General features: G+C 51.6%; 31 protein-coding genes, 2 tRNA genes and 1 pseudogene (1 of these 34 running past the window's edge). 8 read left to right on the plus strand and 26 right to left on the minus strand.

The features are described 5' to 3' along the window. The 11 genes from ACX1DY_RS22685 to iolC all read right to left on the minus strand — a co-directional run. Positions 1-723 carry the 5' portion of an MATE family efflux transporter gene (locus ACX1DY_RS22685; protein WP_458966465.1) on the minus strand. 669 nt of this gene lie to the left of the window's left edge, so the window shows 723 of its 1,392 coding nt (coding positions 1-723); the start codon lies at positions 721-723; its stop codon lies off the left edge, out of view. A 61-nt stretch (positions 724-784) separates the two neighbouring features. After that, positions 785-2,521 carry a hypothetical protein gene (locus ACX1DY_RS22690; protein ID WP_458966466.1) on the minus strand — a complete coding sequence of 579 codons (1,737 nt, stop codon included), beginning with the start codon at positions 2,519-2,521 and terminating at the stop codon, positions 785-787. Between the two features lie 49 nt (positions 2,522-2,570). After that, a complete protein-coding gene (locus ACX1DY_RS22695; RefSeq protein WP_458966467.1) occupies positions 2,571-3,233 on the minus strand; it encodes a hypothetical protein in 663 nt (220 codons plus the stop codon). Between the two features lie 32 nt (positions 3,234-3,265). After that, a complete protein-coding gene (locus ACX1DY_RS22700; protein WP_458966468.1) occupies positions 3,266-4,138 on the minus strand; it encodes a carbohydrate ABC transporter permease in 873 nt (290 codons plus the stop codon). 24 nt (positions 4,139-4,162) lie between these two features. Then, a complete protein-coding gene (locus ACX1DY_RS22705) occupies positions 4,163-5,065 on the minus strand; it encodes an ABC transporter permease (protein ID WP_458966469.1) in 903 nt (300 codons plus the stop codon). A 74-nt stretch (positions 5,066-5,139) separates the two neighbouring features. Then, positions 5,140-6,753 carry an extracellular solute-binding protein gene (locus tag ACX1DY_RS22710; protein ID WP_458966470.1) on the minus strand — a complete coding sequence of 538 codons (1,614 nt, stop codon included), beginning with the start codon at positions 6,751-6,753 and terminating at the stop codon, positions 5,140-5,142. 393 nt (positions 6,754-7,146) lie between these two features. Next, positions 7,147-9,399, minus strand: coding sequence for a helix-turn-helix domain-containing protein (locus tag ACX1DY_RS22715; RefSeq protein WP_458966471.1), 2,253 nt, complete (start codon positions 9,397-9,399; stop codon positions 7,147-7,149). Positions 9,400-9,671: 272 nt separating this feature from the next. Continuing rightward, on the minus strand, positions 9,672-10,568 hold the full coding sequence (gene iolE / locus ACX1DY_RS22720; RefSeq protein WP_458966497.1) for a myo-inosose-2 dehydratase: 897 nt from the start codon (positions 10,566-10,568) through the stop codon (positions 9,672-9,674). 87 nt (positions 10,569-10,655) lie between these two features. Beyond that, a complete protein-coding gene (gene iolD, locus ACX1DY_RS22725) occupies positions 10,656-12,611 on the minus strand; it encodes a 3D-(3,5/4)-trihydroxycyclohexane-1,2-dione acylhydrolase (decyclizing) (RefSeq protein ID WP_458966472.1) in 1,956 nt (651 codons plus the stop codon). 21 nt (positions 12,612-12,632) lie between these two features. Further along, a complete protein-coding gene (locus tag ACX1DY_RS22730) occupies positions 12,633-14,093 on the minus strand; it encodes a CoA-acylating methylmalonate-semialdehyde dehydrogenase (protein ID WP_458966473.1) in 1,461 nt (486 codons plus the stop codon). Positions 14,094-14,139: 46 nt separating this feature from the next. Beyond that, positions 14,140-15,150, minus strand: coding sequence for a 5-dehydro-2-deoxygluconokinase (gene iolC, locus ACX1DY_RS22735; RefSeq protein ID WP_458966474.1), 1,011 nt, complete (start codon positions 15,148-15,150; stop codon positions 14,140-14,142). A 475-nt stretch (positions 15,151-15,625) separates the two neighbouring features. Between iolC and ACX1DY_RS22740 the strand changes: the two genes are divergently transcribed. Beyond that, positions 15,626-17,005, plus strand: a complete 1,380-nt coding sequence (locus ACX1DY_RS22740; RefSeq protein ID WP_458966475.1) for a DJ-1/PfpI family protein — start codon at positions 15,626-15,628, stop codon at positions 17,003-17,005. A 93-nt stretch (positions 17,006-17,098) separates the two neighbouring features. Here ACX1DY_RS22740 and ACX1DY_RS22745 read toward each other — a convergent pair whose 3' ends face one another. The 5 genes from ACX1DY_RS22745 to ACX1DY_RS22765 all read right to left on the minus strand — a co-directional run bounded on the left by ACX1DY_RS22745 (position 17,099) and on the right by ACX1DY_RS22765 (position 25,142). Further along, the gene (locus tag ACX1DY_RS22745; RefSeq protein ID WP_458966476.1) at positions 17,099-18,103 is read right to left on the minus strand and encodes a LacI family DNA-binding transcriptional regulator; all 1,005 of its coding nucleotides are present in this window, start codon (positions 18,101-18,103) and stop codon (positions 17,099-17,101) included. Between the two features lie 433 nt (positions 18,104-18,536). Further along, positions 18,537-19,367, minus strand: coding sequence for a 5-deoxy-glucuronate isomerase (gene iolB, locus ACX1DY_RS22750; protein ID WP_458966477.1), 831 nt, complete (start codon positions 19,365-19,367; stop codon positions 18,537-18,539). Positions 19,368-19,434: 67 nt separating this feature from the next. Then, entirely contained in the window at positions 19,435-20,454 is a 1,020-nt protein-coding gene (gene iolG / locus ACX1DY_RS22755; protein ID WP_458966478.1) for an inositol 2-dehydrogenase, read from the minus strand. Positions 20,455-20,845: 391 nt separating this feature from the next. Further along, complete coding sequence (locus ACX1DY_RS22760; RefSeq protein WP_458966479.1) at positions 20,846-21,961, minus strand: glycoside hydrolase family 88/105 protein; 1,116 nt, start codon at positions 21,959-21,961, stop codon at positions 20,846-20,848. Positions 21,962-22,001: 40 nt separating this feature from the next. After that, the gene (locus ACX1DY_RS22765; protein ID WP_458966480.1) at positions 22,002-25,142 is read right to left on the minus strand and encodes an alpha-mannosidase; all 3,141 of its coding nucleotides are present in this window, start codon (positions 25,140-25,142) and stop codon (positions 22,002-22,004) included. 164 nt (positions 25,143-25,306) lie between these two features. Here ACX1DY_RS22765 and ACX1DY_RS22770 point away from each other — a divergent pair, with 164 nt between their 5' ends. After that, positions 25,307-26,218 carry a helix-turn-helix transcriptional regulator gene (locus tag ACX1DY_RS22770; RefSeq protein WP_458966481.1) on the plus strand — a complete coding sequence of 304 codons (912 nt, stop codon included), beginning with the start codon at positions 25,307-25,309 and terminating at the stop codon, positions 26,216-26,218. 70 nt (positions 26,219-26,288) lie between these two features. Here the strand turns inward: ACX1DY_RS22770 and ACX1DY_RS22775 are convergent, their stop codons facing one another. The 5 genes from ACX1DY_RS22775 to ACX1DY_RS22795 form a co-directional block, all read right to left on the minus strand. Next, positions 26,289-27,410: an HD-GYP domain-containing protein gene (locus tag ACX1DY_RS22775; protein WP_458966482.1), complete on the minus strand. Its 1,122-nt coding sequence runs from the start codon at positions 27,408-27,410 to the stop codon at positions 26,289-26,291. 63 nt (positions 27,411-27,473) lie between these two features. Then, positions 27,474-28,682 carry an L-serine ammonia-lyase, iron-sulfur-dependent, subunit alpha gene (locus tag ACX1DY_RS22780; protein ID WP_458966483.1) on the minus strand — a complete coding sequence of 403 codons (1,209 nt, stop codon included), beginning with the start codon at positions 28,680-28,682 and terminating at the stop codon, positions 27,474-27,476. Between the two features lie 25 nt (positions 28,683-28,707). Beyond that, positions 28,708-29,469, minus strand: a complete 762-nt coding sequence (locus ACX1DY_RS22785) for an enoyl-CoA hydratase/isomerase family protein (RefSeq protein WP_458966484.1) — start codon at positions 29,467-29,469, stop codon at positions 28,708-28,710. 61 nt (positions 29,470-29,530) lie between these two features. Beyond that, positions 29,531-30,370 carry an enoyl-CoA hydratase/isomerase family protein gene (locus ACX1DY_RS22790; RefSeq protein ID WP_458966485.1) on the minus strand — a complete coding sequence of 280 codons (840 nt, stop codon included), beginning with the start codon at positions 30,368-30,370 and terminating at the stop codon, positions 29,531-29,533. Between the two features lie 29 nt (positions 30,371-30,399). Next, a complete protein-coding gene (locus tag ACX1DY_RS22795; RefSeq protein ID WP_458966486.1) occupies positions 30,400-31,626 on the minus strand; it encodes a M20 metallopeptidase family protein in 1,227 nt (408 codons plus the stop codon). A gap of 222 nt (positions 31,627-31,848) precedes the next feature. Between ACX1DY_RS22795 and ACX1DY_RS22800 the strand changes: the two genes are divergently transcribed. Then, a complete protein-coding gene (locus ACX1DY_RS22800) occupies positions 31,849-33,162 on the plus strand; it encodes a transcriptional regulator (protein ID WP_458966487.1) in 1,314 nt (437 codons plus the stop codon). A 91-nt stretch (positions 33,163-33,253) separates the two neighbouring features. Here the strand turns inward: ACX1DY_RS22800 and ACX1DY_RS22805 are convergent, their stop codons facing one another. From ACX1DY_RS22805 to ACX1DY_RS22815, 3 genes are all read right to left on the minus strand, one after another. After that, positions 33,254-33,469 (minus strand): LysR family transcriptional regulator substrate-binding protein, encoded by a 216-nt coding sequence (locus tag ACX1DY_RS22805; protein ID WP_458966488.1) that lies wholly within the window; start codon positions 33,467-33,469, stop codon positions 33,254-33,256. 221 nt (positions 33,470-33,690) lie between these two features. Beyond that, a tRNA-Leu gene (locus tag ACX1DY_RS22810) sits at positions 33,691-33,777 on the minus strand. A gap of 196 nt (positions 33,778-33,973) precedes the next feature. Then, positions 33,974-34,621 (minus strand): response regulator, encoded by a 648-nt coding sequence (locus ACX1DY_RS22815; RefSeq protein ID WP_458966498.1) that lies wholly within the window; start codon positions 34,619-34,621, stop codon positions 33,974-33,976. Positions 34,622-34,732: 111 nt separating this feature from the next. Between ACX1DY_RS22815 and ACX1DY_RS22820 the strand changes: the two genes are divergently transcribed. The 4 genes from ACX1DY_RS22820 to ACX1DY_RS22835 all read left to right on the plus strand — a co-directional run bounded on the left by ACX1DY_RS22820 (position 34,733) and on the right by ACX1DY_RS22835 (position 39,791). Beyond that, positions 34,733-34,921, plus strand: coding sequence for a mersacidin family lantibiotic (locus ACX1DY_RS22820; protein WP_458966489.1), 189 nt, complete (start codon positions 34,733-34,735; stop codon positions 34,919-34,921). 48 nt (positions 34,922-34,969) lie between these two features. Beyond that, a complete protein-coding gene (locus ACX1DY_RS22825) occupies positions 34,970-35,206 on the plus strand; it encodes a mersacidin family lantibiotic (RefSeq protein ID WP_458966490.1) in 237 nt (78 codons plus the stop codon). Between the two features lie 136 nt (positions 35,207-35,342). After that, a complete protein-coding gene (locus tag ACX1DY_RS22830; RefSeq protein ID WP_458966491.1) occupies positions 35,343-36,443 on the plus strand; it encodes a site-2 protease family protein in 1,101 nt (366 codons plus the stop codon). Between the two features lie 93 nt (positions 36,444-36,536). Continuing rightward, the gene (locus ACX1DY_RS22835) at positions 36,537-39,791 is read left to right on the plus strand and encodes a type 2 lanthipeptide synthetase LanM family protein (RefSeq protein WP_458966492.1); all 3,255 of its coding nucleotides are present in this window, start codon (positions 36,537-36,539) and stop codon (positions 39,789-39,791) included. A gap of 165 nt (positions 39,792-39,956) precedes the next feature. Here the strand turns inward: ACX1DY_RS22835 and ACX1DY_RS22840 are convergent. Next, a tRNA-Leu gene (locus tag ACX1DY_RS22840) sits at positions 39,957-40,040 on the minus strand. Between the two features lie 216 nt (positions 40,041-40,256). Between ACX1DY_RS22840 and ACX1DY_RS22845 the strand changes: the two genes are divergently transcribed. Then, a complete protein-coding gene (locus ACX1DY_RS22845) occupies positions 40,257-42,044 on the plus strand; it encodes a helix-turn-helix domain-containing protein (RefSeq protein WP_458966493.1) in 1,788 nt (595 codons plus the stop codon). Between the two features lie 125 nt (positions 42,045-42,169). Here the strand turns inward: ACX1DY_RS22845 and ACX1DY_RS22850 are convergent. Next, a pseudogene (locus tag ACX1DY_RS22850) lies at positions 42,170-42,439 on the minus strand (AraC family transcriptional regulator); the annotation flags it as partial. Positions 42,440-42,594: the final 155 nt, after the last annotated feature.

Below are 42,594 nucleotides of genomic sequence, written 5' to 3' on the forward strand. Positions count from 1 at the left end.
ATCACGAATTTTCACATGCAGGCTGCTGTCGAGCTTGAACAAATAGATCAGCGAGCAAATCGCCGCCAAATACCGGGAGACATTGACCGCGATGGTCATCCCGAGCACACCCATGTGCAGCCCGTTGATAAATACAAAGTTTAAGAGTACATATGAGAAGTTCATAATCAGCGAGAGTATCAGTGATATGCGGGTCCTTCCGATGCCGCGCAGCGCGCCGCACACCGCCTCCATCACAGCGATTCCCAAATAGGACAGGCTGCTGCCGATCAGATACGTGCGGGCATTCGCCATGACCTCAGGGGAAGCCGCGCCGAACAATATATTTAACAGCGGACCATGCAGGATGATCCCGAACATTCCAATGGCAAAAGCCATCAAAGACACAGACGATACCGCACCGGCAGTCGCTTTGGACACCATGAGGTCGTTGCCGCTCCCCTTGTACTGGGCTACAACAACGGTTCCGCCAGTTGAAACGGCAATGAACACACTGATCAGAAAAATATTCAGCGAATCAATCATGTTCACCGCACTGACTGCCGCCACCCCGGACGAGCTGATCATCGCCGTGTTCACAACGTTCAGCCCCACCACAAAGGCCTGGTCTACCAGAAGGGGAATAAATAAAGCTATAATCTGACGGTAGTCAATAGATTCTCCGGAAAAATACTTGTCGAGAAACAGGCGGCCCTGCTTCACATTCACCTTGGGCTCTAGCATAAGTTCACTTCTTTATATTAGAATTTAGGGCCCCGTTATTCTAACATATGAGGTGCATAAGTCAAGAAGGAGATAATTTAATTGTGAACGTCTTGTCGAATGGGGTCACCAGGTTGACCAGCACCGCCTTGCAGTTATTCTGCAGCTTGGCCTCGCGTACCCCGGCAGCCAGATGGCTCATCTCGCCTCCCGTCAATTCAATCCACTCCTCACCGCATGTATAGCGGAGGTTGCCGCCGCTCCAGAGATAAGAGTCCTCTTCTGCAGCCTGCAGCTCCCCAGAAGTGAAGCTTCCCTCCCGGCCAAAAATGAAGGAGACCTGGGTCATAACTTCCCCCGGTTCTTCGCTGTGCAGCCGTATTGTCCAGTCCTCGCCTATGCGCTGCACCTCCGCCTGTACACGGAATGTCTGTTCATGCGTAAGCGGACGGCTCTGGTGCGGAAGCAAATACCAAGGGCTGACCGGTGTTTCAGATGTTTGCGGAAGGAGTGCTCCTTCAACCGGGCCGTAGTAGCCCTTCTTTTGCTCTCCCGTCAGGCGGTATCCTTCGGGCAGCTTGGTCATTTCCTGCATCGGCACATATCCCGGATAAAAGTAAGACGCCACCTGAACGGCCAGCAATCTTACGGAACCGTGACGCAGCGCAAAGAAAGAAGGTGTCTCCGTGATCAGCGTGACACTGGTGTCGCCGTCCCGGTAGCGGACAACAGGCGCTCCGAAATCGGTGTGCAGCCGGCTGTGATAGATTTTCCCGTTATGGCCGGCAGTCTCCATCTGCTGCAAATAACCGTGCCGCAGGAAATCACCGTTCAGCATTTCCTCGTATTTCACGGGAAGGGGTGTCTCTGCCTTTAGCGGCTGCTGAAGCTCCGGCTCCAGCAGCATCCGCACAAGCACATTGACGGAGCAGACGCCCGGATTCTCAAGCGCGCGGCCGGCCCATTCAGCCATGCCCGCGAACATATCATCCTTATCGGAACGGGCCAGAATGGCATAAGGCAAATAATACGGAGCCAGATCATGGAAGCTTCCCAGATCCTGCCGCCCGGAATAATCGGTAACAATCTCGCCCGAAGGATGGACCAGATAGACCATCATGCGCAAATTCTGACGAACCGGTTCCAGCAGCCCCCGCCGATTCAGCAGACGGGCGGCATGAATCAGCATAATGTCGCTGACTGCACTGTAAATGCCGTTGCTTCGCTCCGTCCATTCCCCGTCCGGCGTAATGTCCATTCCTTCCGCGAGCCACTGATCTGCACGCTGAACAGCCGCTTCCAGCCCGAACAGCTCATGCAGAAACCCTAGCGCGGCGCACAGCACCCAGCGATGATTCGGCGTGTGGCAGCCCCCCGTAAGCATGACGGGAATGGTACGCTCAAGAAACAGCCGCATATTGTCCATTACCGGCTGCAGCGGCTGCCAGTCCTGCCCCGCCAGCAATTGGTACAACTGAGCGTAGCCCACAACGACAAAGGCCGTATCCGGCGGAGAGTGAAAGTTCGTCCAGCCCGGGGAGATGGAGCCGTCCTCATGCTGTGCTCGCAGTACGAATTCCGTCGCCAGCAGCAGCCGTGCCAACAGCTCCTCATCCCGGTAATACGCAGAATCCGGGTTGACCAGGGCCGCTCCCCAATAACACATCTCGGTCGGGGTGCCTGTCGTGTGATTGACCCAGGCAATGCCCGTTCCGGGATCAATCGTTCCCCCATAATAGCGGCTCTGCGGGTCGAGCACCTGCCGGGATAGTCCTTCCGCTACTGCTCTGTCATTACTGTCCACCAGTTGCTTGTACATTGTAATTCCCTCCAAATAAACATTCTGCACCGCTAGGCGGGTCCAAGGCCTACAGGCGTTCCAGCTCTTTCCCGACACGCTCAGGGATTTCCGCTAACAGCTCGCTCCAAGAAACGAAAAGGTCCTCCCGGTCCGCATATTCCCAGCTCCCGTAGGACAAGGATGGCGTGAACCGGCAGGTTTGCAAAAACGCGCGGACTCGTTGATTAATCTCATCGTCCGTCGCCAGAATTCCGTCCAGAAAGTGGCCGTAAATCAGGCCATCCGCCCCTGCCTCCTCCTGCGTGCAGGAGCTGAAGCCCGGCAGCAGCTCAAATAGTTCGGGAAGTGGGGAAAGGGCATGCTTGCCGGGCTGGACAAAAAGTCCAGCACGTGTTCCGCTCAGGTTGGTGCGGCCGCGCAGCAGCCCTTTCAGGTATTTACCGTGAAAGCTTGCTTCGACATCCGCCACCTCTCCATTCCTGCCGATGTACACCCACACATGCTCCAGATCATATAGATGCTGGATATCATAATCGTAGTAAATGGCGTATTCCACAACGGCCTCCACCTCAGGGCGGTTCACCGCCAGACGGCGCCGGAAGGACGGAGAGTCACCGTCCTGACGCAGCACCGTTATGCCAAAGCGAACCGGGAAGAACGGCTCGTTATGATCGAAAAATAACCGCGGAGCATACCTGGCAGCCAGCTTACGGTCCGCATCATTCAGCATACCTGCGTTCTCCTTTCTTTATGCCATGCAGCTCAGCCTTTGACGGCACCAAGCATGACACCGCTGACAAAATACTTCTGCAGCCACGGGTAGACGGCAAGGATTGGCACTGTAGCGAAGATAACGGTGGCCGCCTTAAGACTCTCCGGTGTCAGTGCGGTCCGGCTCGCCCCTTCCAGCTGCGTCAATTCAGAGACCATATTGTTCTGCACCATCTGGAACAGCTTAAGCTGAAGCGGATACAGCTCCGGACTGTTGATATACATCAGGGAATCCTGGAAGCCATTCCACCGTCCCACGGCATAGAAGAGAGCGAGCGTAGCCATGACAGGCATGGATAACGGCACCACAATGCGCAGCAGGGTGTGGAAATGGGAGCTGCCATCAATTTCAGCCGATTCCTCCAGGCTGGGCGGAATATTATTGAAGAAGGAAATGAGAATAATAAGGTTAAAAGGGCTGACGAGGCCAGGAAGAATAAGCGACCAGACCGTATCAATCATTTTCAAATCGCGGATCAGCAAATATTCAGGAATGATACCGCCGCTGAAAAACATGGTGATGACAATAATGTACATAAAAAACTTGCGGCCCTTCAGATTACTTTTCGTCAATGGATAGGCAGCTGCAATGGTGAAGAGCATACATAGCACAGTTGTGGCTATCGTCAGAATAACGGTGTAGATCAGTGAGTGAATCATGGCATTATTGGAAAACACCTGGATGTATGCGTTCCAGTTCACTTCAATGGGAAAAAGAGTCACTTCGCCGGATGTAATGGCCCGGTTCGAGCTAAGCGACACTGCAATAATGTGTAAAAACGGGGCCAGACAGAACAAAACGAATACGGCCACAAATGTAATATTAACGGTATCGAATATACGGTTAGAGGTACGTTCACTCATAGCACTCCGTCTCCTTTCTGTTTATCATAAAATACCGTTGCCGGTTACTTTTTTCGAAATATAGTTGGAACCTAGAATGAACACCAGACCCACCACCGCCTGGAACAATCCGATTACGGTAGCCAGCGTATATTGCCCGGATTCCAGACCGATCCGGTACACAAAGGTGCTGAGCACATCGGAGTATTCACGGACTGTTGTATTACCGATAACATAGGGACGGTCAAAGCCGATGCTGACCATTTTCCCGAGATTGAGAATAAGCAGTGTAATGATGGTTGGCTTGATGCTCGGAAGCGTAATGTAGCGGATTTTCTTGAGCCTTGTAGCTCCATCCACTTCGGCAGCTTCAAACAGCTCCCTGTTGACACCCGTTAACGCTGCCAGATAGAGAATAGTTCCCCAACCGGCACTTTGCCAGACACCTGTGAAGAGATACGTGATCAGCCATGGATTTTTTTCCGTTAGAAACGGAACAGGGTCCAGTCCCAGACCTACCAGGACTTCGTTTACCATACCGGACTGGTTGCCAAACAATTGGTATACGATCCCCCCAATGATCACCCAGGAAATAAAGTGGGGAATGTACAAAAGGGTCTGCGATATTTTTTTGAACCATACCGACCGGATCTCATACAGCATAATAGCGAGTATGATCGGGGCCGGGAAAGAGACCAGCAAATCAAGAAAATTCAGCATAAAGGTATTGCGCAGGGTGGTGTAGAACTCCCTCATTCCAAAGACCTGGCGGAAGGCGTCAAAGCCGATCCACTCACTGCCCCCGATCCCCTGAAACAGATTGAAATCCTTGAATGCAATCTGCACACCATACATCGGACCGTAACGGAAGATCACGAAATAAGTAATAGGCAGCGCAAGCAGCGCGTATAGTTGCCAATACCGTTTGAAGTATGACGCTTTGCTCAAGTTGGTTTCCTCCTATCTTAGAAAAACCGGGTGGAGCGGCATTGCACCTCCCCCCCGGCTCTCACTTTATTTGTTTATTTTGCCGGAAGCTCCTTAACTGCCTGATCCAGTTCTTCTTTCAGCTTAGCTCCGCCTAGAGACATGAAATCCTTCATTTCCTGCTCGTAAACCGCATCGAACTGATCGGGTTTAGCCATCGTTGTTTTTACAATGATCACATCGAGCTTATCTGTAAGTGTAGTGCCATATTGCGCTTCCCCTTCAATCGGCTTGCCGAAGACGATCGGGCCTACGGTGTCTGCGTTAGCGATAGCGATCGACTGCTTCAGCATTTCCTGATTGTTTTTCGGGAAGCCCATCACCCATGCTTTTTCATTGGTTGCCTGGTCGCCGATGTTCTTGCCGTTGGAGATGATCGCCATGTCGCCGCCATTGAACAGACGATCGGCAAATTCTTGAGGGACATTTTCTTTGACCACCGGAATTCCATCGACCATATCATAGTTTTCGCCTTCAACCCCATTGTATATATCAATAAGGTTATTGCCTGTGGCCATCCAATCCAGATATTTAATCGCTTCTACGGCGCGCTTGCTGCTCTTTGGAATCATGATGTACATACCGTTAGAGGCATAGCGGGATTTAATGTGTTTGTTGTCAACCTTGGCATTCGTATACACGTCTACCGGTGTGACCTTGCTTCCCGGCACATTTTTGTGGAGATTATCCATAGTGCCTTCTGCATAGAACTGGGCATCCACATCTTCCGACCAATAGCCGGTGTTGCCGTTCTGGACATCCTTGCCCAATTGGGCCTTATCCTTATCCAGACCGAAATCCTTGCTGATCAGCCCTTCATTGTAGAGCTTGTTCAGGAACTGCATTGCATCCTTGAAGCCCTCATGAAGCGGCAGCTCATACCGCTGGCTGTAAGTCAGATCGCCGCTGATTGGCTTAATGAAGGAGTAGATCAGCGTTTCATATTGAGCTGGAGCAAGCGCCATGCCCATTGGGATGTTTTTGCTGCCGAGCTTGCCAGGATCTTTCTCTTTAAACGCTTTCAAAGTTGTGTACAGCTCATCGGTCGTCTTTGGCACAGGCAAGCCCAGTTTATCCAGCCAATCCTGACGGATGTAGGAGCTGTAACGGCCCGTGATCGCACGTTTGCCCGGGATGGAGAACTGCTTGCCATCAAGCAGTCCGAATGACAGCGTTTCGTCGCCGATAAACTTCTTCAGGTTCGGACCATACTCATCGAGGAGTTTTCCTACATCGGTCAGACCGCCCTGCTGGGCATAGCAGTAAAATACGCTCGAATCATAAGTAAATACGATATCTGGCACATCGCTGTCACTCGCCATCAGCACGTTCAGCTTCGTTACTTCCTCAGAGCGCTGAATCGGTACATACTGAACATCAATGTTGTTCGGATCGCCGAAATTTTTCTGCACCAGCTTGGATAAAAAGTTGTTAGTAATGGTTTGAGGCGCCGGGCTGTTGCCCCGGTCGAATATTTCCACTTTGAGCGTGACGCGCTTGGCGCTGTCCCCTTCTGCTGCCGAACCCCCGTTTGCTGTGTTGTTCTTAGAATCGGAGGAGCAGCCGGCCAGCAGGGATACCCCCATTACCGCGGTTAATCCGACCCCGATTGCTTTCTTCAGAACTCCTTTGTGTACGTTCACTGTCATTTTTCCATCTCCTTCGCCTCTGCAGGCTTTTTTAATGGTGACTTCATGATTCCCCCAACCTTAAACCTGTGTAACACTGAAGCTGCATCCCTCTCACGTAAGCGTTACCAATGTACGACTTGGCCGCTTGTTGTTCCGGGGATGCCCACAGTATTCCATGAATTTCGGCAGTTTGACAATAAACCCGTTTCGGATGCTCCCCTGGCCGTTAATTCAGACTTCCTGTTTATCCATACAACCATTTTCGTGCAATAAACCGCTTTCAAAATTACCAAAAATAAAGACCGCATCCGTGTTTGCAACTCCTGACGGAGGCTGGCGAGCAAGGATTGCGATCCTGGAATAATTAGCACAAGCTCAGTTGTTGACGCTTTATCTAAAAAGTCGTGCTGCTCATGTTCTGGAGTTCAGGCGTCCGCGCTTCAAAGAGCGGTAATCGCCCGGCGTGATGCCGGCGACCCGTTTAAATACCCTTCCGAACGAAATGGCATTGGCATAACCAACTTTGAGCGCGATATCCTGCAACGAATAGTCCGTCTCCAGCAGCAGGTGCTCGGCTTCCTTCATCCGCAGCTCCGTAAGGAAATCCACAAATTTCATATTGAATTCCGTTTTAAAAAGATAGCTGGCATATTTGCCGGATACCTGAAACCGGTCGCTTAAATGCTTCAGGGAAAGATCGGGATTGGCAAAATTCTCTTCAATATAGTTCTTGATCTCGTTGACCATCGCCCTGTAGCTTTTGGTTTCACTGACGGAGACATAGGTACGGAATAAATCGGTCAAATATTCAAATAGAATACCCTTCATTTCATCAATGGATTCGGCTTCCTCCAGCAGCTTCAGACGTATCGAGGTATTCTCCGCCGACAGTTCATCCTCCAGCTGCTCCGACATCACAGCCACTTCACGGCTCAGCATTTGCAGCATGGCCTGGATTAGAGAGCGAATATCGTCATCCTGCAGAAAATCGCGTTCAAACGCTTCAAAAATCTCTTCCAGCCGTTCCCGCCACTGGCTGCTCGACATTCGAAACTGCTTGACGAACTCGGCAATCATCTGTAAATACTTATAAGTCTCAAGCAGCGGCTGACGCGCCTCCACCCCTTCCGCCAAAGCGATATCCTCGTGCATCAAGAGCTTATGCTGCATCACATTCTCCGCTGCCGCATAGGAATCCCGGATTGCCCCCGGACCAGTCGCCACCGGCCCGATACCGAAGCTGAGGGAGATGCGCAAATTCTGTTCTACCCAGTTGCGGCATTCCTCGGCGAATATGCGGATTTTCTCGGTCATCTTCTCATCAGTCCCGGTTGCCAGGAAGAGAATCGCTGCCCGGTCGGTGCCGATCCACTCCGCCCAGCCCTGCAAATCAGCCCCCCGCGCCAATTCCTGAAAGACATTCATCAGGGCAAACTTGAGCGTGTTCTGGTCCCCCCTTGTGTAGCGCTCCTGAAAAACCTCCTCGTAGCGGTTGATTTCGCTGAGCACAACCGTAAACCGGGATGAGGAGTGAGCACCGGTGAGCGGCGACACCTCCTCCATTCGCTGGACGATATTGTCCGTCCGCTCGCTGCGCAGCAGATCAGTGAATAGCTTGCTGCGCTGGAGCAGCAGGTTCTCCCTGCTCTTCTTGTCATAATCCGTCAAATTGTTGATCAAATCCTCCAGTACCCCGTCAATGAGCTTCATTTCGTCCGGCCTGTTGGTGGAATTGTCCATCGTTCGAATCTGATGGCCTTCAATCCGGTTCATAATCACCTGAATCGGCTTGTAGTTGCGCCGGGTCACATATATGAGGTAAAGAACCGCGCACACAACGGTTCCGAACGCAACCGCCACCCAGAGATAGGAGATCACAGAAACCCAACCGAACAGGTTCCCCGTCTTGATCCCGCTGGAGAACTCCCAGCCAAGCCTTTCCAGGTACAAGGTGTTCAGCAGCTTGCCGTTCTCCGCCCCTTCGCTGTCTGAATGCGCCTGATAAATAATCTTTCCATCTTTTCCGGCAATAGTAAGGTAGGACAATTGTTCGTTGACCATGCTATCGACAATCTGTTCAATCCCGCTCATTTTAATATTGATGACAAGCACACCCTGTGAGCCGAAGGGCAGAGGCATGCTTTTATTAATGGTAAGCACACGCACAGACGTGCGCTGAGTGAACTCATCCTTGTATTCCCTGACAGGCTGCCAGCCTTCCGGCAAGGAGCCGGAGGCAATACGCTTAATCCAGTCCTCGTCTATAAATCCTGAAAGGTCTTTTAAACCAGTTTCTGTTAAAACGCTTTCATTTCTCTTGTCATATAAATAAATGGATTGAATGTAAGGCGATTTGTCGGTCAGGTTGCGCAGGCTCTGGGCAATTGCATATATTGCCCCCGTATCTGCCATGCCTTCATCGTTAAAATAACGCTTATACATATCGCTGCTTTCGGCAGTGTCCAGCACCGACAGTTCGACTTCCTTGATCGTACGGTCCACGTTATCCACGAGATAGCTGGCAGTGATGCGATCCGCCTTCTTGGTTTCCATTCGTGAAATATCGTTGATAAACACAAAAGAGGCAAAGATCAGTATCGTCACAGTAAGCAAAAAAATAGGAAAGTACGACAGCAGCAAGCGGTGATACCAGGTACGGAACAATAGACAACCCCCTCAATACAGCCGTTAGAATACCAGGCCGCAGTCCGGCCGTTGATGCAACAATTATACTTCCGAATTGCAATTATAGCACATGCGGCCTGAACCCGGTCAACGAAGCAACAAAAACGACGCCATCCAATTTTTACATCCCGCCTCAACCCATCCCAACCTGTCCCTGTCCATGAAAAAAGGCGGGGTGCACACAGCCGTGCAACCCCGCATATACACCGCCCGGGCAGCCGCCAAGCGGCGAATAACTGCCCACCTGCGGTTTACAAACCGCTGATTTCCTTGATATAGCGGCGCGCCTTGATCGCATATTCCAATGGATCGGCAAGCGCCGGATCTTGCTCCGCTTCCACTACGAACCATCCCGTATAGGAGTGCTGGGCCAATTCGGCGAAAATCTCAGCAAATGCGATGCAGCCGTCGCCGGGCACGGTGAACGCTCCCGCTTTTACAGCCTGCAAGAAGCTAAGCCCTTCCTGCTTGACACGCTCGACAACCTCCGGCCGGATATCCTTCAGGTGCACATGCTTGATCCGGGGTAAATGGAAGCGCAGCACCTCCAGCGGATTCTCGCCGGCAAAGGCCAGATGCCCGGTATCGAACAGCAGGGACACCTCACCCGGATCTGTAAGCTCCATCAGCCGGGCAATTTCAACCGCGCTCTGCACTCCGGTCCCCATATGGTGGTGATACACAAGCGTCATATCCTTCTCGGCAGCCAATCTGCCCAGCCCGCCCAGCCCTTCCGCAAGAGCCGTCCATTCCGCTTCCGTGAACACAGGCTTACTGGCAAACAGCGGCGTATCCATTTGTCCTTGAATACTCCGCCCCTGTTCTGAAACTACAATCACCTTGGCCCCCATCGCATGCAAAAAATCACGGTGCGCACAAAAGGCCGCAGCGGTCTCCTCATATGGACGCACCGTCAGGTACGCGCTGAACCAGGCGCTGGCAATCTCAAGCCCCCTAAGCTCCAGAGCCTTATGCAACTGGTCCGGGTCGCGCGGATACTTGTTGCCCACCTCGCTTCCCTGAAACCCGGCCAGTGCCATCTCGCTGATACACTGCTCAAAGGTATTATCCCGTCCAAGCTCAGGCATATCGTCATTGGTCCAGGCGATAGGAGCTATCGCCAGCTTGACCGCATGTTCTTTGAACATCATCGTCTACCCCTCCGTTGTCACCATACGGCAGGCGCGGGCCTGCCGCTGCATTGTTGCATTCATACTTCGTCAGCTCTGGCTGCCTCAGTAGCTGCGCGCCTTCTCCAGTTGCCCGCGCTTCTGCTCATAAGCGGCCTGCACCGCTTCGCTGCCGGACACTTCCGGTACCCCGACATGCCACCAGGCTCCATAGCCATGAGTCATTGTCTTTGGCAGCACCTTGATGTCGATCAGCGTGGACCGCTCCTGCTTCCGTGCTTCCTCCAAGGCGCTGTAGAGTTGCTCTGCCGTTGCCGCACGGAAGCTCTTGACACCATAGCCGGCAGCGCTGGCTGCATAGTCGATGCGCATCAGTTCGCCGCTAAGCTGCCCTTCCGGGCTGCGGTGGCGGAATTCTGTGCCCAGACTGTTCAAGCCTTGCTCCATCTGCAGATTGTTGATGCAGCCGAAGCCCGCATTGTCCAGCAGAATGACGTTGATCTTCTTGTTCTCCTGAAGGCTCGTCACCAGCTCCGAATGCAGCATTTGATAGCTGCCGTCGCCTACCAGCGCGTATACCTCCCGTTCCGGTTCCGCCAGCTTCACGCCGAGCGCACCGGAGATTTCATAGCCCATGCACGAAAATCCGTATTCCATATGGTAGGTATCCGGCACAGCCGAATTCCACATCCGCTGCATATCGCCCGGCAGGCTGCCTGCGGCCCCAATGACAATGGCGTCCTTCGGAATGTACTCATTGAGTATGCCGAGTACCCGCGTTTGCGTCAGTGAAGTGTTCAGCGCCGCCGCATATTCGGGGAGCTTCTCATCAAGATGTCCGGCAATCTCTGGCACGAATGAACCTGCAGTGCCGTCCGCCCCCTCATTCCCGGTATACTCCACGCCGGCCAGACGCTTTCTTTCCGCTTCCCACGCCGCCTTGGCCGAGACGATTTCATCCGTATAGGCGGAGTGGTAGCCGCGCTCCTCCAGGGCCGCAGACAGCGCTTTTAGACCTTCAGCGGCATCGCTGACCACTGCGAGCGCATCCAGCTTGGCCGCATGATAAGGAGACGCGTTGATCGTCAGGAACTCCACCTCAGGGTGTGCGAATAGACTCTTCGAGCCTGTGGTGAAATCCGTAAACCGGGTGCCGACACCGATTACCAGGTCTGCTTGTGCGGCCAGGCTATTCGCGCTGCCGTTGCCGGTGACACCTATGCCGCCGAGATTGTAGGCGCAGTCGCTTGCCACCGCGCTTTTGCCTGCTTGCGTTTCACCGAACGGGATGCCGAATCGCTCTGCAAAAGCACGCAGCTCCGCTCCGGCATCCGCATACCGTACTCCGCCCCCACAGACCAGGAGTGGTCTCTGTTTGCTGGTAATAAGGTCAGCCGCTGCGGCAATTTCATCCGGCCGGGGAAGGCGGGGTAGGGCCCGGTGAACACGTTTGCGGAAGAAATCAAGCGGGTAATCCCAGGCCTCTCCCTGCACATCCTGCGGCAGCGCGATTGTAACCGCCCCTGTGTCGGCCTGATCGGTCAGCACACGCATCGCGTTCAGCAGTGCTGTCATCAATTGCTCCGGCCGGTAAATCCGGTCCCAATATTTGCTCACTGCCTTGAAGGCATCGTTGACCGTAATCGACAGGTTATGAGTATGCTCCATTTGCTGCAGCACCGGATCGGGCTGGCGGGTAGCGAACGTGTCTCCAGGCAGCAGCAGTACGGGAATCTGATTAGCCGTCGCGGTGGCGGCGGCCGTCAGCATATTGGCCGAGCCCGGCCCCACCGAAGCGGTACAGGCCATGATCCGCCGTCTGCGGCTTTGCTTGGCGAAAGCGGTCGCCGCATGAACCATTCCCTGCTCATTCCTTCCCTGGTAGACCGTTAGCGCTCCCGAAGCCTCCTGCAGTGCTTGCCCCAAGCCGAGCACATTCCCATGGCCGAAGACAGTGAATATGCCGTGTACGAACCGCTCCGGCCCGCCGCCAAAGTCCACATACTGCTGCTCCAGAAACTTCACCAGTGCCTGCGCCGTCGTTAATCTGATCTTATCCACATGAACTCCTCCTTCCACGCCTTACTGCCAGCGGGCAGTGACGACTTTTTTACGTGTGTAAAATTCAACCCCGTCGCTTCCATTCGCATGAAGATCGCCGTAGAAGGAATCCTTCCAGCCGGAGAAGGGGAAGAAGGCCATCGGTGCAGGTACGCCTACATTCACACCAAGCATGCCTGACTCGATATGCTCCCGGAAATAGCGCACTTTGCCGCCGTCGTTCGTAAAGATACACGCACCATTGGCAAACCGCGACGCATTGGCGATCTCAACGGCCTCTTCCACACCCTTAACGCGAATTACCGACAGAACAGGCGCGAAGATTTCCTCCTGCCAGATTTTCATGGCTTGGGTCACTCCGTCAAACACCGTTGGTCCGATAAAATAACCCTGTCCCTGCGCAGCGGCATCCGCCCGGCCGTCCCTGAGCAATTTCGCACCCTCGGCCACGCCCTGTTCAATATAAGCCGCCGTTCTCTCCTTATGGCCTTGACGGATAACCGGTCCAAGGAACGTATCGTCTTCCAGGCCGTTGCCGATTTTCATCCGGTCGCATTCACGCAGCAGGATCGAGATCAGCTCATCCGCTACCTCTTCCTGCACCGTTACCACGGAGCAAGCCATGCAGCGCTCCCCGGCAGAACCGAAGGCTGCGTTAACAATCTGCGTTGCCGAAGCCTCAAGGTTCGCGTCCGACAGCACGATAGAATGGTTCTTCGCCCCCGCGAGAGCCTGAACCCTTTTCAAATTCGCAGTTCCCTTCTTGTACACATATTCGGCCACCGGCTGCGAGCCTACAAAGGAAATCGCCTTCACATCGGGATGCTCCAGCAGGCCGTTGACAACATCATGCGCACCGTTCACCACATTGAGCACTCCCTTAGGCAGACCAGCCTCCTCCAGCAGCTCCACAAGACGCGCCGCCAGCAGCGGTGTCCGTTCTGAAGGCTTCAGCACAAAGGTGTTGCCGCAGGCAATGGCGAGCGGGAACATCCAGCAAGGCACCATCATCGGAAAATTAAACGGCGTGATGCCGCCAATAACACCGATAGGGTAGCGGTACATCCCTGACTCAATACCTGTCGCGATATCCGGCAGCTGTCTGCCCATCATCAGCGTCGGCACACCGGTTGCGAATTCCACACACTCGATGCCGCGCTGCACCTCGCCGTAAGCCTCTTTGAAGCTTTTTCCATTCTCCAATGTAATGGTCTTGGCCAGCTCATCCCAATGATCTACCAAAAGCTGCTGGTATTTGAACAAAATACGTGCTCTGCGCGGCACCGGAGTTTTGGACCATCCTTCAAAAGCCGCTTTCGCCGCCGCCACCGCCCGGTCTACATCAGCTCTGCTTGACAGCGGTACTCTGGCCAGCTCCTCACCCGAAGCCGGATTATACACCGCCTCGGTCTGCTCCGTTGCCGCTGCTATCCATTGCCCGTCTATATAGTTGTTCAGCACTTGTACCGTCTGCTGTCCCATCCTGTCCACTCCTTTGGCTCTAATTGTTATGTTGCTGTTGCTGCACTTACTCTGCGCCTGAGAAGATTTCCTCATTGGTGCTTAAAAACGTGTCCAATTCCTCCAAGGTCGGCATGGCATCCGAGCAGCTATGGCGGGAAATGACGATGGAGGCCGACGCGCTGCCGCGCCGCATAGCCTCGCTGACGCTGTCGCCCCGCATCAGACTATGAATGAAGGCCGAGGCATAAGAATCTCCAGCGCCAAACGTCTTCAGGACCTTAGCCGGGAAAATACCGCTGCGGTGCTTCTGCCCGTCCGCCGTGTAGGAGATGGAGCCGCTTCCGCCATGCTTGATGACAACCAGCTTCGCCCGGTGCGAGAACCAGCGGCTGGCCGTTGCTTCGTCGTCTGCACCAGTCACATTGTACAGATTCTCCATCATATCGAATTCCTCGCGGGTGCCGATGATGCAGTCGCATTTCTCAGCAGCCAGGTTATAATAAACCGCCGTCTCTGCGGCTGATTTCCAGGTATAAGGGCGGTAATCCAGATCGAAAAATACAGTAACATTATGCTTGCGGGCAAATTCCAGCGCCAGAAATACCGCCTCGCGGGAGGGGCTTTGCGCAAGGGCAGTGCCTGAGATCAGCAGCGCTTTGGATTTGCGGATATAATCCTCGGAAATCTCATTCGTATCCAGCAGCAGATCGGCCACATGGTCCCGGTACATCAGGATACTGCATTCCTGAGGGCTCTTTATTTCCGTAAAAGCAAGCCCGGTCACCGCACCGGTACGGTCAACGGTCACCTGGCTGTCGTCAATATGATTGTTCTGCAGATAGGTGCGGATAAAGCGGCCCATCTGATCATCGGCAATCTTGCCGATGAAGCCGGTGCGCATGCCCAGCCGCGCCGTACCGATCACAATATTGGCAGGAGAACCGCCGACATATTTGGTAAACGTCATTGTCTCTTCCATAGGTCTTCCGGTTTCATTGGCATTGAGGTCAATACAGAGCCTGCCGACGGCGATTAAATCCAGCGGCCGGGCGGGATCGAACTGTAAACCGTTCATAGTGACGCCTCCTTGAAAAGTTCCGTGAAAAGGATAAATCGGGAAAAATGGATTGAAATGAAATGGTGCACAATAATCATCAGGGGGGAGGGTAAGCGCTTAACCTAATTTTCTACTTAAGTATAGTTTAGAAGTGCAGGTTTGGCAATCCCGAATTTGAAGCGCTGTCATCATTGTTGCACGCCTGCCTGCTCGGATTTGCAAAGGACAGATGTCTCTTTGATTTTTAGGGTCCCGCTAGAATGAGAAGCGTTAGTTCTTCAATAGTCTCATTACAAGTTGCGCCTTTGTCACAGTTTTATTAAAAATATAGCCCTATCGAGTCATGCTAAAAAAAGAGAACAGACTAAGGTCCAGTGGCCGCTCCAACTTTTGTCGAGCTCCTCTTCCGAACCGCAGACTGATGATATGCTCATTTTGTTTTGTTAAATTTTTATGGGTAAGCAATCTATATTAACTGGAAGGAGCAAAGCAATTGAAAACTATATTACGCATCATTATCTATCTCATCGTTTTTGTCGTCGTCGTAGGGGGGACGGGTGCGGTCGGGTACATCAATACAATGAATGCCGGAATGTCGGTTTACGATAAAGCCGCCCCTGCATTGACGGATGTGCAGGTACCGAAATATGACGTGAACAAACCGACAGTGGCTGTGCTGCTGGCGAACGAAGTGACGGAAGTATTTGATTTTCTAGTCCCGTACGAAATGTTTGCGATGACTGAAGCTTACAATGTATACGGTGTTGCCCCCGATCGCGAAATTAAATCACTAACCGGCGGACTCGATGTCGTCCCGCATTATTCGTTTGATCAAATGGATACGATGCTCGGCAAAAGCCCGGACATTATCGTTATTCCGTTTATGCCGATTTTGGACGAGAAAAAATATGCACCTGTCCGTGAATGGATTCGGAAGCACTCGGGTACCAAGACGACATTGATCTCCATTTGCAACGGGGCTGAAAATCTGGCAGATACCGGCTTGCTGAACGGTAAATCGGCCGCGACGCACTGGGGAGACATCAACCGGCTCATTAAAAAATATCCGGAAATCCAGTGGGTGAAGGATCGGCGTTACGTCCCGCAAGGCAATATCGTATCTTCTGCCGGTCTGACATCGGGGATCGACGCTACACTATATGTCATCTCCCAGCAGTTGGGCGAGGCGGCAGCGAAAAAAGTGGCAAAAGAGATGAACTATCCCTCTTATGATTATGTAACGAACCCGCAAATGAAACCGTTCGTTGCCGGCTTGAGTGATATAACGTATGTACTGAATAACGCTTATCAATGGAACAAAGAAAAGGCAGGCGTGCTGCTGTATAACGGTGCCGATGAACTGGATTTGTCCGCCGCATTCGATACTTATGGCGCTTCCGGTACAACAACGACGTTGACTGTTTCAAGCACGAATGAACCGGTTGTAACGAAGCATGGCCTGAACCTAGTCGCCCGTTATCAGATACACAACATGCCGAAGCTGGCGAAAATGATTGTTGTCGGTGCCGATGCCGAGTCTGCAGCCGCCGACGATATCAACCAATGGAAGAATAGCGGCAGCAGCGCGAAACTGCTGTACTTGCACCGCGGTGCGGCGGATCGGTTTGCAATGGATCCGGCGTTCGAGGATTTGGCCGGGCAGGAGGATGTTCAGACGGCTAAATTTGCCGCTAAGCGGCTCGAATATCGCGCCACCGACCACCTAAAGCTGGAAGGCAGCTCCTTTTCTTTTGAAGCGTTTGGCATACCGGTTTTGCTCGGCGTCCTGTCCTTGCTCATCGCTTTTTTCATCGATCGGCGCTTCATCCGCAGGAAAAAAGGAGCTTCCACTGATATAAGCGCATCGAGATAGTGCTGTTATTGACGGCTCCTTGAATGACTTTCAATAACAAACTCATTTGGACTAAAAAGCCATACGACCGGGGCAACTGCAGTTAAAGCGTCATCATCCCGGACCCGTGGAATGACGGACAACCAGCTCAGGCATCAGCATGATCTTGCGTTTCGGGCTCTCCGGGTTGTCGATGGATTGGTTCAGCAGAATCATAGCCTGCTCCGTCATCTCGCGCAGGGGCTGGGCAATGCTGGTTAAGGTGGGATGACAAATATCAGCCAGCATCGTATTGTCAAACCCCACTACGGACAGATCGCGGGGAATGGACAGACCGGCGCTGCGCGCCTCCTTCAATACCCCGATAGCAAGCAGGTCGTTGCAGGCAAATACCGCTGTCGGCCGCTCTGCCTCCGGCTGGCCCAGCATCGCCGCAGCCGCTTTCCGGCCGTTCTCCAATGTGGCCGAAGTATGCGTGATATTAGCCGGGTTGTCAAAAGGGACACCCGCCGCCTTCAGCGCATCCAGGAAGCCTTCAGCACGCAGCTTGCTCCCCGGCAAATTGTCGGAGATGATACCCAATTTGCGATGTCCCAGGGACAGCAAGTATTCCGTGGCCTGGTAGCCGCCTTTATAATCGTCCACCGTGACGGAGTTGCACTCCATCATACGGATATCAGCCGAGAACAGCACAAGCGGCACATGATCAGCCAGCAGACGGCGGATCATGTCCAGGTTCCCGGTATGAGAGGCAATGATTAGGCCGTCCACCCGTTTGCGCAGGAGCAGCGAGATGTATCTGGCCGCCTTCTCATCGTTCCGGTCCGTGCTGCACACGATTAAGTCGCTCCCCTGTTCCTGGGCGTAATCCTCAATGCTGCGGGCTGCCTCCGCAAAAAAGGGATTGGCGATATCGGGAATCATCAGCCCGATTGTTCCTGTCCGGCGGCTCGTCAGCGCAGAGGCCACCAGACTCGGCTGGTAATTCAGCTCCTCCATGATACGGTTCACCTTCTGCCGTGTCTTGTCGCTGATCCTCCCGCTCTTGTTCAACACCTTGGACACCGTAGCGATGGAGACTCCCGCTTCCCGTGCCACATCATATATCGTAGGTTTCATCGTTAATAAGCCCGCCTTTGCGTTCATGCAATCTTATACCTAGATTATAGGGAACTCGCCAGACGGTGTCTATGAAGCCGTGCCGGGGAGTTGTCCAAAGCTAAGAACAGAGAAAACAAGGAAAACCGTTAAGTTGGCTAGCTTGATCTGAAATAACGGCAGAATTGCCGTTGTTAGAGTAAGACTGCCCGGTTCGGTCTGAAATAACGGCAGAATTGCCGTTGTTGGAGCAAGACTACCCGGTTTGATCTGAAATAACAGCAGAATTACCGTTGTTAGAGTAAGATTACTCGGCTCGGTCTGAAATAACGGCAGAATTGCCGTTATTAGAACGAGGAGGGGGAGTGGGGAAATCCACCTCAGTTATTCAACTAAATTCTGCGCAAAGAGGGGCCTCCGCCATACCGGAAGCCCCTCTTGTATCTGCCCTTGATTATTCCCGCTTATCCGGGCGGCGCTGCTGCGTCCCGAACAGCCATTCATGATCCGGGTCGTTATGGAAGACCCAGGTACGGACCGGGCCGGCCATCACGTTTAAATAATAAGAATCGTAGCCCGGCGGGGCGGATACCGGATGGTAGCCTTCCGGAACGAGCACAATGCTGCGGTCCGCCACGGCCATCGTTTCGTCAAGGCTTCTGTCATCATTGTATACCCGCTGCACCACAAAGCCGTGGGCGGGATTTACCCGGTGATAATACGTCTCTTCCAGATAAGACTCTGCCGGCAGATTGTCCTGGTCATGCTTGTGCGGAGGATAGCTGGACCAGTTGCCCCCTCCCGTGCGCACCTCAACAACCAACAGGCTCTCGGCTTCACTCTGCTCGGGAAGAATGTTGACCACCCGCCGCGACATGCTGCCAGAGCCGCGGTCCTCGGCCACAGCATCGGACGGAGCGATCAGCCGCGGGGCATATTTGCCTGTTGCCGGAGCAAGACAGACGGCAAGCTCCAGTTCCGTCAGAGCGGTAACTTCATATTGCCCTCCTGCCGGAACGTACACCGCATACGGCGGCATATCCTCAAACACGGACATGCGTTCACCGATGCCGGCGAAAACTATACCATCTGCCTTTACGTCCGCCTTGCCCGCCAGCAGCACCAGGCAGACCTCGTTCCCTTCCGCGCTGCGGGTAAGCAGCTCCCCAGCTTGCAACTGATATACTTCAAAACCTACATATTTCCACCCGGCGCTCTCCTTGCTTACGGCCGCCACCAGTCCATCCTTACCGGGCGCTCCGGCCTTAATGACTAAATCGGGCATCTTCACCGGCCTCCTCTGCCTTTATGTGTGCATCCGCTTACAAAACCTGTGTTGCCAGCGATATTCCCTATACGGCACCATGAGACAGCTTGACCGGAAGCCCGGTGCGGTGCGATTCCTTTGCCGCTTCGGCAAGGCGCTCCGCCTGCTGCCCGTCAATGCCGCTGCAAATGATTGGCTCCTGCAGGCGAACCGCCTGGGCAAACGCGGCAACCTCATCCGTGAAGGCCTGGTTGTACCGCTCCAGGAAGAAATGCAGCGGCTGATCACGCGTGACCGATGCCGCAGTGGAAATCTCCACCGTGGTCGGACGGCAGTTGTCGGCGGTTGCCGACCCGTGGGAGCCGAACACCTCTACCCGCTGATCATAGCCGTAGACGGCCTTCCGGCTGTTATCAATCACGCAGATCGCGCCGCTGGCGAAGGTCAGCGTAATCACAGCTGTGTCTACATCTTCACAGCGCCCGAACATCGGATCAACCAGATTGGCGCCCCGGGTGTACACTTCAACCACTTCCTCGGCCATCAGGTAGCGGGCCATATCAAAATCGTGAATCGTCATATCCATGAACATTCCGCCGGAAGAGCGCACATAAGCCTCGCCGGGAGGCTGCGGATCACGCGACGTGATCTTCACAACATGCGGCTTGCCCAGTTCTCCTGACTGAACCAGCTGCTTGAGCTTGCGGAAGCTCGGGTCCATCCGGCGGTTGAAGCCGACCTGAAGCAATACGCCTTCTTCCTTAACAATCTCCAGCGCCCGGCTGGTCTGTGCCGATGACAGGCTGATCGGCTTCTCGCAGAAAATATTCTTTTTGGCGCGGGCAGCCTTCTCAATCCAGGTTGCATGAGTATCCGTCGGCGTGCAGATGAACACCGCTTCGATCTCAGGGTCGTTCAGCAGGTCTTCCCCATTCACAAATACGGAACCCAGGTTCCGGCTCTCCGCCCAGGCCAGCAATTCCTCGCCTACTACAGCCTCAGCGATTGATTTTAGTTTAAAAGACGGCATCACACGCAGATTATCCGCATGAAGGCGGCCGATTCTGCCTGCGCCGATGATGCCTACTACGATTGAATTTACCATTTTCGCTTATCCTCCTTGAAGGGTAAGCGCTTAACCTCTCCCGAGATCAGTATACTCCAAGTACCACCATGGCGACAAGCAAATCTTACTCTTGCCTTCAAAATTTCAGGAATAAATAACTAAGGTGGAATTTCTCCCCTTCATTCCGATGAGTGACCTCCCCCCGGAGGGTTAGCGGGAAAAACTCCACTTATTCCCTTCTAAAATCACTGATTGGGTGAAAATGGAGAGGATTAAGTCTACTTTTTCCATATAATCACCAAAAAATCAGTGAAATTTGCAAATTAGGTTTCCTTTTTCCACTTCATCCAATCTCGCAGTTCATTTCGTAAGCGATTGCCCTGATGGCAAAGCCGATCTTCTTGTCGCCGGATAGCTGCCTAACGCGAGTTCAACAGTGCTGCAACGCTTCTCCAAGCGCAACCAAAGCCATCGCCTGCCCATAGGCCATAGGGGCAATAATAATTCCCTTATAATCTTCTTTGACAGCCCCGATTGGTGTACCGCCGGATACGCCCAGCACTGTACCCTCACCGTCAATTCTGTCCAGCACAGCCTGAATCGCTCTCATAGCCTGCTCTGCATATGCCTCCGGCAGCAGTCCCCTGCGCACACCATTCAGAATGCCAGCTGCGATAGCCGCCGAGCCGGATGTCTCAGTATAGCTCTCCGGATCATCCAGCAGCGTATGCCACAGCCCATCCCCGCTCTGGCAGGCCAATAAGGCCTCCGCCTGTGCCTGCAGGGTCTGCTGCAGGTAAGTGAAGACTCCGCTGTCCAGATACGGGCGCATCAGCTCCAGGTATTCCGGCAGACCGAGCGCGAACCAGCCGTTGCCGCGGCACCAGAAGGCTTCGCTGAAATTATGACGGCCGCCAAAATGCCAGCCGTGGAAGAACAGCCCTGTCTTTTTATCATACAAGTATTTGATATGCAGCAGCAGTTGGTGCAGCGACGCTTGCCGCCACTCGGCATTGTCGTATTTCACACCCATCTTCGCCGTGAACAGAATCGCCATAAACAGCGTATCAATCCAGATTTCATTTTCATGAAGGTTAATTTCATGCTTGCTTGCCCCCGTGGTGACATGCTGATACCCAAGCTCTATCGTCCGCGGCAGGCCATTCATCAGCCAATCGGCCCATTCAAGGCTCAGCTTCTCCGCCTCCTCCATTTCCATCAGCGACAACAGCGGGGCAGTTGTATTGATGTTCCGGCTTGGCAGCCCCTTCTCCAGTTGCCGGGCCATCCACGGCTTCGCATAATCCCGGTAACGGGTGTCCCCGAAATGCCGCTCAAGCTTCTGCAGACCATATAACCCCACGCCCTGCGGCCAGTCCCATTCCTCCATACCGAAGTCACGGGCAAAATATCCCCGCCGTCCCGCATCCTCCCCTAAACTCTGCAATTCTGCTTCGTTATCCGGCCGCTCCAGCTTCAGCAGCTTATCTGTCACCAGGCTCAGCTTCTCCATAATTTCGGTCTTGTTCACCAGGCATTTATTCATCTATTGTTCCGCCCCTCTCCCGCTGTATGTTGGTCTTCTCTCAGTTCTGTCTCTTCCCCATATCTATTCTAAAAGTCTTGATTTCATAAGGCTTAATCTGAAATGCCAACTCATCCTTCCGCCACTCTCCCTGCGGCTCCTCCAGCAAATTACATTCCTGCCATGACGTCACTCGATAGGCGCTCTTCACGCGGACCCGGGTCTGGGAACCAGCGTATTCATGCAGGCGCAGCACTACATGGCTGCCATCTTCCGAACGCTTAACCGCATCGACCAGCACGTGGCTACCCTCGATGGCGAATAACGCCTCACCCTTCAATTCTCCCGGTACGGTACGCAGAGGATTATTAAGCTCCCAAGCCTCCTGAACCACTCCTCCATCCACAAAATCACCTGTATGCGGATAAAGCGCATAAGTGAAGGCATGCTGGCCCTGATCCTGCTCTGGATCTGGATGAACTGCCGATTTCAGCAGCGTCAGCCGCAGCACGCTGTCCTTAATGTCATAGCCGTATTTGCAGTCGTTGAGCAGGGCTACGCCATACCCTCTCTCGCTGACATCGGCCCACTGGTGGGCTACCGTTTCGAAGCGGGCATAATCCCAGCTTGTGTTCCAATGGGTTGGCCGTTTAACATTGCCGAATTGAATATCGTAGGTAGCTTCCACAGCATGGATATCCACCGGGAAGGCCGCCTTCAGCAATTGATTATGCCCATGCCAGTCGATCTCTGTCTTGAAGTCAATTCTGGCCGTATCGCGGTAGAACACGATTTGCTGGGTAATCGTTGAGGCATGATATGTCCAGTCCATGCGCAGGACAGCTCTAAGCGGACCATTCTCTACTAGAGAGCATTCGGCAAGCTGCGAGATTTCAATCATTTTCTCCTGGTAAAAAATATCAATATCCCAGGCTTCAAAATCCAGCGGCTTATCCTCAAATACTTGAAGCACATTTCCGCGCTTCCCGGGCGCCAACAGCTCGCGGCCGTTCCGGCGGTCGTACATCGAGGTGAAATGGCCCTGCTCATTCCAGACAACCTCATACAGCGGTGTTGTCAGGCGGTTGCTACCGACTTCCGCAAGCGGTGCTTCCCCTGCCAATCGGTTCTTATCCTGTTCTCCTCGTCCATATTGCAATACAGCTGTGCCAAGCGCAGGCACGGATGGAACATACACCAGCCAGCCGCCGTCTGCCGTCCGCTGTTGCTCCAAGAGCTGCCCAGCCGCATCATGAATGGCGGCGGCATCCGCAGCCTCACCCGGTAGCTCGACATAACGCGGGCGATCCCAAATTGAGCTGTTCAGTAGCGTGAAGTATTCTTGCTCTCCGGTGCTCAGTCCAGCTTCGCTGCAGCCATTAATCAATGCTAGCGACCGCGCCTCCCCTTCCGCATATTCAAGGTCGCTGTCCTCGTACACCTCTTTAATCGACGAGCCGGGAATAATATCATGGAACTGGTTGCGCAGCAGAATCTCCCATATACCGCGCAGCTCTTCCGCCGGATAACCGGTTTCCAAATCGCCGCGTCTCACACCGGTCAGCGTGTGGAGCCACTCTGCATCCCGCAGCAGCAATTCCAAGCGCCGGTTGTATTTTTTGTTACGGGCTTGCGAGGTGTAGGTCCCCCGGTGGCATTCGAAATACAACTCGCCGTTCCATGTATGCACATACGCTTCAGAATTCTCAATACGTTCATGCAGCCCGTCAAAATACTCTCCTGCGCTGCCCATATTCAGCTTTGGAATCCCCGGAAGCTTATCAAACCGCCGCCTTAGCTCCAGCATTTCCCGCGTCGGCCCTCCTCCCCCGTCACCCCAGCCATAGGTAAACAGCAGGTTATCGTTGATTTCCTTGTCCTGATACGAATTCCAGATTCCCCGCAGCAGCGCGGCAGTCATCCGGCCGTTGTACGTATACGCATCCCCGTTCTTCTCCGAGGTTGTGATGAAATGCGTCAAAATTTCGGAACCGTCAATCCCCCGCCACCAGAAGGTGTCATGCGGCATCCGGTTGAACTGGTTCCAGCTAATTTTGGTTGTCATGAATGTGGAAATGCCCGACTTGCGCAATATCTGCGGCAGCGCCCAGCTATAACCGAATACATCCGGCAGCCATAAATACTTGCTCTCGATGCCGAATTGTTCACGGAAGTAACGTTTGCCCGCTACAATCTGGCGGACCAGGGATTCACCGGACGGGATGTTGCAATCCGCCTCCAGCCACATGGCCCCTTCCGCTTCCCAGCGGCCTTCCTTGATTTTGCCCGAGATCCGCCCGAATAGTTCTGGATAATCACTCGCCAGATAGTCGTACAATTGCGGCTGCGTTTGCAGGAACTGGTATTCTGGGAACTCATCCATAAGCCGCAGCGCGGTAGAGAAAGACCGTGCAATTTTCTCCCGTGTATGCTTTAGCCGCCACAGCCATGCGACATCTATGTGGGTGTGGCCAACGGCGGTAATCGTCACATCAAAGGTTTTGGGCATGGCATCCACAGCATGGTTCAGGCTGGCGCCCGCCCGGTACAGCGAAATCCGGTGCGCCTCCGAGCCGGGTTCCGACCAGTCAATTTCCCGGAACGCATCGTTCAGCGCCTTTTTCAGCCATTGCTTCTCCGGCTGGTCGCCGCCCAGATAGCGGTAAGTGTCCAGTGCCGCCTGCGACAGATAACACAAATCATCAATCGTTTCATCCAGATAACCAATCATCGCCTCGCTGATCCGGTGCTCCTGGATAACGGGCTTACCCCCACCCTCCAGGCCGGACCACAGCCGGAAGACCAGCTCCACTGTCTGTCCGCTTAGCTCCTCGCCAAAAATGACCTCCCGGTGGTTCGTATCAACCCCTTGATAAGCCACCCCGTTCACAAACAGCAGCGATTCAAACCCGGAGTTGTTGAAGCTCCCCGACTTGCCGAAGTCGAACCTTCCGGCGATCTTGAAGCCCGCTTTGCTTGCGGGAAGCGCCACCACGGCACGCAGCCAGACATAACGGTCACGCCCGCGCCAGTGCTCATTTATCTTGATTTTGCCGTCAAAAGAAACAGCCTCCGGATATACGCCGTTAGCTCCGTCCTCATCCTCTGCAAGCTCCAGCTCCTCAAGCTCAAGTACCTTGCAATACCTGTACTTCCCGATTTCGGCCTGACGTTTGATTAGCTTTTCTTCTGTCAAAAACATTCTCTCCACCCCTTGTATCCGCTTTCATATCGCCACTATAGCAAATCTCCCCGCTCAAAAACTACGTTATATTTGCTGTATTGACCCCCATACATTGCAAATATTGCTTTTCTGGACGTATGACGTATAATGAGGTGGATATTACAGACCAGGGCGGTGAGCATATGCTTGAAAGCGATTTATTGTATGAGCAAGGATATAGCGTAAGCATCAACACTCCGGCTGATTCCCTTTTTTATTATTTTGATTATGACGAGCGGTCTCACAATATCAATATGGAGTTTCAGCATTTCCATGATTTTTACGAGATTCATATTTTACTCGATTCCAGAGCGACCCATATCATCGAAGGAAATGTGCATGCCCTTAAGCAATATGATATTGTTCTGCTTCGCCCCTATCGGCTGCACAAGACACAATATCCGGTAGGCCCGCCACATAAGCGGCTGATCATCAACTTTGCTATACCCAAAAATATGCCTGGTTTCGAAACCGCTTACAATAATATGTTTCTCCCCTTTGGGGAGGAAGTACCGATCTACCGTCTAAACAACGAGACGCGCAGAGCTGTATTTGAGCCTCTTAACAAGATCTTCACCCTGTCACACGGCGCTTCCCCTCTGAATCCTGTACTGATTCACAGCCTGTTTCAGCAATTTCTGTGCGCGCTGTACCAGCAGCGGGACAAGAATTGCTATGTTCTCGAAGAAATCGGCAATTCAATGATGCAAAAAATATATTCGATCACCGCATACATTCACAGCCATTACAGCGGTGAGTTATCCCTTGATTCCATCTCCAGGGATTTTTATATCAGCCCTTATTATTTATCGCACCAATTTAAAGCGGTTACCGGTTTTACGCTGACCGAGTATATCCAAATGACCCGTGTCCGCAATGCCCAGCAGCTATTGATTTACAGTCAGATTAAGATTTCCGTGATCGCCGAGCAGTGCGGCTTCAACAGCTTCTCACAGTTCAACCGCGTCTTCAATAAGCTTAGCGGCATGTCCCCATCCGAGTTCCGCAAGCAGATGGCCTCGTCGGGCTCCGCTTCAGCTCTGCTGTCTTATTGAGTTAGAACTATGAAAAAGCCCGCAGTGGATGCGGGCTCTTGACTGTCCGATAAGATTCTGACCGGTATGATTACAAGCCGAAGTAATCCGTAGTGAAGCATAGCAGCAAGAACAACGCCATTGCGCCTCCGGCCAGATAGGCCCTTGTTCGGCTTGCAGCCTTAGCCTGGGGATCTGCCGCCCTGCTTCGCCCGGCCCGTGCCAGCACTAAGCGGAAATAGAGGAGAGCTCCGGCTGCGATAAGGACTGCTTCAAATACGGCGCTAAAGGCCGGCAGCTCCCACAGACTGAAGCCAAGCAGCGGCAGGCCGCCAAGGTTGCCTAGCAGGATCGGCATATCGCTGCGGTGGACAATCAGATCGAGAAGCCAGTGGCTGAAGGAGAGAGCGCCAATAGCTACAATCCGCGCCTCAAGAGGAATCTCTTCCCCTTTCAATCCATAAGGATAGCCGGAGCCATCCCACTTTTCATGGTGTGACTGCGCGATGATTCTGGCTAGTTTCAGGAGTTTAAATGAACCGCCCTCCAGTATGCTGGAACCAATAGACGTATGTGACTTCATTCGCTCAAATTCATGGGGATCGAATCGTCCGGGCTTCAGCAAGATGTCATCAGGGATGCCGATTTTACCGATATCATGCAAGGGGGCCGCCATACGAATCATGCCGACTTCCAGTTCGGACAGGCCTATCCGCTCTGCAATCAATCCAGATAACTCGCCTACCCGCTGTGTATGCTGACCCGTCATATCATCGCGATATTCCGCCGCGCGCCCGAGAAGCTGCAGAACTTCTATTTGTGCTTGTTCAAGGTCTTTCGTCAGTTCCCGCACCTTTTCTTCGAGCAGATTATTATGTTGCTGCAGCTGATTGTGAAGGAACCGGGTTCGGATCAAATTGGTAATACGAAGTACCACTTCCGTTAGATCATAAGGCTTGGTCAAAAAATCATTAACTCCTGCCTGCAAACCTTGCTGTCTGGCCTCTGTGGTCAAATCTGCCGTCAGCATTAACACCGGCAAGTACTGGTCAGGCCCTGACTTCTCCCGAATCATTTTCAAAGTCGTAAGCCCATCCATACCAGGCATGTGCAGGTCGAGCAGAATAATATCCGGATCAACTTCGGTGAGCAGGCGTTCAACCTGAAGCGAATCCATTGTGCTATAGACATTCTTGAAGCCAACCGGCAGCAAGGGACGTTCTTCGTCTCATTACACAAGTATGGAATTAATGCCCCATCATCATGGCAGTATTATTTAATTGTCCATTTTGTAGAGCTTAGCAAGCCCGCCTTCTGCAGTTTCACGGTAACGGCTACTCATGTCCAAGCCTGTTTCATACATGGTCTGTACAACCAGATCAAAGGATATCTTACGGGTATTTGACAAGAAAGTTGCCAGGCTCAGCGCATTGATTGCCCGCATGGCACCCACGGCGTTCCGCTCGATGCAAGGGATCTGAACCAGTCCGTTAATAGGATCACAGGTCAACCCCAAATGGTGCTCCAAGGCAACCTCCGCTGCATACTCAATCTGATCGATCCCCATATCTGACATGTCTGCCAGTGCAGCCGAGGCCATAGAGCAAGCAGTGCCAACCTCCCCCTGGCAGCCGCATTGAGCACCGCTGATGGAGGCATTCTGCTTGACCAGGTTGCCAATGAGCCCGCCTACGGCCATAGCCCGGAGGACCTTTTCGTCCGAGACCTGCTTCTTTTGCTGCATATACAGGAGTGCGGCCGGCATGACACCGCTGGCTCCACAGGTCGGGGCTGTTACGATTGCACCGGCGGCGGCATTTTGTTCGCTGACGGCGAAAGCATATGCGCTGACGATCCTGTTCTCCCGCGATTCCGGGCTCTCATCAATATGCCGCTGATTATACAGAAATTGCGCCTTGCGTTCGACCTGTAGGCCGCCTTCTAGAATACCGGTGACTGAAAGCCCTTCATTGACCGAGCGCTTCATCGCTTCCCAAATTCCTTGGAGGAAATCCCATATCTGTTTGCCTTCACACTGCTCGACGTAATCGCTCAGGCGGATATGATTCACTTTACAAATTTTACTAATTTCTGCAAAGCTGTTCTCTGGGTAGACATCGGGTGCCAGCATCTCCTCCCGTCCCTCAATAACGATGTCCCCGCCGCCGATACTTAAAGCACGCATGGATGTGGTTTGCCGCCCGTTTTTATAAGCGATAAAATCAACGGTATTGGGATGCGGCAGAGTAAAATCTGCGTGTGGAACAAATTCAATCTCCGTTGGAACGGGTGACAGTGCTCTAATAATGGCCTTGTCCGTCATATGGCCTTTGCCTGTTTTGGCAAGGGAACCATAAATCAATGCCTTGAATCGTTCGGCATCCTCATTTTCTGATTTGAAGATTCTGGCGGCTTTCTCCGGCCCCATGGTATGGGAGCTGGACGGTCCACTGCCGACCTTATAGAGCTCTGTCAAAGATTTCATAGCACCCTTACACCCTTTCTGGCTATCATTCATTCCTCTGAAAACGTTCCTTGATGTTCATCAGCCTCTCATGAATACCCTCTTCATCAATGGCCATGTCATACAATTGGTGAGTAAGCTGGAGACCCTGATCATGGGCAAGGGCTTTTTTCCACGGGTGCGACACAATCGAATGAGTAAGATGTCTTACAGAGCGAGGTGCCTGCATGATCATCTCTGCCAGCTCCCACGCGCGTGGAAGAAGCTTTTCACGAGGCAGCACCTCACTGACCAGACCGAGGTCTAATGCCGCTTGAGCATTAATGTTCATCCCCGTGTATGCGTGAAATGCCGCTTTCTTGGTTCCCAGTATTTGTTGAAGTGCTAAGACGATTCCGTCTCCGGGCGGTACACCGCCCAGATAATGAGCATCGAAAAACGCTGTGTCTTCAGCACATATGGTAATATCACAAAGCGTTCCCAGTTGCCAGTGTGATCCTGTGCCATTGATCGTCCCAATGGTGGGGATGTCGATGCAACAGATCATATTTTCAATCATTATGATCGATTCATGATAGAAATCCAATTTCCGGCTATCCGGCCAATCCATGAATTTGGTTGTCCAGACTTCAGGATTGCCTATTTGCCACAAATCTCCTGTCCCTGTAAGGATCATCACCTCATTCTCAGGATCACGGCCAATATCTGACCATACATGACCATATGCTGTTTGGACCGGCCAGTCGAATTGTAACGGTCCCCCGTGAGTGTGCATACGCACTTCGAGTATGCCGTCACGGCGGGTCATGAAGAATAAGTCCTTGTACTTCTCCGAGTATTCTTCGAATCGTGTAGGTCCCGCCATATCTCTATTGAGCATCTTTGCCCATTAGGCGTCCTTGCATTTTCTTCAGCCGCTCCAGAGCTCCTTCTTCATCAATGGCCATGTCGTACATTTGGTGGGCAAGCTGGAACCCTTGATCACTGACCAGGGCTTGTTTCCATGGACGGGATATAATGGAATGGGACAGATGTCTCGTTGAACGCGGTGCCTGCATAATCATCTCCGCAAGCTCCCATGCGCGGGGAAGAAGCTTTTCGCGGGGCAGGACTTCACTAACGATGCCCAAGTCCAATGCGGTTTGACCATTGATATTCTTGCCGGTGTATGCGTAGTATGCTGCTTTCTTGAAACCGATCATGTTCTGCAGCGTAAGTAACATTCCATCTCCGGGAGGCGTGCCTCCCAGATAATGCGGATCAAAAAAGTCCGCGTCTTCTGTACAAATGGTAATATCACAGAGCGTTGCGAGTTCACAGTGCGTTCCCGGCCCGTTGACCGCCCCGATGGTCGGGATATCAATGCAGAAGATCAAATTCTCAAGCAGTCTCAGCGATTCATGATACTGTTCGAGCTTCTTTTGCTTCGGCCAGTCCATAAATTTCGTATTCCAGACCTCAGGGTCCCCAATAACCCATTTATCCCCTGTTCCCGAAATAATCATGACTTCGTTCTCAGGGTCGCGGCCAATATCTGACCAGGCATGGGACCATGCGGTATGGGCTTCCCAGGAATGCTTGTACGGCCCTCCGTTGGTGTGCAGCCGCACTTCAATGATTCCGTCACGGCGGGTCATTAACAGGAATTCCTTGTATTTCTCCGAGTACTCTTCAAATTTTGTGGGTCCAATCATACGTCTCTCTGTCATTTTAATTCCTCCTAAGTTTTGTTTAGAACTTATTTATTACTTTCAAGCCAATCTCTGGCGAAAGCAGCGTAAGCCGCAGCCCCTCTATGAAGCACCTCATCCGAGAACATCGTCTTTGGATGGTGTACAGGGTAACTATAACCTTCTTCAACATTGCCTGCGTTAAGAAACACTGTGGTACTTGGCACCGCCTGTGATACAAATGCGAAGTCTTCCGATCCCATTAATTTACCACCTGGTACCAGTTGGGTTATACCGATATAGGAACCGGCGCCAAAGGTATTTGCAATCGTAGTTCTCATTTGTTGGTTAAGCTCGCTGTCCGTTTTCACCTCAGGACAACCCCTCGTATAGATCACATCCATCTTTGCCTGAAAAGTTTCTCCAATACCTGCAGAAATGTCGCGGATTCGGGTTTCGATTGTATCTCGCAATGTGGCGTTAAATGTGCGTACACTGCCTTTCAATCTGGCCGTATCGGGAATTACGTTGTTTGTACTTCCGCCTTCCATCACGCCAATGGTAAGAACTGCATTATCAATTGGCGAAATTTCACGGCTAAGGATACCCTGTAGTGCCAGATGAAGATGAGCAGCCGCATTTAAGGGGTCCACTGCTGCCTCAGGCATCGCACCATGTGCGCCCCTTCCGCGGATGATGATTTCGAACCAATCAGAGGAAGCTGAAATTGCTCCACCAGCCTCAGGCACTACAAATTGCCCGATAGGAATTGGCATTCCGGTCAACACATGAAGCATCATGGCTGCATCCACCTTAGGATTGTCGAGAATCCCATTCTCCAGCATCATCTTTGCCCCGTGCAGAGTCTCTTCACCCGGCTGAAACATAAGCTTAACCGTCCCGCGAAGCTGCCCTTCATTGGCCTTCAGAATCTCCGCAGCTCCGAGCAGCATGGAAGTATGCATGTCATGCCCACAGGCGTGCATGTTTCCATTCAACGACGCAAAAGAAAGATTCGTTTCTTCTTGAATGGGCAGCCCATCCATATCCGCACGAATAAGAATCACCTTCCCGGCATGTTGTCCGCCGATCGTAACCATTAGACCTGATTCTCCTATGGGAGTGGGCTTAAGACCCATCGACTCCAACACCTCTTTTACGTAGGCAGTTGTCCTGGGCAAACTTAAATCAAGTTCCGGAATCGCATGAAGATGATGCCTGTACATGACCAATTTTTCCTGCAGCTGATGGGCCATACTCAAAAAGTCTCCAGCTTCTTCAATCACAATGAACATCTCCCAAAACACAAATTGAATGAACGTAAGAACAGAGTAAACATCCCCCTTCTTATTTTAAGACTTTTTAAGAACAAATTTATCGTATCTATAAATTTATTAGATGTCAAGAGAAAATAAGACATTTTAAGAACATTATTTCAGAGGCTCCCGGAACATTGAATTATCACATTTATTGTGATATAACTCTTTTGATTGAACTGTTTATGAAAGGAATCTACCATGAAAATCAAGCTGGGTATTATCACGCCTGAGACCCATATGGACTATTTCCGCGCGATTGAAGAAGAAATGCGGCCCTTATGTCAGTTCCGGTTTCTTACAATCAGCAATTTCCGGGAAACAACTGACATCTATCTCAAAAACTTAGATTCGGTGGATGGATTTGTGATCAGTGGCAGGATGCTTTACGAGTCAATCGATAAGGAATGCCTGGATGATAAAGTCCCTATTCACATTTTGCAGGATGATGAAAACCTGCTGTACAGGGAACTTTTCCGGCTGCTGGTTACAGAACCTGGACTTGATATATCCCGGATCTATGTGGATTATGCATATATCATCAAGTCTTTCAGCGAATTCCAGCAATACCTGACTCATGAGGGAAAGCCCATTGACAGCGGAGATCTGCTGGAGCGGGTGGAAACAATGCTGGAGAACCATATCACTCTGTGGGAAGACAAGAAAATAGATCTGTCCATCACAGCGTTCGGCCACTTTGTTCCAGAACTCCAAAAGCACGGAGTAAAATATATCTTAATCCGGCCCACTTTGGAGAACGTTAAAGAGACCATCAGCGAGATCATCAACAAAATTACCATCCTTAAGCTTAAGAACCAGAGGGCAGTTGTCGCATGTTTATCGGCCAAATCGGCGGAGCCGCCATCTGTTGAGGAGCTTCATGAGCTGAAGGTCCTTGTCGGCAGGTTTCTGCGCAGTGTGAATCTGGCAGACACGGCCCAAATTTCGGAAGGCTTTGTCAGACTATACACCACCTATGGAAATTTCATGAAAATCACCTCTAACGCGCATAACTGCACCCTGCTGGAGTATCTGGAAGGATGCATAAGCGACAAGGTGAAAATCGGGTGGGGCTCGGGGCATGAATATTTCCAAGCTAACGTAAACGCTACCAAAGCTCACAGACAGGCGGAAGCCTTTACGGGCAGCTGCAGCTTTTTTATAAACGAGGATCAGAAGGTTATCGGCCCAATGCGGAGCATGAATGTCATACAGTTCTCTGAACAGGGGGACCCGGAAATCATCGCGTTAGCCAAAACTATCGGAATAAACAACATCAACTTGCAAAAAATCATGTCCTATGCAGAAATCATGAGAACAAATAAATTATCCTCTGAGGATGTTGCTGAGTGCCTGTCCATGACCGTCAGAGGTGCAAACCGTATCCTTAACAAAATTGAAGAAAGTAAATACGTACAAACGGTATTTGAAAAACGAGACAATAGTAAGGGGCGACCCAAAAAATACTACGAACTGTTGTTTCTCGACAAAGAAGGGCGCAAATTAATCAGATGACACGCATTATTACATTTGCCATTTCGACTTTAAATTAATGGCAAAAAAGGCACATTTTCAAAACTGAAAACGTGCCTTTTTTGCGCTTGATTCACCAAGTCAAATCACTTCCTGGCCGGACGACCAGCTCCGGGAGGATGCTGATGCCCAGGCCTTTCTCCACCATAGCTACGATCGCATAATTATCCCCGGCGGAGAACTTGATGTTCGGCTTAATCCCGGCCTTCTCCAGTACCCGCTGTACATCATAGTCCGAGCCGGGCTTCAGAATGATGAAGTCCTCGTAGGCTATCTGGGCCAGTGGCATATACGGGGCTTACTCAGCAGATGGTCGGTGGAGTGAATCGCCAGCATCCGGTCCCGCTTTACCTGCTGCTTGAGCTGCTCATTCCATTTCAGAATCTCCCGGATCCCTGTCTTATAGCTTTCTTCAGCTCAAGTAATGAGCAATTCTTTGCAAATTTCGAGTATGCAAAAAGCCCTTGAATCTCCTCGACAGGAAACTCAAGAGCTCGTTCATTTATAAGTTGGTGCGGTCGAGAGGACTCGAACCTCCACGGTATTGCTACCACACGGACCTGAACCGTGCGCGTCTGCCAATTCCGCCACGACCGCAAAACAATTTTGCAACGCAAGAAGTAATATATCATGATTTTCTGGATTGGGCAAGATAAAATTTTTATGTAGCGGATAAATCAGCTGATAGCACGCTGCTTTAAAGATACAAATTATAACGAATCACAATCTGAAAAAGAACCTATTCTCCCCAGTTACTGAGGGGGATAGGTTCTTTCACAACATCGGAGGATTCTCAGAAGCTTTCTGTTCTAATTAATTGCAAACGCTTGGCCTCTACAATCGCCTCTGAACGCGAATGTACATTCAGCTTCTCAAAAACTCTTGTCAGACTGTACTCGACCGTTCTTTGACTCATTAACAATTTGCCTGCAATCTCCTTATTGCTCTTTCCACTGGCTACTTCTTGCAAAATTTCCTGCTCTCTCTGGCTAATTGAAATATCCTCAGGAAGCTGATTTTCCTTGTTTACGGCAACTTTAACTTCGTTTCTGCGCAATTGGCGCAATAACGACATCGGAATAACTGCTTCATCTCTTAGTGCACAGCGGATCGTATTCAGCAGTTGCTCCTTGGAAGCCGCTTTGGATATAAAACCTGTCACACCAGACTCGATCAAAAGATTATAGTGCACGCTTATTTCATATCCGGTATAAATAACTATTCTGGATTCGTTGTTTTTTTGGATAGCTCTCATCGTGAATTCCAGTCCGGTAATGGTCGGCATATTAAGATCGCACAGAATGATGTCAAATTCCTGTTGCTCCATGATTTGAAGAGCTTCCATTGCTGATAATACAAATACAACTTCAATATCTGGCTCCTGCTCCAGCATATTTTTGGTTCCTTCACCAACTGAAGGATGATCATCAACTAGCAAAATATGAACGAACTTCTGGGAAATACTGCAATTTTGCGTAGTGCACAGCTCTTGAAAAGAAAAGTAAGATAGGAAACGTAGAAAGCAAACAACATTGAAAGGAGGTGTAAAAAGATGAATCGTAATATTGCTCTCCTCACACTGAAGATGGAAAATCCAGCCGGTGACGCCTTGGTAGAACTGAGTAATGAAGAGTTGATGCGTGTTCATGGCGGAGCGGATGTTCAGCCTGAGACTACTCCAATCTGCGGATACATTGTGGGTGTAGGTATCGGGGTCATTCTTTCCGTTGCTAAATGCTAATCCTGCTTTGCCAAAAATCAAATTATTATAAATTTGGAGGAATATCAAATGAGAAGAGAAGAAGTATTGGCCGCTTTTAAAAATGTTAACCCTGCCGGTGAAGCCCTGGTTGAGCTTAGCCACTCCGAGTTGTCGCGTGTATACGGGGGGGCTGACGTCCAACCCGAGACAACTCCTATCTGTGCGGTTGCAGCAACTGTTGCCGCCTCCTCCGTAACCTGTGCAGCTGTAGGCGGCGGCATTGTCACAGGTGTAACCATTGTGTTGACTATCAAAAGCTGCTAATTCACAATCAAGCCTAATAAATAAGCATTCCCTCAAGTGTACAGCCGTTAATAGCTGTACACTTTGCTTTTATAGCTGGATAATTTTATGATTTGGATAAACAGATCTATACTGCATACAGAAAGCTGGTGTTTCCATGAAAATGAACAGATTGTTTGCGCCGCTGCCGCTTCTTCTTACTGTAAGCCTGCTGTGTATTCTGACAGCTATACTGTTCCCTCCCGCTGGCAAAGCGATTTATTATGCGGCCATTATCTTCTCCGCTATCCTGCTATCCATTCTCACCCATGAATCAGGCCATTTGCTCACTGGCATCGTCTATGGATTGAAGCCGCAGGAAATGATTATCGGACCGTTTCACCTGATCTTCAACGGGCGTTTCCCCCGGCTGACCCAGAACCATAACTGGCTGAGCTTTGGTGGAACGATGCGCTTTGCCGCAAGCTCTGAAGATCTGAAAGACATGGCGTTCAAATGGTCAAGGATGTCTCTTGGCGGCCCTGCCGCCAGCCTGCTTCTTAGCTTGCTGATTCTGATCCTTGGCCAACCTTTACATATATGGACTGAGTGGCTGTTCTGGATCAGCCTAGCTATCGGCACTGCCACCCTTATTCCTTTCAGCAATGGGGCAAGCCATTCTGACGGCAAGCTGTTCAGCATCTTGATCAAGAAATCGGCACGAGCCGATCTGTTGATGGCAAGCGTTATTCTCCAGAAGGATTATCTTTCAGAGCGTCCTCCAGGCAACTGGAATACCCGGGTCATCGCTGCAGCCGCCCGGCTTCTGGACAGCTTACCTGAAAGGACCGACTGGCAGTTGGTGGAAGAGTCTGAGCTACGGCTGTTTCTCTATTATTACTTTGCCGACAAGCAGCAACTGGATAAGGCACTGGCATACATCCGGCCTATTGCTTTGTCTGCGCATCCATCCGGTCAAGTACCGGCCACCCGCCATATGATTGACAGTTTCTACGCAGGCTACCTCCTCTTGCACCAGCCATTCGGAGACACTTCCCGTTCGGAAGCAGAGAGCTTGATCAATTCATTATCCAAGCAGGAACCTTACAGCTACCACAAGGCCTGGGCAGCCATGCTGGCTACACAGGGAAAGCAGGCAGAAGCTGCAGAACATTTGTCCCAGGCCAGGTTGCTGCTGGACCGTTGGTTCAGACCTTTCGGCACCTACCGGTTTGAACAAAGCGTATTAGCGCAAATTGAAAACCGCCTGCAACTGTAATCCCATGTTCCCAAAAAGCGCCTTTTTGCGAAGTACCGACTGAACACTGATACTGCTAACATAAAGGCATTAAGAAGACTGGGAGGAAAAAAGATGCCATCAGTAATCACCAAATCCAGCTCGCCTGAGCTTAACAGCCGGAATGCTGCATCGCTTTTTTTAAAGGAACGCGAGCCTCTTCTTGGATTACAATTCAAATCTCCACCCCCAATTGAAGGGCTAAGTGTCAATTCTGTCATTGAGCAGTGGAAAAACGATTCTCTCCTGCTGGATGACAAGCAGTTCCAGAACAGAGTGGCTGCGGATCATTGGACAGAAGAAACCTTCGGTGAACTCCTTATGGCAAAGATTGATCCGAAGAAGCTTCCGGTTGCTCTGCCTGATACTTGCACTGATTGGGTCGGAGTTTCGGAATTGGAAGAGGCACTAGAGCTGAACCGTTCAATCCCGCTGCAAGGCCCGGCTACGCTGAAGCTTATCTCGGCATTCCGTCCGTTTCTGCTCTGGGCTGCGAAGAAATGGGATCAATCCGTTGCGGGGATGGAGGATATCGAGAGGTTCGTGAACACGGATGCTGTTCGTGAAAAGCTGCTCAATGAGCTGGCCGAATGTCTTCTGCAGAGCGGAGCGCGGACTCTGGTGCTTGAACTGCATGTGGCCAAAAAGCTTGAGGAGCTGGAGGGAGATACACCCGAGGAACGTTTTCAAAGCTTTGTTGCAAAGAAATTATGCCGGACTGCCGACTTGGAATTTATTTATGGCGAATATCCGATGCTTGCCCGCATGCTCATGATCCGGACCCGATTCATTGTTGATGCTGTGCTTGAAGCGATAGTCCGCTTTAAGGCTGACCATGCTGAAATCCTGGATACTTTGGCACTTTCAGCAAGCAGCGGTAGACTTCTATCGTTCTCAGCCGGGATGGGTGATGCCCATCAGCAGGGACGTTCCGTCATGCGGCTTCGTCTGGAATCGGGCGAGGAACTGATGTATAAACCGAAACCGCTGGGAGCCTCCTTCCACTTTAGCAAACTGCTCGAATGGATGAATACGCAGGGGTTCTCTCCCGCTTTTCAGCCGCTTCTCGTGCTGGATAAAGGCGCTTACGGATGGGAGGAGTGCATCGCTGTCAAGAGCTGTAGCTCCATATCCGAGGTGACCCGCTTCTATCAACGCCTGGGAGGATTATTAGCTATTTTGTATAGTACCCACGGCACCGATTTCCATATGGAGAATGTAATTGCCCGGGGAGAGCACCCTGTCCCTATCGATTTGGAGACCTTATTCCATAACGCTCCCGCACTGAATTTCCCCGATACGGCTGATGTCGAAGCCAAGAAAAAAGTAGTCGATTCCGTTATCGGCACCGGGCTCCTTCCCTTGCTGCTTTATCAGAATGAAGAAGGCTTTGGCATCGAAATGAGCGGTATGGGGGGAGACGGCGGACAACTTCTGCCCTTCCCCATCCTGCAGGTTGAGAATGATGATACGGATGAGATGCGGTTCGTTCGTAAAGCGAAAAAATCTGGTTCTTCCAGCAACAGGCCAAAATTAGGCAACCAGAATACTCTTGCAAGTGACTTTGTGGATGATATTGTACTTGGCTTCCGGCAAGCCTGTTCAATTATGCGTCAGAATCTGCCGCAAGTGCTAAATGAGACAGATGGTCCGCTGGCAGCGTTCAAGAATGATACCATCCGCATTATTCTTAGGCCTACGCAATTTTACGCCAACTTCCTTATGGAATCTCATCATCCCAACTATACCAAGGACGCTATGGATAGAGAAAAACTGCTGGACCGACTCTGGTATACCGTTCTGGATACACGTGCAATCTCTTCTGAACAGGAAGATTTGCTCTTCGGAGACATTCCCTATTTCACATCAACGCCTACTTCCCGCGATCTGTTTGACAGCCGCGGCACGCGAATTCCAGATTTCTTTCCAACGACCAGCTTTGAACGGGTCATTCAGCGTATCATGGCTTTGGACGAGACAGAACAAGAACGACAGGCTGGCTGGATTATTTCCTCTATCCTTGGATCTGCTGAATGGACTTCCTCCAGACCCCTATGTTGCGGCACATCTTCTTCCCCGATCATCAACTCTGCCGGAGAAGCTGCCATGCACATGGACTCCGATTGTGTGGAGATATATGATAGATACCTTGAGCATGCCGTTGAAATCGGAGAGTATTTGCTGGAACAGGCCATCTTCAGCAAAGGCCGATCAGATGCGACATGGATTGATGTAGGAATGAACTACCGGGGACAATGGCATGTATCGGCAATGAAAGGGGGCTTGTACGATGGTACGGCGGGGCCTGCCCTTTTCCTAGCTTATCTCGCCTCCATAACGGGACGACAGGACTACGCGGAAGTCGCCCGGCTGGCTATGCAGACTTCACTGGCTTCACTCCCCTACCATTCCAATTTCAGCTCAGCCTTCTATGGTCAGGCATCCATTCTCTATACACTGTCACATTTTATGAAGCTTGGTATGGCTGACTCTTCATGGGGGGATCGTCAGAAGATGCTTATTAACCACTTAGGTACGATCACAGCTAATGACCAGTGCTATGATGTACTTGGAGGTTCTGCCGGGGTTATTCTCGTACTGCTTCAAGTCTATAGACGATTTGGAGTCGAGCAGGCGCTTAATGTCGCTGTCGATTATGGAAATCACCTGCTTGCCCACTCGGTTTCTACGGACAGCGGCATCGCCTGGCCTTCCCTCCTGAAGACACAGCAGCCCTTGGGAGGATTTGCACATGGAGCGGCGGGAATCGCTTCAGCTCTCGAACTCATTTGGCAAGAAACCGGAATAGATACATTTCACGAGCATGCGGAAGCTGCACTTTCTTTTGAGCGGTCATTATTCTCTCGGGAACATGGCAACTGGGCAGACCTGCGAAAAGACGGGGCTTCGACCTACCAATCTAAATATTGGTGCCACGGTTCGGCAGGGATCGGCTTGGGAAGGCTGCTCATGCTTGAGTCATCCGGTATAGACAGCCGAGTGCTGCTCAATGAAATAGACACCGCAATTCAAGCCACTTTGAACGGCGGAATTGGGGCAAGCCACTGCCTTTGCCACGGAGATATGGGCAATAGTGAACTACTGCTGCTGTCAGGTACAAAATTAGGACGTCCCGATCAAGTCAAAACAGCACATCTTATAGCAGACCAAATGATCAGCGAAAAGAAACAACAAGGAGTATACCGTACCGGAATTCCCCGCGGGTTAAAGACACCGGGCTTTTTCCTGGGGTACTCGGGAATTGGCTACCAGTTATTGCGGCTGGCCGACCACAACCAGGTCCCATCGGTATTGTCTCTGGAGATTTAAGCTGGAATCGCAAATGATTCTCGGCTCTGCCGTCCTCTGAAAGAGGTGGCGTCCGTTTCTCCAGAAAGATAAGGATAAATTGTAGCGTGAAACATATAAATTCTTATCTTTTAAAAAAGGTTCGCAATTGCCTAAGCAACTGCGAACCTTTTTTTATTAAAATGATGCGGTCGAGAGGACTCGAACCTCCACGGTATTGCTACCACACGGACCTGAACCGTGCGCGTCTGCCAATTCCGCCACGACCGCAAAATAATTTTGCAAAGCAGGAAGTAATATATCACGATTCCGCCGGAAGAGCAAGAGGTTTTCATAAAGAAATCTATTTCAATAACAGAGCCGGCACCGCATACTCAACTCACGGTTGAATATTTAATCTTTTCTCCATCCTACAATCCATGTTCTTTCCTCAAGGCCGAATTATAATAAACTTACGACGTCGAATTAAAAATAGGGAGATGTACAATGATCAACAGCGAACAAGTAGGCAAGCGCATTGCCAGCTTCCGCAAGGCCAAAAAACTGTCCCAGGAGCAGCTAGCCGAACAGTTGAATGTCAGCGCTCAGGCTATATCCAAATGGGAAACCGGCAAAGCCCTGCCCGAAACTGCCAACCTTCCGCAGCTCGCCCGTGTGCTGGGCCATTCCATTGATCATATTTTGCAGCCCCAGGAACTGATTGTACTTCAGGCCATTTATACGGATGGTCAGGTGGAGCATGATGTCACCCATTTCGTGAACCAATTCGTAACTGGCAGTGCACTAAGCTTAACCGTCAGCGAACTAACGTTTCCCCAATCCATCGAGAGCGAACGGCTGAAGCTGCTGCTCGTTAAATACGAGACCCCTTCCGGGATCAGATCATCCTACGCCCTAAGCGGCCAGTTGCTCACCCTTGATATTCATTCTAAAGGTCATGCTTTAAGCAACAGCGGACTCGACATTGTATTTGCCGCCTATGGCAATGAAAGGGCGAACGTCAATGTTTTGAATAAGCTGAAGCATTATGCATTTTTTCAGTGGAAGGAGTTCACTGCGAGTCATGAGCTTTTTCCCAGCCTAATTGACAATAGCGGCAACGATTATCTCCTGCTCCTCTATTTGAATGCAGAAGGTATTCATGCCGTGAGCTGCGCCGAAGGCGAGCAGATTCACTATAGCGCAGACGGGACCCGGCTGTTTCAAAGTGATTCTCCCCTAAAAAAATATATTGTAGAGGGCGTAGACCGCCTGGGCTTCGGCAGGGGAATGGATTGCTCCTGGGCAGGAGCGATGTATTCGTCTCTGGCCGCCAGAGGAATAGATACCACATATGAGCAGATTATGGGAGTGTCGGGGGCGTGCTGGAGAATTGCTTTTACACCTATATGGGATTACAGCTCAGCGGATGCTCTTGTCGCCTACGACTACTCTGCCCCGGCTTGCACCGCCTTTGGGCTTACAGCTAGTTGGGCCGACAGATTACAGCCTGAGGAACGCAAATTGGCGAAACACCACATCATGGACAGTATCCGTAAGCACCAGCTGCCGATAGCTATAAATCTGCGGGTCGCTCCTGAGTGGGGTGTGATCACGGGCTATTTGGATGATGGGCGCACCCTGCTGTGCCGCAGCTACTTTGACGACGAAACCTATAGCGACCTTCAGGACAACTCAGAGTTTCTGGAAGATATGAAGATCAGCAAAGGCTATTTGTATGTGGATCATTGGCCTTACAGGCTTGTTCATTTCAGCAGTCAGGAGAATCAACCGTCAGCACAGGAGAATCTGTATAGTTCGCTCCGCGTAAAAGTAGAATCCATGAATGCGGCAGAGCGCAACGGCTATTGGCTGGGGTACAGAGCGATAGAGGGCTGGAGCGAAAGCTTGCTTGACCACTCATGGTACATGGCCGCAGATGACGAAGCTTTCGCGCGTAGGATGGGAGTGAACCACTTTTGTATGATGGCATTGGCAGATGCCCGTAGAAGCGCCGCCGCATACTTGGCAGAGTCACTACCGCTGCTGAACCACCCGCTGGCCTATCAAGCGCTGTCGGAGCTGACCGAAGTTTATGGACAAATCTCTGCCTTACTTGCAGAATTTTACGGGAGCATGACCGATCCGGCTTCACTCTCAGGTAGCGCTTCTCCTAAGCAGCTATGGACCGTGGAACAGCGGGAACGGCAGGCAGGGCGGTTGCAATTGCTTGCCACCTTGGAGCGTCAAGGGGATGTGCTTGCACAGGTGGTGCTGGAGAGCCGGGAGAATTAACATTGTTTCAGCCTACTACAAGAAAAGCAAGAAAGCTGCCGAGACTTTCCCGACAGCCTTTAGGACACCTTGCGGGGTGTCTTTTCCTTCGAGGCGGTTTTCCCTTCCTCTCTCTCCCCTACCGCCTACCCGAGCTTCTTCACCGGCCGCAGCACGGCATAGCCGTAGCCCTCCGGGAAATGACGCTGGTAATCCTGCTTCGTATCCTCATCCCAGGTGTAGCCCATAGTCTTGGGGTCGTAATTCCAGGCCACTTCTTCGACCGTCCGCATCACTTCGCCATTGTCCTTCAAATAATCAAACGGCGGATGGAAAAAGACCAGATACTCCGATTCCGGGATATCCCTGGCCTCCATTCCCTCAGGAATCTCACCCGCGTAGTCCGCCGCCACGGGGGTGTCTCAAAAGCCATGAAATGGCTGCTTGAGGCACCCCTCGTTTTTGAGTTAGAGATACGTTAGCTCGTGGTGAGGACGCTCCGCGAACGGACCGTTGTTCCAATCGCTGTGCTCTCCAGATTTTTTTCATTCCCCTTAGCGGTGAAAATCCG

The organism is Paenibacillus sp. BAC0078 (genome assembly GCF_054483875.1).

Bases quoted from the DNA above. Each gene is read 5' to 3' on its own strand.
- ACX1DY_RS22690 (WP_458966466.1), bottom strand. From the start codon at position 2,521: ATGTACAAGCAACTGGTGGACAGTAATGACAGAGCAGTAGCGGAAGGA.
- ACX1DY_RS22695 (WP_458966467.1), bottom strand. From the start codon at position 3,233: ATGCTGAATGATGCGGACCGTAAGCTGGCTGCCAGGTATGCTCCGCGG.
- ACX1DY_RS22700 (WP_458966468.1), bottom strand. From the start codon at position 4,138: ATGAGTGAACGTACCTCTAACCGTATATTCGATACCGTTAATATTACA.
- ACX1DY_RS22710 (WP_458966470.1), bottom strand. From the start codon at position 6,753: ATGACAGTGAACGTACACAAAGGAGTTCTGAAGAAAGCAATCGGGGTC.
- iolE (WP_458966497.1), bottom strand. From the start codon at position 10,568: ATGTTCAAAGAACATGCGGTCAAGCTGGCGATAGCTCCTATCGCCTGG.
- ACX1DY_RS22730 (WP_458966473.1), bottom strand. From the start codon at position 14,093: ATGGGACAGCAGACGGTACAAGTGCTGAACAACTATATAGACGGGCAA.
- iolC (WP_458966474.1), bottom strand. From the start codon at position 15,150: ATGAACGGTTTACAGTTCGATCCCGCCCGGCCGCTGGATTTAATCGCC.
- ACX1DY_RS22745 (WP_458966476.1), bottom strand. From the start codon at position 18,103: ATGAAACCTACGATATATGATGTGGCACGGGAAGCGGGAGTCTCCATC.
- iolB (WP_458966477.1), bottom strand. From the start codon at position 19,367: ATGCCCGATTTAGTCATTAAGGCCGGAGCGCCCGGTAAGGATGGACTG.
- iolG (WP_458966478.1), bottom strand. From the start codon at position 20,454: ATGGTAAATTCAATCGTAGTAGGCATCATCGGCGCAGGCAGAATCGGC.
- ACX1DY_RS22760 (WP_458966479.1), bottom strand. From the start codon at position 21,961: ATGAATAAATGCCTGGTGAACAAGACCGAAATTATGGAGAAGCTGAGC.
- ACX1DY_RS22765 (WP_458966480.1), bottom strand. From the start codon at position 25,142: ATGTTTTTGACAGAAGAAAAGCTAATCAAACGTCAGGCCGAAATCGGG.
- ACX1DY_RS22770 (WP_458966481.1), top strand. From the start codon at position 25,307: ATGCTTGAAAGCGATTTATTGTATGAGCAAGGATATAGCGTAAGCATC.
- ACX1DY_RS22780 (WP_458966483.1), bottom strand. From the start codon at position 28,682: ATGAAATCTTTGACAGAGCTCTATAAGGTCGGCAGTGGACCGTCCAGC.
- ACX1DY_RS22785 (WP_458966484.1), bottom strand. From the start codon at position 29,469: ATGACCCGCCGTGACGGCATACTCGAAGTGCGTATGCACACTCACGGG.
- ACX1DY_RS22790 (WP_458966485.1), bottom strand. From the start codon at position 30,370: ATGACAGAGAGACGTATGATTGGACCCACAAAATTTGAAGAGTACTCG.
- ACX1DY_RS22795 (WP_458966486.1), bottom strand. From the start codon at position 31,626: ATGTTCATTGTGATTGAAGAAGCTGGAGACTTTTTGAGTATGGCCCAT.
- ACX1DY_RS22800 (WP_458966487.1), top strand. From the start codon at position 31,849: ATGAAAATCAAGCTGGGTATTATCACGCCTGAGACCCATATGGACTAT.
- ACX1DY_RS22805 (WP_458966488.1), bottom strand. From the start codon at position 33,469: ATGCCACTGGCCCAGATAGCCTACGAGGACTTCATCATTCTGAAGCCC.
- ACX1DY_RS22820 (WP_458966489.1), top strand. From the start codon at position 34,733: ATGAATCGTAATATTGCTCTCCTCACACTGAAGATGGAAAATCCAGCC.
- ACX1DY_RS22825 (WP_458966490.1), top strand. From the start codon at position 34,970: ATGAGAAGAGAAGAAGTATTGGCCGCTTTTAAAAATGTTAACCCTGCC.
- ACX1DY_RS22830 (WP_458966491.1), top strand. From the start codon at position 35,343: ATGAAAATGAACAGATTGTTTGCGCCGCTGCCGCTTCTTCTTACTGTA.
- ACX1DY_RS22835 (WP_458966492.1), top strand. From the start codon at position 36,537: ATGCCATCAGTAATCACCAAATCCAGCTCGCCTGAGCTTAACAGCCGG.
- ACX1DY_RS22845 (WP_458966493.1), top strand. From the start codon at position 40,257: ATGATCAACAGCGAACAAGTAGGCAAGCGCATTGCCAGCTTCCGCAAG.